General features: G+C 39.0%; 72 protein-coding genes, 1 rRNA gene and 2 other annotated features (1 of these 75 running past the window's edge). Of the genes, 71 read left to right on the top strand and 2 right to left on the bottom strand.

Translation table 11 applies throughout. The annotated features are described in order from the left end of the window. From FG383_RS05740 to FG383_RS05405, 69 genes are all read left to right on the top strand, one after another. On the top strand, positions 1-760 hold the 3' portion of the coding sequence (locus FG383_RS05740; RefSeq protein WP_142605878.1) for a PIN/TRAM domain-containing protein. The gene continues 332 nt to the left of window position 1, outside the view; 760 of the gene's 1,092 nt are visible here — the last part of the coding sequence; the start codon falls outside the window, past its left edge; its stop codon occupies positions 758-760. A gap of 70 nt (positions 761-830) precedes the next feature. Beyond that, complete coding sequence (gene ispD, locus FG383_RS05735; RefSeq protein ID WP_142605877.1) at positions 831-1,523, top strand: 2-C-methyl-D-erythritol 4-phosphate cytidylyltransferase; 693 nt, start codon at positions 831-833, stop codon at positions 1,521-1,523. Position 1,524: 1 nt separating this feature from the next. Beyond that, on the top strand, positions 1,525-2,010 hold the full coding sequence (gene ispF / locus FG383_RS05730) for a 2-C-methyl-D-erythritol 2,4-cyclodiphosphate synthase (RefSeq protein ID WP_142605876.1): 486 nt from the start codon (positions 1,525-1,527) through the stop codon (positions 2,008-2,010). A 318-nt stretch (positions 2,011-2,328) separates the two neighbouring features. Continuing rightward, complete coding sequence (gene gltX / locus FG383_RS05725) at positions 2,329-3,792, top strand: glutamate--tRNA ligase (RefSeq protein WP_142605875.1); 1,464 nt, start codon at positions 2,329-2,331, stop codon at positions 3,790-3,792. A gap of 59 nt (positions 3,793-3,851) precedes the next feature. Continuing rightward, positions 3,852-4,073, top strand: a binding site (T-box leader). Positions 4,074-4,124: 51 nt separating this feature from the next. Further along, positions 4,125-4,781: a serine O-acetyltransferase gene (gene cysE, locus FG383_RS05720; protein ID WP_142605874.1), complete on the top strand. Its 657-nt coding sequence runs from the start codon at positions 4,125-4,127 to the stop codon at positions 4,779-4,781. Next, positions 4,778-6,178 (top strand): cysteine--tRNA ligase, encoded by a 1,401-nt coding sequence (gene cysS / locus FG383_RS05715; RefSeq protein ID WP_142605873.1) that lies wholly within the window; start codon positions 4,778-4,780, stop codon positions 6,176-6,178. The genes cysE and cysS overlap by 4 nt, the downstream gene beginning before the upstream one ends. 4 nt (positions 6,179-6,182) lie before the next feature. Then, positions 6,183-6,602: a Mini-ribonuclease 3 gene (locus FG383_RS05710; RefSeq protein WP_425467629.1), complete on the top strand. Its 420-nt coding sequence runs from the start codon at positions 6,183-6,185 to the stop codon at positions 6,600-6,602. Next, positions 6,603-7,364: a 23S rRNA (guanosine(2251)-2'-O)-methyltransferase RlmB gene (gene rlmB / locus FG383_RS05705; protein WP_142605872.1), complete on the top strand. Its 762-nt coding sequence runs from the start codon at positions 6,603-6,605 to the stop codon at positions 7,362-7,364. Between the two features lie 4 nt (positions 7,365-7,368). Then, positions 7,369-7,878, top strand: a complete 510-nt coding sequence (locus FG383_RS05700) for an NYN domain-containing protein (RefSeq protein ID WP_142605871.1) — start codon at positions 7,369-7,371, stop codon at positions 7,876-7,878. A gap of 71 nt (positions 7,879-7,949) precedes the next feature. After that, positions 7,950-8,594, top strand: a complete 645-nt coding sequence (sigH, locus tag FG383_RS05695) for an RNA polymerase sporulation sigma factor SigH (RefSeq protein ID WP_142605870.1) — start codon at positions 7,950-7,952, stop codon at positions 8,592-8,594. 33 nt (positions 8,595-8,627) lie between these two features. Beyond that, entirely contained in the window at positions 8,628-8,819 is a 192-nt protein-coding gene (gene rpmG, locus FG383_RS05690) for a 50S ribosomal protein L33 (protein WP_425467628.1), read from the top strand. Between the two features lie 43 nt (positions 8,820-8,862). Continuing rightward, positions 8,863-9,048 carry a preprotein translocase subunit SecE gene (secE, locus tag FG383_RS05685; RefSeq protein ID WP_142605869.1) on the top strand — a complete coding sequence of 62 codons (186 nt, stop codon included), beginning with the start codon at positions 8,863-8,865 and terminating at the stop codon, positions 9,046-9,048. A gap of 106 nt (positions 9,049-9,154) precedes the next feature. Next, complete coding sequence (gene nusG / locus FG383_RS05680) at positions 9,155-9,688, top strand: transcription termination/antitermination protein NusG (protein WP_142605868.1); 534 nt, start codon at positions 9,155-9,157, stop codon at positions 9,686-9,688. A gap of 171 nt (positions 9,689-9,859) precedes the next feature. Continuing rightward, a complete protein-coding gene (gene rplK / locus FG383_RS05675; protein WP_142605867.1) occupies positions 9,860-10,285 on the top strand; it encodes a 50S ribosomal protein L11 in 426 nt (141 codons plus the stop codon). A 128-nt stretch (positions 10,286-10,413) separates the two neighbouring features. Continuing rightward, positions 10,414-11,106, top strand: a complete 693-nt coding sequence (gene rplA / locus FG383_RS05670; protein ID WP_142605866.1) for a 50S ribosomal protein L1 — start codon at positions 10,414-10,416, stop codon at positions 11,104-11,106. 42 nt (positions 11,107-11,148) lie between these two features. Further along, positions 11,149-11,292, top strand: a sequence feature (ribosomal protein L10 leader region). Between the two features lie 32 nt (positions 11,293-11,324). Beyond that, positions 11,325-11,825: a 50S ribosomal protein L10 gene (rplJ, locus tag FG383_RS05665; protein WP_142605865.1), complete on the top strand. Its 501-nt coding sequence runs from the start codon at positions 11,325-11,327 to the stop codon at positions 11,823-11,825. Positions 11,826-11,897: 72 nt separating this feature from the next. Continuing rightward, positions 11,898-12,260 (top strand): 50S ribosomal protein L7/L12, encoded by a 363-nt coding sequence (gene rplL / locus FG383_RS05660; RefSeq protein WP_142605864.1) that lies wholly within the window; start codon positions 11,898-11,900, stop codon positions 12,258-12,260. 77 nt (positions 12,261-12,337) lie between these two features. Beyond that, positions 12,338-12,940 (top strand): class I SAM-dependent methyltransferase, encoded by a 603-nt coding sequence (locus FG383_RS05655; protein WP_142605863.1) that lies wholly within the window; start codon positions 12,338-12,340, stop codon positions 12,938-12,940. A gap of 228 nt (positions 12,941-13,168) precedes the next feature. Next, positions 13,169-16,723, top strand: a complete 3,555-nt coding sequence (gene rpoB / locus FG383_RS05650; protein ID WP_142605862.1) for a DNA-directed RNA polymerase subunit beta — start codon at positions 13,169-13,171, stop codon at positions 16,721-16,723. Positions 16,724-16,931: 208 nt separating this feature from the next. After that, positions 16,932-20,534 (top strand): DNA-directed RNA polymerase subunit beta', encoded by a 3,603-nt coding sequence (gene rpoC, locus FG383_RS05645; protein ID WP_142605861.1) that lies wholly within the window; start codon positions 16,932-16,934, stop codon positions 20,532-20,534. A gap of 136 nt (positions 20,535-20,670) precedes the next feature. Beyond that, complete coding sequence (locus FG383_RS05640) at positions 20,671-20,919, top strand: ribosomal L7Ae/L30e/S12e/Gadd45 family protein (protein ID WP_142605860.1); 249 nt, start codon at positions 20,671-20,673, stop codon at positions 20,917-20,919. A 98-nt stretch (positions 20,920-21,017) separates the two neighbouring features. Beyond that, positions 21,018-21,437, top strand: coding sequence for a 30S ribosomal protein S12 (rpsL, locus tag FG383_RS05635; protein WP_093274835.1), 420 nt, complete (start codon positions 21,018-21,020; stop codon positions 21,435-21,437). A gap of 41 nt (positions 21,438-21,478) precedes the next feature. Further along, positions 21,479-21,949 (top strand): 30S ribosomal protein S7, encoded by a 471-nt coding sequence (rpsG, locus tag FG383_RS05630; RefSeq protein WP_142538182.1) that lies wholly within the window; start codon positions 21,479-21,481, stop codon positions 21,947-21,949. A gap of 51 nt (positions 21,950-22,000) precedes the next feature. After that, entirely contained in the window at positions 22,001-24,079 is a 2,079-nt protein-coding gene (gene fusA / locus FG383_RS05625; protein ID WP_142605859.1) for an elongation factor G, read from the top strand. Between the two features lie 117 nt (positions 24,080-24,196). Next, positions 24,197-25,384, top strand: a complete 1,188-nt coding sequence (gene tuf, locus FG383_RS05620) for an elongation factor Tu (protein ID WP_142605858.1) — start codon at positions 24,197-24,199, stop codon at positions 25,382-25,384. Between the two features lie 96 nt (positions 25,385-25,480). Further along, entirely contained in the window at positions 25,481-26,170 is a 690-nt protein-coding gene (locus FG383_RS05615; RefSeq protein WP_142605857.1) for a response regulator transcription factor, read from the top strand. Between the two features lie 6 nt (positions 26,171-26,176). After that, a complete protein-coding gene (locus FG383_RS05610) occupies positions 26,177-27,178 on the top strand; it encodes a sensor histidine kinase (protein ID WP_142605856.1) in 1,002 nt (333 codons plus the stop codon). Between the two features lie 99 nt (positions 27,179-27,277). Further along, a complete protein-coding gene (locus FG383_RS05605; protein WP_142605855.1) occupies positions 27,278-28,039 on the top strand; it encodes an ABC transporter ATP-binding protein in 762 nt (253 codons plus the stop codon). Continuing rightward, entirely contained in the window at positions 28,008-30,017 is a 2,010-nt protein-coding gene (locus FG383_RS05600; RefSeq protein ID WP_246096869.1) for an FtsX-like permease family protein, read from the top strand. The genes FG383_RS05605 and FG383_RS05600 overlap by 32 nt, the downstream gene beginning before the upstream one ends. 129 nt (positions 30,018-30,146) lie before the next feature. Further along, complete coding sequence (locus FG383_RS05595; protein WP_142605853.1) at positions 30,147-31,463, top strand: Na+/H+ antiporter family protein; 1,317 nt, start codon at positions 30,147-30,149, stop codon at positions 31,461-31,463. A 359-nt stretch (positions 31,464-31,822) separates the two neighbouring features. Then, complete coding sequence (gene rpsJ / locus FG383_RS05590) at positions 31,823-32,131, top strand: 30S ribosomal protein S10 (protein WP_093274779.1); 309 nt, start codon at positions 31,823-31,825, stop codon at positions 32,129-32,131. A 43-nt stretch (positions 32,132-32,174) separates the two neighbouring features. Beyond that, complete coding sequence (rplC, locus tag FG383_RS05585; RefSeq protein ID WP_142538190.1) at positions 32,175-32,804, top strand: 50S ribosomal protein L3; 630 nt, start codon at positions 32,175-32,177, stop codon at positions 32,802-32,804. Positions 32,805-32,830: 26 nt separating this feature from the next. Continuing rightward, positions 32,831-33,454 (top strand): 50S ribosomal protein L4, encoded by a 624-nt coding sequence (rplD, locus tag FG383_RS05580; RefSeq protein ID WP_142605852.1) that lies wholly within the window; start codon positions 32,831-32,833, stop codon positions 33,452-33,454. Beyond that, complete coding sequence (gene rplW / locus FG383_RS05575) at positions 33,454-33,738, top strand: 50S ribosomal protein L23 (protein WP_142605851.1); 285 nt, start codon at positions 33,454-33,456, stop codon at positions 33,736-33,738. Before rplD ends, rplW begins: the two co-directional genes overlap by 1 nt. 41 nt (positions 33,739-33,779) lie before the next feature. Next, positions 33,780-34,610, top strand: a complete 831-nt coding sequence (gene rplB, locus FG383_RS05570; RefSeq protein WP_142605850.1) for a 50S ribosomal protein L2 — start codon at positions 33,780-33,782, stop codon at positions 34,608-34,610. A 60-nt stretch (positions 34,611-34,670) separates the two neighbouring features. After that, a complete protein-coding gene (gene rpsS, locus FG383_RS05565) occupies positions 34,671-34,949 on the top strand; it encodes a 30S ribosomal protein S19 (RefSeq protein WP_090567829.1) in 279 nt (92 codons plus the stop codon). A gap of 20 nt (positions 34,950-34,969) precedes the next feature. Next, complete coding sequence (gene rplV / locus FG383_RS05560) at positions 34,970-35,314, top strand: 50S ribosomal protein L22 (protein ID WP_093274750.1); 345 nt, start codon at positions 34,970-34,972, stop codon at positions 35,312-35,314. Between the two features lie 3 nt (positions 35,315-35,317). Beyond that, the gene (gene rpsC, locus FG383_RS05555; protein WP_142605849.1) at positions 35,318-35,974 is read left to right on the top strand and encodes a 30S ribosomal protein S3; all 657 of its coding nucleotides are present in this window, start codon (positions 35,318-35,320) and stop codon (positions 35,972-35,974) included. Position 35,975: 1 nt separating this feature from the next. After that, positions 35,976-36,410: a 50S ribosomal protein L16 gene (gene rplP / locus FG383_RS05550; protein WP_093274744.1), complete on the top strand. Its 435-nt coding sequence runs from the start codon at positions 35,976-35,978 to the stop codon at positions 36,408-36,410. Continuing rightward, on the top strand, positions 36,400-36,600 hold the full coding sequence (gene rpmC / locus FG383_RS05545; protein WP_090567840.1) for a 50S ribosomal protein L29: 201 nt from the start codon (positions 36,400-36,402) through the stop codon (positions 36,598-36,600). The genes rplP and rpmC overlap by 11 nt, the downstream gene beginning before the upstream one ends. Positions 36,601-36,618: 18 nt before the next feature. Further along, positions 36,619-36,882 carry a 30S ribosomal protein S17 gene (gene rpsQ, locus FG383_RS05540; RefSeq protein WP_093274742.1) on the top strand — a complete coding sequence of 88 codons (264 nt, stop codon included), beginning with the start codon at positions 36,619-36,621 and terminating at the stop codon, positions 36,880-36,882. A 44-nt stretch (positions 36,883-36,926) separates the two neighbouring features. Further along, the gene (rplN, locus tag FG383_RS05535; RefSeq protein ID WP_053591327.1) at positions 36,927-37,295 is read left to right on the top strand and encodes a 50S ribosomal protein L14; all 369 of its coding nucleotides are present in this window, start codon (positions 36,927-36,929) and stop codon (positions 37,293-37,295) included. A gap of 36 nt (positions 37,296-37,331) precedes the next feature. Continuing rightward, the gene (rplX, locus tag FG383_RS05530; RefSeq protein WP_142605848.1) at positions 37,332-37,640 is read left to right on the top strand and encodes a 50S ribosomal protein L24; all 309 of its coding nucleotides are present in this window, start codon (positions 37,332-37,334) and stop codon (positions 37,638-37,640) included. A 23-nt stretch (positions 37,641-37,663) separates the two neighbouring features. Beyond that, positions 37,664-38,203 carry a 50S ribosomal protein L5 gene (gene rplE / locus FG383_RS05525; RefSeq protein WP_142538197.1) on the top strand — a complete coding sequence of 180 codons (540 nt, stop codon included), beginning with the start codon at positions 37,664-37,666 and terminating at the stop codon, positions 38,201-38,203. 18 nt (positions 38,204-38,221) lie between these two features. Continuing rightward, a complete protein-coding gene (locus tag FG383_RS05520) occupies positions 38,222-38,407 on the top strand; it encodes a type Z 30S ribosomal protein S14 (RefSeq protein ID WP_093274736.1) in 186 nt (61 codons plus the stop codon). Between the two features lie 30 nt (positions 38,408-38,437). Next, the gene (gene rpsH / locus FG383_RS05515; RefSeq protein WP_142538198.1) at positions 38,438-38,836 is read left to right on the top strand and encodes a 30S ribosomal protein S8; all 399 of its coding nucleotides are present in this window, start codon (positions 38,438-38,440) and stop codon (positions 38,834-38,836) included. A 30-nt stretch (positions 38,837-38,866) separates the two neighbouring features. Continuing rightward, positions 38,867-39,406 (top strand): 50S ribosomal protein L6, encoded by a 540-nt coding sequence (gene rplF, locus FG383_RS05510; RefSeq protein ID WP_142605847.1) that lies wholly within the window; start codon positions 38,867-38,869, stop codon positions 39,404-39,406. A 30-nt stretch (positions 39,407-39,436) separates the two neighbouring features. Next, positions 39,437-39,796 (top strand): 50S ribosomal protein L18, encoded by a 360-nt coding sequence (gene rplR / locus FG383_RS05505; RefSeq protein ID WP_142605846.1) that lies wholly within the window; start codon positions 39,437-39,439, stop codon positions 39,794-39,796. Positions 39,797-39,817: 21 nt separating this feature from the next. After that, complete coding sequence (rpsE, locus tag FG383_RS05500) at positions 39,818-40,318, top strand: 30S ribosomal protein S5 (protein WP_142605845.1); 501 nt, start codon at positions 39,818-39,820, stop codon at positions 40,316-40,318. Positions 40,319-40,332: 14 nt separating this feature from the next. Beyond that, positions 40,333-40,515: a 50S ribosomal protein L30 gene (gene rpmD / locus FG383_RS05495; RefSeq protein ID WP_093274716.1), complete on the top strand. Its 183-nt coding sequence runs from the start codon at positions 40,333-40,335 to the stop codon at positions 40,513-40,515. 32 nt (positions 40,516-40,547) lie between these two features. Further along, the gene (gene rplO, locus FG383_RS05490; RefSeq protein ID WP_093274713.1) at positions 40,548-40,988 is read left to right on the top strand and encodes a 50S ribosomal protein L15; all 441 of its coding nucleotides are present in this window, start codon (positions 40,548-40,550) and stop codon (positions 40,986-40,988) included. Further along, complete coding sequence (gene secY / locus FG383_RS05485; RefSeq protein WP_142605844.1) at positions 40,988-42,280, top strand: preprotein translocase subunit SecY; 1,293 nt, start codon at positions 40,988-40,990, stop codon at positions 42,278-42,280. Before rplO ends, secY begins: the two co-directional genes overlap by 1 nt. A 64-nt stretch (positions 42,281-42,344) precedes the next feature. Further along, positions 42,345-42,998 carry an adenylate kinase gene (locus tag FG383_RS05480; RefSeq protein ID WP_142605843.1) on the top strand — a complete coding sequence of 218 codons (654 nt, stop codon included), beginning with the start codon at positions 42,345-42,347 and terminating at the stop codon, positions 42,996-42,998. Positions 42,999-43,455: 457 nt separating this feature from the next. Continuing rightward, positions 43,456-43,674, top strand: a complete 219-nt coding sequence (infA, locus tag FG383_RS05475; RefSeq protein WP_016429904.1) for a translation initiation factor IF-1 — start codon at positions 43,456-43,458, stop codon at positions 43,672-43,674. A 37-nt stretch (positions 43,675-43,711) separates the two neighbouring features. Then, the gene (gene rpmJ / locus FG383_RS05470) at positions 43,712-43,825 is read left to right on the top strand and encodes a 50S ribosomal protein L36 (RefSeq protein ID WP_003247619.1); all 114 of its coding nucleotides are present in this window, start codon (positions 43,712-43,714) and stop codon (positions 43,823-43,825) included. Between the two features lie 23 nt (positions 43,826-43,848). Further along, complete coding sequence (gene rpsM / locus FG383_RS05465) at positions 43,849-44,214, top strand: 30S ribosomal protein S13 (RefSeq protein ID WP_142605842.1); 366 nt, start codon at positions 43,849-43,851, stop codon at positions 44,212-44,214. Positions 44,215-44,239: 25 nt separating this feature from the next. Continuing rightward, entirely contained in the window at positions 44,240-44,629 is a 390-nt protein-coding gene (gene rpsK / locus FG383_RS05460; protein ID WP_053591340.1) for a 30S ribosomal protein S11, read from the top strand. Between the two features lie 137 nt (positions 44,630-44,766). Continuing rightward, positions 44,767-45,711, top strand: coding sequence for a DNA-directed RNA polymerase subunit alpha (locus FG383_RS05455; protein ID WP_142605841.1), 945 nt, complete (start codon positions 44,767-44,769; stop codon positions 45,709-45,711). 53 nt (positions 45,712-45,764) lie between these two features. Beyond that, entirely contained in the window at positions 45,765-46,145 is a 381-nt protein-coding gene (gene rplQ, locus FG383_RS05450) for a 50S ribosomal protein L17 (RefSeq protein ID WP_093274692.1), read from the top strand. 322 nt (positions 46,146-46,467) lie between these two features. Next, on the top strand, positions 46,468-47,316 hold the full coding sequence (locus FG383_RS05445) for an energy-coupling factor ABC transporter ATP-binding protein (RefSeq protein ID WP_142605840.1): 849 nt from the start codon (positions 46,468-46,470) through the stop codon (positions 47,314-47,316). After that, positions 47,292-48,161: an energy-coupling factor ABC transporter ATP-binding protein gene (locus tag FG383_RS05440; protein ID WP_142605839.1), complete on the top strand. Its 870-nt coding sequence runs from the start codon at positions 47,292-47,294 to the stop codon at positions 48,159-48,161. The genes FG383_RS05445 and FG383_RS05440 overlap by 25 nt, the downstream gene beginning before the upstream one ends. Next, positions 48,161-48,958 (top strand): energy-coupling factor transporter transmembrane component T family protein, encoded by a 798-nt coding sequence (locus FG383_RS05435; RefSeq protein WP_142605838.1) that lies wholly within the window; start codon positions 48,161-48,163, stop codon positions 48,956-48,958. Before FG383_RS05440 ends, FG383_RS05435 begins: the two co-directional genes overlap by 1 nt. Before the next feature lie 14 nt (positions 48,959-48,972). Beyond that, the gene (gene truA / locus FG383_RS05430) at positions 48,973-49,722 is read left to right on the top strand and encodes a tRNA pseudouridine(38-40) synthase TruA (protein ID WP_142605837.1); all 750 of its coding nucleotides are present in this window, start codon (positions 48,973-48,975) and stop codon (positions 49,720-49,722) included. A gap of 168 nt (positions 49,723-49,890) precedes the next feature. Beyond that, positions 49,891-50,328, top strand: a complete 438-nt coding sequence (gene rplM / locus FG383_RS05425) for a 50S ribosomal protein L13 (RefSeq protein WP_142605836.1) — start codon at positions 49,891-49,893, stop codon at positions 50,326-50,328. A 22-nt stretch (positions 50,329-50,350) separates the two neighbouring features. Continuing rightward, positions 50,351-50,743: a 30S ribosomal protein S9 gene (gene rpsI / locus FG383_RS05420; protein WP_093062506.1), complete on the top strand. Its 393-nt coding sequence runs from the start codon at positions 50,351-50,353 to the stop codon at positions 50,741-50,743. 596 nt (positions 50,744-51,339) lie between these two features. Next, positions 51,340-51,516, top strand: a complete 177-nt coding sequence (locus FG383_RS20845) for a hypothetical protein (protein WP_185907859.1) — start codon at positions 51,340-51,342, stop codon at positions 51,514-51,516. Beyond that, positions 51,494-52,204 carry a GNAT family N-acetyltransferase gene (locus FG383_RS05415; protein ID WP_142605835.1) on the top strand — a complete coding sequence of 237 codons (711 nt, stop codon included), beginning with the start codon at positions 51,494-51,496 and terminating at the stop codon, positions 52,202-52,204. The genes FG383_RS20845 and FG383_RS05415 overlap by 23 nt, the downstream gene beginning before the upstream one ends. 64 nt (positions 52,205-52,268) lie before the next feature. Beyond that, complete coding sequence (locus FG383_RS05410; protein WP_142605931.1) at positions 52,269-52,982, top strand: N-acetylmuramoyl-L-alanine amidase; 714 nt, start codon at positions 52,269-52,271, stop codon at positions 52,980-52,982. Positions 52,983-53,059: 77 nt separating this feature from the next. Beyond that, a complete protein-coding gene (locus FG383_RS05405; RefSeq protein WP_142605834.1) occupies positions 53,060-54,112 on the top strand; it encodes an Mrp/NBP35 family ATP-binding protein in 1,053 nt (350 codons plus the stop codon). A 30-nt stretch (positions 54,113-54,142) separates the two neighbouring features. On the opposite strand, the gene gerD is transcribed toward FG383_RS05405, so the two are convergent. Continuing rightward, positions 54,143-54,739 carry a spore germination lipoprotein GerD gene (gerD, locus tag FG383_RS05400; RefSeq protein ID WP_142605833.1) on the bottom strand — a complete coding sequence of 199 codons (597 nt, stop codon included), beginning with the start codon at positions 54,737-54,739 and terminating at the stop codon, positions 54,143-54,145. A 139-nt stretch (positions 54,740-54,878) separates the two neighbouring features. Here gerD and FG383_RS05395 point away from each other — a divergent pair, with 139 nt between their 5' ends. Continuing rightward, entirely contained in the window at positions 54,879-55,559 is a 681-nt protein-coding gene (locus FG383_RS05395; RefSeq protein ID WP_142605832.1) for a KinB-signaling pathway activation protein, read from the top strand. A gap of 52 nt (positions 55,560-55,611) precedes the next feature. On the opposite strand, the gene FG383_RS05390 is transcribed toward FG383_RS05395, so the two are convergent. Next, positions 55,612-56,271: a polysaccharide deacetylase family protein gene (locus FG383_RS05390; RefSeq protein ID WP_142605831.1), complete on the bottom strand. Its 660-nt coding sequence runs from the start codon at positions 56,269-56,271 to the stop codon at positions 55,612-55,614. A 252-nt stretch (positions 56,272-56,523) separates the two neighbouring features. On the opposite strand from FG383_RS05390, the gene FG383_RS05385 reads away from it, so the two are divergent. Beyond that, positions 56,524-56,615: ribosomal RNA gene (locus FG383_RS05385) — 16S ribosomal RNA — on the top strand; the annotation flags it as partial.

Genomic DNA, 56,615 nt, shown 5'->3' with positions numbered 1-56,615 from the left:
CTCTGTAGTACCGGTTTTATTATCGATTGTTTTAGGTTATTTAGGATTCCAAGTAGGGTTTAAAAAACGAGATGAATTAATTCACGTTTTTACTTCAACTAAGCAACAAACTAGCAAAAAGAAAGTTGCGGATGAAGAGGGGGCACAAAGTTTAGGTTTAGGTACGTATAAGCTGCTAGATACGAGTGTCATTATCGATGGTCGTATTACGGATATTTCCGAAACGGGATTTATCGAAGGGGTATTGGTTGTTCCTCAGTTTGTCCTAACGGAACTGCAACATATCGCAGATTCTTCTGACACACTTAAAAGAACAAGAGGTCGCCGTGGTTTAGATGTGCTAAAAAAATTACAAACGGAGCGTGCTTCTGCTGTTTTAATAGTGGAACAAGATTTTGAGGATATACAAGAAGTAGATTTAAAACTTGTTCGTCTTGCGAAGAAAATGAATGGAATCGTCGTAACAAATGACTTTAATTTGAACAAAGTATGTGATTTACATCAAGTGCGGGTTCTTAATATTAATGATTTAGCAAATGCAGTGAAACCAGTTGTTATTCCGGGGGAAATAATGCATGTAGTCGTCATTAAAGATGGAAAAGAACATAATCAAGGTGTTGCATACTTAGATGATGGTACGATGATCGTTGTAGAAGGTGGGAAAGCATATATCAGTCAGGCGATAAATGTGGAAGTGACAAGTGTTTTGCAAACTTCGGCAGGCCGTATGATTTTTGCCAAGCCACAAGAGTCGAAATAATGGAGAGGGTTGTTTCCTATTATGAATGTAGGAAAAGGCCCTTTTTCTATGTAATATAGGAGGGAAGCTAATGGTATATACGGTATTATTACCCGCTGCTGGAAGTGGAAAACGAATGGGAGCAGGGCAAAATAAACTTTTTTTAGAACTAAGAAAAGTCCCGATTTTAATACATACTTTACGCGCTTTTGAACAAGACCAGAAATGTCAAGAAATTGTATTAGCGGTGAAAAAAGAAGAACAAGCTTTTATCGAAAAGTTGCTAGCAGAACATCAAATAACAAAGGTTGTTGCGATTACGGAAGGGGGAGCAGAACGTCAACATAGTGTATATGCTTGTTTAAAGGCTTCTCCTTCAAAAGGGATTTTACTCGTGCACGATGCGGCAAGGCCTTTTATTAGACAAGAGGTTATCCACCGACTGGTGCAGGTGGCAGAGGAATTTGGGGCAGCAGTAGCGGCGGTCCGTGCAAAGGACACGATGAAAAAAGTAGAAAATGGTATAATCCAAGAAACAGTAGATCGAGATAGTCTATGGATTATTCAAACACCGCAAGCATTCAAGTATGATGTATTAGAACAAGCCGAAAGACTAGCAGAAAAAGAAGGTTTTTTAGGTACAGATGAAGCAATGCTTGTGGAACGACTAGGTGAGCATGTTCATATTGTGGAAAGTACATATGATAATGTGAAAATGACAACACAAGAAGATCTTCTTTTTGGAGAAGTAATTTTAACTAAACGAGAGCAGGAGGAACAATAAAATGATGCGAATTGGTCAAGGATTTGATGTACATGAGTTTGCGGATAATCGTCCGTTAATAATAGGGGGAGTTACGATTCCTTACGAAAGAGGGCTTATCGGACATTCCGATGCAGACGTATTACTCCACACGGTTACAGATGCGGCACTTGGAGCGATTGGAGAAGGGGATATAGGAAGACATTTCCCAGATACCGATCCTGACTTTAAAGATGCTGATTCCGCAAAATTACTGGAACATATTTGGAAACTAGTAGATGCAAGAGGATATAAATTAGGGAACATCGATTGCACAATTATTGCACAAAAACCAAAAATGGCGCCTCATATTGAAACGATTCGTGCACGAGTTGCCGAACTTCTTCAAGCGGATGTAAGTCAGGTAAATGTAAAAGCAACAACAACCGAAAAATTAGGTTTTACAGGACGCGAAGAAGGAATTGCTTCGATGGCGACTATATTACTTATAAAGAAGGACGAACTTTAAAAAACACCTCAGCAGTGGTAAAATGATAAAAGTTTAACTTCATTCAGCGCATGTCCACCACTTCTTAAAGTGGAGTGATGAACATTAATGGAATTGTCTATTTCAGCAGTGCAGTGAAACGCCTGCTGAATAAAGTTAAAGCCTCCGGCGGATGTCACAGATTTTGTGAGGTATTAGAATGATGTTAGCCTAAAATCGTCGCTTCCATGCGACAACGGCTAACTGACCTGCGTCATGCAGGCCTAAGCTCAATTCAAAATCTGGACACAAATACGCCAAGGCGGATTTGATTTGAACGAAAACTAGGAGGATATAACAATGACACAAGAAGTTCGCGTACGCTACGCACCAAGTCCAACAGGGAACTTACATATTGGAGGAGCACGTACAGCATTATTTAACTATTTATATGCACGCCATCATAACGGGAAGTTTATCGTCCGTATAGAAGACACGGATATCGAGCGAAATATCGAAGGTGGCGAACTATCGCAACTGGATAACTTAAAATGGTTAGGTATTGACTACGATGAGTCTGTTGATATCGGCGGTCCTTATGCACCATATCGTCAAATGGAGCGTCTAGACATTTATACGAAACATGCAGAAGAAATGTTAGAAAAAGGGCATGCTTATAAATGTTTCTGTACATCGGAAGAATTAGAAGCTGACCGTGAAGTACAAAAAGCAAATGGGGTAGCTGCTCCTATGTATAATGGTAAATGCCGTCATTTATCAGCAGAGGAAGTACAAGCAAAAGAAGCATCGGGTCTTCCTTACACTATTCGCATGCGCGTTCCAGAAAATGTGACATATACATTTGAAGATTTAGTTCGTGGGGCTGTAACATTCGAATCAAAAGATGTTGGTGATTGGGTTCTTGTGAAAGCAAATGGAATTCCGACGTATAACTACGCCGTTGTATTAGATGATCATTTCATGAAAATCTCCCATGTATTCCGCGGAGAAGAGCATTTATCTAATACACCAAAACAATTAATGGTATTTGATGCATTTGGATGGGAATATCCTAAATACGGTCATATGACATTAATTATTAATGAAAATCGTAAAAAACTTTCCAAACGTGACGAATCGATTATTCAATTCGTTGCTCAATATAAAGATCTTGGCTACTTGCCGGAAGCAATGTTCAATTTCTTCGCTCTTTTAGGGTGGTCTCCAGAAGGGGAAGAAGAAATTTTCTCGAAAGAAGAGTTTATCAAAATGTTTGATGTAAACCGTTTATCCAAATCTCCATCTATGTTCGATAAACAAAAACTAACATGGATGAATAACCAATACATCAAGCAGTTACCATTAGAAAAAGTAATTGAACTTGCGTTACCACATTTGCAAAAAGCAGAACTTCTTCCGACCGAGTTAACAGAAGAGCAACAAGAATGGGCAAATAATTTAATCGCACTTTACCATGATCAAATGAGTTATGGAGCAGAAATTGTAGAATTATCTTCATTATTCTTTAACGATGAACTTGCATATAATGAAGAAGCAACAGAAGTATTAACAGGAGAACAAGTTCCAGAAGTAATGGCTGCATTTAAAGTGCAATTAGAGAACTTAGAAACTTTTGAAGCGCCAGAAATTAAAGCTGCAATTAAAGCGGTGCAAAAAGAAACGGGACATAAAGGAAAAAATCTATTTATGCCAATTCGTGTCGTAACGACTGGTCAAACACATGGTCCTGAATTAGCAGATGCTATTAGCTTAATCGGAAAAGAAAAAGTAATCGCACGTGTTGCTAAATACGCAAAACAATAAGATTGACTTTCCGCATCTAAGGTGTGAAAATGAGGGTACAAATACAGGAACGATAAAAATAGAAAGCTAAGACGAGGAGAAGTAAGTAACGCATGTTCTTTAGAGAGGACCATCACCGGCTGAAAGTGGTCTGAACGGGTGAGTTACTGAAATGCACCTCAGAGTGCCATGCCGAACATTTGTAGTAGGCTGGACGTAGCATCTGCGTTAAAGATGTCGAGTGGGAAAGAGATGTATGTTTTTCCAATCAGAGTGGAACCGCGCTTATTTGCGTCTCTGTCTATTTATAGACAGAGACGTTTTTATTTGTCAAAAAAGAGGGAGGAATCGAAATGTTGGGACGTATGAAAGAAGACATTGCTGTTGTTTTTGAACAAGACCCCGCGGCGACTAGCAAACTGGAAGTAATATTAACATACGCAGGATTACATGCCATTTGGTGTCATCGAATTGCGCATGCTTTATATAAAAAGCACTTTTTTTTCCTTGCTCGAGCAATCTCTCAAATAAGTCGCTTTTTTACTGGTATCGAAATTCATCCAGGAGCCACAATTGGTAGACGTTTTTTTATAGACCACGGCTCAGGTGTTGTAATTGGAGAGACTTGTGAAATTGGGAATGACTGTACCATTTATCAAGGTGTCACCCTAGGGGGAACGGGAAAAGAAAAGGGAAAGAGACACCCTACTCTTGCGGATAATGTTCTTGTTGCAACGGGAGCAAAAGTATTAGGATCCATTACAATTGGGGAAAATAGCAAAGTAGGTGCGGGTTCAGTTGTATTGAAAGATGTACCGGAGAACTCTACGGTTGTTGGTATACCAGGAGTGGTCGTCATACAAGATGGAGTGAAGGTGAAACGTAACTTGGATCATCAAGATTTACCGGATCCATTCGCTGACCGATGCAAAAAGATGGAAGAGGAAATTGCAGCGCTGCAACAGGAAATTAGGCGACTAGAAATTGAAAGGGAGAAACATTTATTATGACAATTCAAATTTTTAATACATTAAAGCGTGAAAAAGAACCGTTTGTGCCGATGGAAGAAGGAAAAGTAAAAATGTACGTTTGTGGTCCAACTGTCTACAACTACATTCATATCGGGAATGCACGTCCTGTTATTGTATACGATACAGTAAGAAAATATTTGCAATACCGAGGATACGACGTAACGTATGTATCGAACTTTACAGATGTCGATGACAAAATAATTAAAGCGGCAAACGAGTTAGGAGAAGATGTATCGGAGCTGACTGCCCGTTTTATAAAAGCTTATTTTGCTGATGTGGAGGCACTTGGTTGCAGTAAAGCAGACTCACATCCCCGTGTAACGGATCATATGGATGGAATCATTGAATTTATTCAAGTGTTAGAAGAAAAAGGGTATGCGTACGAATCGCAAGGCGATGTGTATTATCGTACGAGAAAGTTTGATGGCTACGGCAAACTATCACATCAATCGGTAGACGATTTGAAAGTTGGAGCACGTATTGAAACAGGAGAAAAGAAAGAAGATGCTTTAGATTTTGCTCTTTGGAAAGCGGCGAAACCTGGTGAAATTTTCTGGGAAAGTCCATGGGGGCAAGGGCGTCCTGGATGGCATATCGAATGTTCCGTAATGGCACGTGAAATACTAGGGGATACAATTGATATCCATGCTGGAGGGCAAGATTTAACTTTCCCTCATCACGAAAATGAAATTGCTCAGTCTGAGGCTAGAACGGGTAAAACATTTGCGCGATATTGGATGCATAATGGGTATATTAATATTGATAACGAAAAAATGTCTAAATCCCTTGGTAATTTTGTGCTAGTAAATGACATTCGCAAGCAAATTGATCCGCAAGTTTTGCGTCTATTTATGTTAAGTGTACATTACCGCCATCCGATCAACTATTCCGTAGAATTAGTAGAGCAAGCAGAAGCTGGTCTTGAACGTATTCGTACTGCCTATGCAAATGTATTGCATCGACTGAATGCAACAGCGAATTTAGGAGATCATCACGATATTTGGTTACACAAAATTACAGAAGTACAAAAGCAGTTTGAAACGGCGATGGACGATGATTTTAATACAGCAAATGGAATAGCGGCAGTTTTTGAATTATCAAAGCTTGCTAATACGTATCTACTTGAAAAACAAACAGCTGAACAAGTGTTAAAGCAGTTCATTGTTACTTTTGATAACCTAACGGCAGTGTTAGGTCTAACGCTTCAACGAGAAAATGAAGTGCTGGACGAAGAAATTGATGCGTTAATTGAGGAACGAAACCAAGCGAGAAAAGATCGTAACTTCGCGCGGGCAGATGAGATAAGAGATCAATTAAAAGAAATGAATATTATTTTGGAAGATACTGCACAAGGTATCCGATGGAAACGAGGATAAACTTGTGGAAAACTTTAAGTTATCAGATGTAAAACAACTAAACGCTTTGGCTTTAGCATATATGGGAGATGCTGTATTCGAACAAATAGTTCGTAAGCATCTCATCCATTCTGGGCGTGTGAAGCCTAATACATTGCATAAAGAAGCGACACATTATGTATCTGCCAAAGCACAAGCAACGATTGTGCGAGAAATGCTAAATACCGGGTTTCTTACGGAGGAAGAGGAAGCCGTACTTCGTAGAGGGCGAAATGCGAAGTCCGGTACAGTTCCGAAAAATACAGATGTCCAAACGTATCACTACAGTTCTGCGTTTGAAGCAGTTGTAGGAAGTTTATACTTAAGTGAGCAAGAAGAGCGTTTACAAGAAGTGCTGCAATTTGCAATCGATTTTATAGATGGACAGAAAGGGGAGAAAAAGTAAATGACAGAACAAACAGAGCAAACAGGAGAAATTATTGCAGGGAAAAATCCTGTAGTGGAAGCATTACGTTCAGGTAGAGATATGAATAAAGTATGGCTAGCAGAAGGTATCCAAAAAAGTGGAGTTTCTGAAATCATTCAATTAGCAAAAGAAGCTGGAATCATTGTTCAATTTGTGCCGAAAAAGAAATTGGATGGTTTAACAGATGCGAACCACCAAGGGATTGTCGCTTCTGTTGCAGCCTATCGATATGCCGAGTTAGACGATTTGTTTGCATTGGCAGCAAGTAAGCAAGAGGATCCACTTTTTATTATTTTGGATGAAATAGAAGACCCGCATAATCTTGGTTCGATTATGCGAACGGCTGATGCAGTAGGTGCGCATGGTATCATCATTCCAAAAAGGAGAGCGGTTGGATTGACTGCTGTCGTTGCAAAAGCATCAACAGGTGCAATTGAACATATTCCGGTATACCGCGCAGGTAATTTGGCACAAACAGTCGATGAGTTAAAAGAACGTGGTGTGTGGGTTGCTGGAACAGATGCTCAAAAATCAACGGATTATCGTAATATGGATGCCACGCTTCCGCTTGCATTAATCATTGGTAGTGAAGGAAAAGGTATGAGTCGTTTGTTAAAAGAAAAATGTGATTTTCTTTATCACTTGCCAATGGTCGGTCATGTAACTAGTTTAAATGCGTCAGTGGCTGCGTCTATACTTTTATACGAAGTATTACGCGTCAGAAATCCGCTTAAAGGATAAAAGGATGCAAATTCTACTTGTCGATGGATATAACATCATCGGCGCATGGAGCGAGTTAAGAAAACTAAAAAACGACAAATTACTAGATGCTAGAGACCGATTGATCGAGCTAATGGCGGAATATAAAGCATTTACGGGTATTCGAGTGATTGTTGTTTTTGATGCGCATTTAGTGCCGGGTATAGAACATAAGAAAAAAGAATATGACGTAGAAATCATTTATACGAGAAAAAATGAAACAGCAGATGAACGTATTGAAAAACTTACTTTAGAACTAAGTAGTAGAAGAGTGCAAATATACGTAGCGACTTCTGATATGACTGAACAGAGAGTTATATTTGGGCAAGGGGCTCTAAGGAAGTCGGCAAGGGAATTTGAAATTGAAATGATTGCGATTTCCTCCAATATCACGAAAAAGATGAAGCATATACAAGAAAATAAACCGGCTTCTACCATTCCATTAACAGAGGAAGTTGCAGGAATTTTCGAAAAATGGCGAAGAGGAATGAAATGATTCATTGACGCTATAAATTTCCATCCTGTATACTTGTGGTAACTATTAGTAATTTGGCTGAGGTGACTTCATTGGAAAAGACAGAACGGAATCTACAACAATTGGATAGTTTACTAGATGAGGAACTTGTAGAGCTAGTTCATCAAGGGAACACTGAAGCGCTAGATTTTTTAATAACCAAGTACCGTTCGTTCGTTCGAATGAAGGGAAGATCCTATTTTTTAATAGGTGCGGATAAAGAAGATATACTCCAAGAAGGAATGATTGGATTATATAAAGCAATACGAGATTTCAAAGAGGAGAAACTTGCTTCTTTTCGTGCCTTTGCAGAGTTATGTATTACTAGGCAAATAATTACTGCGATTAAAACTGCAACTCGCCAAAAGCATATCCCGCTGAATTCTTATGTGTCATTGGACAAGCCTATATATGATGAAGAATCAGATCGAACGCTAATGGATATGATTGCTGGTTCGGTCGTGGATGATCCTGAGGAGTTAATTATTAATCGAGAAGATTATAATTACATGGAGGGAAAGATGGCTGAAATTTTAAGTGAGCTGGAGCAACAAGTACTCGCACTATATTTGGATGGACAGTCTTATCAAGAAATTTCAGAAGAACTAAACCGGCACGTAAAGTCAATTGACAATGCTTTACAACGCGTAAAAAGGAAACTAGAGCGTTATATGGAGATTGATAGTAATTATGTATAAACGCTTGTGCTTGGTTGACACAGTTTCTGTAAGATGATAATCTTGAAAAAGAATTATACGCCAAAAGGTGATACAATGACAAAGAAAATTGTCTTGAGTTGTGTGCAATGTGGTAATCGGAATTATACAGTTCCCGCGTCGAAAGAGAGTACAACGATACGTACAGAACGAAAAAAATACTGTGCGCATTGTAATGCACATACACTTCATAAACAAACGTTATAAGTATGAAAGTAAGATAGATTTTCCATGTGGAGGTTTAGCTAGAATGGCTAATGTAGGTGGATTTTTTAAAAATGTAATGTCTGAAATGAGAAAAGTAAGTTGGCCTAAACGCAAAGAACTAACACGTTATACAGTAATTGTTCTTGCTACGGTTGTATTAATGGCTGTGTTTTTTGCTATAGTAGACTTAGGGATTTCAGAACTATTCCGTTTGTATTTAGATTTATAAAATGTAGTATGTAAATATTTTTTGAAAATAGCCCGTCTTTGAAAACGAACGGGTTTTTTCATTTGTCTAAAGAAAAGGAGGGAAAGGACACTAGGTCCTGAAATTTATGGAGAAAAATTGGTATGTTGTTCATACTTACTCTGGGTATGAAAATAAAGTCAAAGCAAATTTAGAAAAGCGTGTAGAAACAATGGGGATGTCAGATAAAATTTTCCGAGTGTTTATCCCTGAGCAAGAAGAAGTTGATTTTAAAGATGGGAAGAAACGTGTCGTTTTAAGAAAAACTTTCCCAGGATATGTTTTTGTAGAACTAATTATGACAGATGATGCATGGTATGTTGTACGAAACACACCTGGAGTAACAGGGTTCCTCGGTTCTTCAGGTGGAGGGACGAAACCAACACCTTTAGCTCCTGAAGAAGTGCAATCCATGTTGAAACAAATGGGCACGGATGATCGCAAAATAGAGGTCGATTTCTCAGTGGGAGAAATGGTAGAAGTTTTAGAAGGACCATTTGCTCACTTCCAAGGAAAAGTAGAGGAAATCGATTCTGAAAAAGCAAAAGTAACAGTTTCAGTAGATATGTTTGGTCGAGAAACAAACATGGAATTAGACTTTGATCAAGTGATTAAAATATAATTAAGTATAGATACTTGCAGAAGTAACAAAAAAATGGTATCATTTCAAAGGTCAGACTGAAAATACGTCTGCATTAATTTTCTAATGTTATCAGCGCAGAGCTGAGAGACAGATATTTGAGTGGGAGGGGCAACCCAATTACCACATCACGGACTTAAGGAGGTGTGTCTCGTGGCTAAAAAAGTGATTAAAGTTGTTAAATTACAAATTCCTGCTGGTAAAGCAAACCCAGCGCCACCGGTTGGTCCTGCATTAGGACAAGCGGGTGTTAATATCATGGGATTCTGTAAGGAGTTCAACGCACGTACTGCTGATCAAGCAGGTCTAATCATTCCGGTTGAAATTTCTGTATTTGAAGACCGTTCATTTACTTTCATTACAAAAACTCCGCCGGCAGCAGTGTTACTTAAAGTAGCAGCAGGTATTCAATCTGGATCAGGTGAACCGAACCGCGTAAAAGTGGCGACAGTGAAACGTGATAAAGTTCGCGAAATCGCAGAACAAAAAATGCCAGATTTAAATGCAGCATCTGTTGAAGCAGCTATTTTGATGGTTGAAGGTACTGCACGTAGCATGGGTATTACGATCGAAGACTAATACTTGATGTGCATTTTGATATGACGCATTTGTTTTTTGAGAGGTTGTAGTTGTTCTTTAGGATAACTGCAACCTTTACACGTGGGAGGTTTATTCCGCTAAAACCACTATCAAGGAGGACGTTTTAAATGGCTAACAAAGGTAAAAAGTTACAAGAAGCAGCTAAATTAGTTGATAACAATACATTATACTCAGCTAAAGAAGCTATCGAGCTTGCGAAAAAAACAAGCACAGTTAATTTCGATGCAACAGTAGAAGTTGCTTTCCGTCTAGGAATCGACACTCGTAAAAATGATCAACAAATCCGTGGAGCAGTTGTACTTCCAAACGGTACTGGTAAAACACAACGCGTATTAGTATTCGCTAAAGGTGAAAAACTTAAAGAAGCTGAAGCTGCTGGTGCAGACTACGCAGGCGATGCAGAATACATCAACAAAATCCAACAAGGATGGTTTGACTTCGATGTTATCGTTGCTACTCCAGACATGATGGGTGAAGTTGGTAAAATCGGTCGTGTTCTTGGGCCAAAAGGTTTAATGCCAAACCCGAAAACAGGTACTGTTACATTTGACGTAACAAAAGCAATCGAAGAAATTAAAGCAGGTAAAGTTGAATACCGTGCTGATAAAGCTGGAATTATCCACGCTCCTATCGGTAAAGTTTCTTTCGAAGACGACAAATTAGTAGAAAACTTCATGGCAGTATTTGAAGTGATTCAAAAAGCTAAACCAGCTGCTTCAAAAGGTATTTACATGAAGTCTGTAAATGTTACAACTACTATGGGTCCAGCTGTAAAAGTTGACGCTCAATCAATTAAATAATAATTGACAACGGAAAGTTTATCTGTTAAGATGACTTTTGTTGTGAAATATACATTTGTACCGAAGACAGTAGGAGTGACTTGTCACTTAATATCCTACCGAGGACAAGCAAATTCAGATTCTTATTAGATGATGACTTTCTGCCTCTGTGTCTATCCGTAGATCAGAGGCTTTTCTTTTTTCGGTATAAATGGCCAATTCTTATAGGAGGTGCCAAGATGAGCAAAGCAATTGAAACAAAAAAAGTGCAAGTTCAAGACATTGCAGAAAAATTTAAAGCTGCCGCTTCTGTAGTAGTAGTTGATTACCGTGGTTTAAACGTTGCGCAAGTAACAGAATTACGTAAACAACTTCGTGAAGCTGGTGTGGAATTCAAAGTTTACAAAAACTCACTTACACGCCGTGCTACTGAAGTAGTTGGAGTTGACGGGATTAATGAACATCTTGTTGGTCCAAACGCAGTTGCATTTTCTAACGAAGATGTAATCGCTCCTGCAAAAATCATTAATGATTTTGCTAAAAAGAACGAACATCTAGAAATTAAAGCTGGTATCATCGAAGGAACTGTAGCATCTGCTGAAGATGTGAAAGCATTAGCGGAACTTCCATCACGCGACGGACTTCTTTCTATGCTTCTTTCAGTACTTCAAGCTCCAGTGCGCAATTTTGCACTTGCAACAAAAGCTGTTGCAGAACAAAAAGAAGAACAAGGCGCATAATTCATTACGCGGCTTAACAAGAAAAAAACGGCGAATAGCCTAAAAATTATCCAATTATAGGAGGAAATTAAAATGAACAACGAGCAAATCTTAGAAGCTATCAAAACAATGACAGTTCTTGAATTAAACGACTTAGTAAAAGCAATTGAAGAAGAATTCGGTGTAACAGCTGCTGCACCAGTAGCGGTAGCTGCTGGTGGCGGAGCTGCTGCTGAAGAAGAAAAAACTGATTTTGACGTAATCCTTGCATCTGCTGGAGCTCAAAAAATCAAAGTAATCAAAGTAGTTCGCGAAATCACTGGTCTTGGCTTGAAAGAAGCTAAAGAATTAGTTGACAACGCTCCAAAAGCACTTAAAGAAGGCGTTTCTAAAGATGAAGCAGAAGCTTTCAAAGCTCAACTTGAAGAAGTTGGCGCAGGCGTAGAAGTTAAGTAATTTTTGTACAGTCCGAAGAAAAAAGCTCGTCAGTAAACGACGGGCTTTTCTTCGTATGTATTGTGGAGGGTTATTCGGTGTCTGATCATTATTATTCTAGAAAACCTCAAACGGAAAGTAAACCACGCCATTGGAATTTTACATTGCTCGGTCATAATTTTCGATTTGAAACAGATGCTGGTGTATTTAGTAAGAGCGAAGTAGATTTTGGCTCCCGTGTATTAATCGATGCTTTTGAAGTACCTAATCTGGAAGGTGACTTTTTAGATGTGGGTTGTGGATATGGGCCTATAGGTCTTTCCATTGCAAAAGCAAATGAAGGAAGAACAGTTCATTTAGTAGATGTAAACACACGTGCAATCCAGCTTGCAGAAAAAAACGCTGCTGCTAACGGGATACAAAATGTACGAATCTATGAAAGTGATGGGTTGTCAGCAGTTCCTACTGCAAACTTTGCGGCTATTATAACTAATCCACCGATTCGCGCTGGAAAAGAAACTATTTTTCGTTTTTACAAAGAGTCCTATGAGAAGTTGGTTTCAAAGGGAGAATTGTGGGTTGTGATTCAAAAGAAACAAGGGGCACCATCTACTTTTAGCTATTTAGAAGAGATTTTTGGTCAAGTAGAAGTTGTAGATAAAGCAAAAGGCTATTGGATTATAAAAGCTACAAAAGATTGACTTGACAAAATCGCTATGATATTATAATAAAATGCAAAAATATTATTTTGAGGACGTATGCCCTTTTGAATAAAATTTATGAAAATGGGTATACTGGCCGAGAAAAAGTTTGGTTAATCGAAAAATGAGCTCTTATTAAGAACTCGTTTTCTTTTTGTCTTTCGATATCATACACTAAAATGTTCATATCGAAAAGACCTATTATCGCTTTATTGAGGGGTGAATGAGTTGACAGGTCAACTAGTTCAGTACGGACAACACCGCCACCGCAGAAGTTTTGCGCGTATTAGTGAGGTGCTTGAACTTCCGAATCTAATCGAAATTCAAACAGCATCTTACGAATGGTTCCTTGAAGAAGGTTTACGTGAAATGTTCAAAGATATTTCACCAATCGAGGACTTTACAGGCAATCTATCACTTGAATTTGTCGACTATAGTTTAAATGAACCGAAATATTCCGTCGACGAATCGAAAGAACGTGACGCAACATATGCGGCTCCATTGCGCGTAAAAGTGCGTCTCCACAACAAAGAAACGGACGAAGTGAAAGAACAAGATGTCTTCATGGGTGATTTCCCATTGATGACAGAAACAGGTACTTTCGTAATTAATGGTGCTGAGCGCGTTATCGTATCTCAGTTAGTCCGTTCACCAAGTGTTTACTTCCATGACAAAACAGACAAAAATGGTAAAAAAGGCTTTGGGGCAACTGTAATCCCAAACCGCGGTGCATGGTTAGAATATGAAATTGATGCAAAAGACGTAGTGTACGTCCGTATCGATCGCACTCGTAAATTACCAGTGACTGTTTTACTTCGCGCATTAGGCTTTGGATCCGATCAAGAAATCATCGATTTAATCGGTGACAATGAATATTTACGTAATACGCTTGAAAAAGATAATACGGAAACGCCTGAAAAAGCGTTACTTGAAATCTATGAGCGTTTACGTCCAGGTGAACCACCAACAGTGGAAAGTGCAAAGAGCTTATTATATTCTCGCTTCTTTGACCCAAAACGCTATGATCTTGCAAATGTTGGTCGTTATAAAATGAATAAAAAACTGCATATAAAAAATCGTTTATTTAATCAAACGGTAGCAGAAACATTAGTGGATCCAGAAACGGGCGAGATATTAGTAGAAGCTGGTACACTTATTGATCGTCGTGTACTAGATAAACTGATTCCCCATTTAGAAAATGGAATTGGCTTCAAAACATTATCGCAAGTTGGTGGCGTTTTAGAAGACGACATTACCATTCAATCGATTAAAATATTTGCTCCAAATGATGAAGAACAAAAAGAAATTAATGTTATTAGTAATGCGTATGTTGAAAATGAAGTGAAAAATATTACGCCAGCTGATATCGTGTCTTCTATTGGTTATTTCTTTAATCTTTTATTTAATGTTGGAAACACGGATGATATTGATCATCTTGGTAATCGACGTTTACGTTCAGTGGGAGAATTACTACAAAACCAATTCCGAATTGGTCTTTCTCGTATGGAACGTGTAGTACGTGAGCGTATGTCTATTAACGATACACAGTCCATCGTACCTCAACAATTGATTAATATTCGACCAGTTATTGCATCTATTAAAGAATTCTTTGGTAGCTCGCAATTATCCCAATTCATGGACCAAACAAACCCACTTGCTGAACTTACGCACAAACGTCGTCTATCAGCGCTTGGACCGGGTGGTTTAACACGTGAGCGTGCTGGTTTCGAAGTGCGTGACGTTCACTACTCTCACTATGGTCGTATGTGTCCAATCGAAACACCAGAGGGTCCGAACATTGGACTTATAAACTCACTTTCAAGCTTTGCAAAAGTGAATAAATTTGGCTTTATCGAAACACCGTATCGCCGGGTAGACCCAGAAACAGGCTTAGTAACGATGCGCATTGACTATCTAACTGCAGATGAAGAGGATAACTATGTGGTAGCACAAGCAAACTCTCTATTATCAGATGAAGGTGCGTTCTTAAATGAAGAAGTAGTAGGACGTTTCCGAGGGGATAACACGGTATTTAGAAAAGAACAAGTGGATTATATGGACGTTTCTCCAAAACAAGTTGTTTCCGCAGCAACGGCGTGTATCCCATTCTTAGAAAACGATGACTCGAACCGTGCGTTAATGGGAGCGAACATGCAACGTCAAGCCGTTCCATTATTAAACCCGGAAGCTCCGTTTGTTGGAACTGGTATGGAACATGTAAATGCACGTGATTCTGGTGCTGCTGTTATTGCCAAGTATCACGGAATCGTAGAGCATGTCGAAGCGAAAGAAATTCGAGTTCGACGCATCGAAGAAGTAGATGGAAAAGAAGTTAAAGGTGATTTAACTTCGTATAAAATCCATAAATTCGAGCGATCTAACCACGGAACTTCTATAAATCAACGTCCAATTGTTAAAGTGGGAGATCGAGTAAAACCACTTGATATTCTTGCAGATGGACCTTCTATGGAACAAGGGGAGCTTGCTTTAGGACGTAACGTGCTAGTAGCCTTCATGACATGGGATGGATACAACTACGAGGATGCTGTTATTATGAGCGAGCGTCTCGTGAAAGATGATGTATATACTTCTGTGCATATTGAAGAATACGAATCAGAATCACGTGATACGAAGCTCGGACCAGAAGAAATCACAAGAGATATTCCAAACGTCGGAGAAGATGCACTTCGCAACTTAGATGATCGTGGAATTATCCGTGTAGGTGCGGAAGTTCGTGATGGTGATATTTTAGTTGGGAAAGTAACGCCTAAAGGGGTTACAGAACTAACGGCAGAAGAACGTCTCCTTCATGCTATTTTCGGTGAAAAAGCTCGTGAAGTTCGTGATACATCTTTACGTGTACCTCATGGTGCTGGTGGGATTGTATTAGATGTAAAAGTCTTTAACCGTGAAGATGGGGATGAATTATCTCCAGGTGTTAACCAATTAGTTCGTGCTTATATCGTTCAAAAACGTAAAATCTCCGTTGGGGATAAAATGGCCGGACGTCATGGTAACAAAGGGGTTATCTCACGTATCCTTCCGGAAGAAGACATGCCATTCCTTCCAGACGGCACACCAGTTGACATCATGTTAAACCCACTTGGTGTACCTTCTCGTATGAACATTGGGCAAGTATTAGAGCTACACTTAGGTATGGCTTCAAGACTGCTAGGAGTTCATATGGCTTCACCAGTATTCGATGGTGCCAACGAAGAAGACGTTTGGTCCACAATGGAAGAAGCGGGTCTAAACCGAGATGGTAAAACAACTTTATATGATGGGCGTTCAGGTGAACCATTTGATAACCGCGTTTCTGTTGGGGTTATGTACATGATTAAACTTGCCCACATGGTAGATGATAAGTTACATGCTCGCTCTACTGGACCGTACTCACTTGTTACGCAACAGCCTCTTGGAGGGAAAGCGCAATTTGGTGGACAACGTTTTGGAGAGATGGAAGTATGGGCACTTGAAGCATACGGTGCGGCTTATACATTACAAGAAATTTTAACTGTTAAATCCGATGACGTTGTAGGGCGTGTAAAAACGTACGAAGCAATTGTTAAAGGTGAAAGTGTACCAGAACCTGGTGTTCCGGAATCATTCAAAGTATTGATCAAGGAATTACAAAGTTTAGGTATGGACGTTAAGATGTTAACAATTGACGAAGAAGAAATTGAACTTCGTGATTTAGATGAAGATGATGATATTCCTGCAGCTGATGCCCTTGGAATTTTGCCACTTGCAACTGAAGAGGAACCAGTAGAAATCGGGGAATAAATAATAGAGATAGAAAATGATTCAACGGCGACTTGCAACTGTTTTTTGCGACGGCAGGATTAAGTAAAGAAGAGCCAGTTGGAACTGTGAAATAATCAATAAAAATCGGACAGGTGATACCTGTCCGTATTTCCGTATAAAATTGCATAATGCAGAGCTACTTGGAAAGTCTTTTTAAAAGACACAAGACTAAAGGGAGGTAGGCTCCTTGATAGACGTTAATAATTTTGAGTATATGAAAATTGGTTTAGCTTCACCTGATAAAATCCGTTCATGGTCTTATGGGGAAGTAAAAAAGCCTGAGACGATTAACTATCGTACATTAAAACCTGAAAAAGACGGTTTGTTCTGTGAGCGTATTTTCGGTCCAACAAAAGACTGGGAATGTCACTGTGGTAAATACAAACGAGTTCGTTATAAAGGTGTCGTATGTGATCGTTGTGGAGTAGAAGTTACACGTTCGAAAGTTCGTCGTGAACGCATGGGGCACATCGAATTAGCTGCACCAGTATCACATATTTGGTATTTTAAAGGTATTCCAAGTCGTATGGGTCTACTGCTGGATATGTCACCAAGATCACTTGAAGAAGTAATTTATTTTGCTTCATATGTAGTAATCGAACCGGCAGATACACCACTTGAAAAGAAACAATTACTTTCTGAAAAAGAATACCGAGCATACCGTGACAAGTTTGGTACTAAGTTCCAAGCTGCTATGGGTGCGGAGGCTATAAAACGTCTACTTCAAGAAATTGATTTAGAAAATGAAACAGAAAGTTTAAAAGAAGAGTTGAAAACAGCACAAGGCCAACGCCGTACACGTGCGATTAAACGTTTAGAAGTAGTAGAATCATTCCGTAACTCAGGAAACAAACCTGATTGGATGATCCTAGATGTGCTTCCGGTAATTCCACCAGAATTACGTCCAATGGTTCAATTAGACGGTGGACGTTTTGCTACGTCTGATTTAAACGATTTGTATCGTCGTGTTATTAACCGTAACAACCGTTTAAAACGTTTACTAGATCTTGGTGCTCCTAGCATCATTGTTCAAAATGAAAAACGTATGTTACAAGAAGCTGTAGATGCTTTGATTGACAATGGTCGTCGTGGCCGTCCGGTAACAGGACCAGGTAACCGTCCATTGAAATCACTTTCACATATGCTTAAAGGGAAACAAGGTCGTTTCCGTCAAAACTTACTTGGTAAACGTGTAGACTATTCTGGTCGTTCGGTTATCGTAGTAGGACCAAACTTAAAAATGTATCAATGTGGTCTTCCAAAAGAAATGGCAATTGAATTATTCAAACCATTTGTGATGAAAGAACTTGTTGAACGTGGGTTAGCTCATAACATTAAAAGTGCAAAACGTAAAATTGAGCGTATGCATGCAGAAGTTTGGGATGTATTAGAAGATGTAATTAAGGAGCATCCGGTTTTATTAAACCGTGCACCTACTCTTCACCGCCTAGGTATTCAAGCATTCGAACCAACATTAGTAGAAGGTCGTGCAATTCGTCTTCACCCATTAGTATGTACAGCTTATAACGCTGACTTTGATGGTGACCAAATGGCTGTTCACGTTCCATTGTCTGCAGAAGCACAAGCGGAAGCGCGTCTACTAATGCTGGCAGCACAAAACATTCTAAACCCGAAAGACGGAAAACCAGTTGTTACACCTTCTCAAGATATGGTTTTAGGAAACTATTACTTAACACTTGAGCGAAAAGGTGCAACAGGAGAAGGTTCTTCATTCTACGGTCCGGAAGAAGTGCTGATTGCGTATAATACTGGTCATGTACATTTGCATACACGTATCGCAATTGCTGCATCATCATTAAATAACCAAACATTTACGGAAGAACAAAACAAGTTGTTCTTGTTAACGACTGTAGGTAAAGTAATTTTCAATGAAATACTTCCCGAAACGTTCCCGTACATTAATGAACCGACGGATTTCAACTTACAAGTTGAAACTCCTGAAAAATATTTTGTTGCTACAACGACAGATGTGAAGAAACATATTGAATCTATGGATCTTGTACAGCCATTCAAGAAAAAAATTCTTGGTAATATCATTGCAGAAGTATTTAAGAACTTCCACATCACGGAAACTTCTAAAATGCTTGACCGCATGAAGGCACTTGGATTTAAATATTCTACTAAAGCAGGTATTACAATTGGTATTTCGGATATCGTCGTACTTCCTGATAAAGGTGAAATTCTAGAAGAGGCACAAGGTAAAGTAGATAAAGTAATAAAACAATTCCGCCGTGGTTTAATTACGGAAGAAGAGCGTTATGCGAGCGTAATCGGACATTGGAGTAAAGCGAAAGAAGTAATTCAAGATAAGCTGATGAAAACCCTTGATAACATGAACCCAATCTTCATGATGAGTGACTCTGGTGCCCGTGGTAACGCATCTAACTTTACTCAACTTGCTGGTATGCGTGGACTGATGGCCAACCCGGCAGGACGAATTATCGAACTTCCGATCAAGTCATCATTCCGTGAAGGGTTAACTGTACTCGAGTACTTCATTTCTACACATGGTGCTCGTAAAGGTCTTGCCGATACAGCACTTAAAACAGCCGATTCAGGTTACTTAACTCGTCGTCTAGTAGACGTTGCTCAAGACGTTATTGTTCGTGAGGATGATTGTGGAACCGACCGTGGCTTACTAATTGGCTCTCTTATGGAAGGTACGGAAGTTATTGAAGAGTTTGGTGAGCGTATTGTTGGTCGCCATACGAAGAAAACAATTTTCCATCCTACTACAAATGAGGTCATCTTAGAAAAAGACGGACTCATTACACAAGATGTTGCTCGTGTTATTGAAGAAGCAGGTATCGAAGAGTTAACGATTCGTTCTGCATTCACATGTAATACAAAACATGGTGTATGTAAAAAATGTTACGGTCTAAACTTGGCGACTGGCGACACAGTAGAGGTTGGAGAAGCGGTTGGTATTATTGCTGCTCAATCAATCGGTGAACCTGGTACACAGTTAACGATGCGTACATTCCATACAGGTGGGGTTGCGGGAGACGATATTACACAAGGTCTTCCACGTATCCAAGAGATTTTCGAAGCTCGTAATCCAAAAGGGCAAGCTGTTATTTCAGAAATTACGGGTATTGTTACGGAAATTGATGAAATTAGAGAAGGTCAAAAAGAAATCACTATTCAAGGTACTGTAGAAACACGTAAATACTTAGCACCTTATAATGCACGTTTAAAAGTTCAATTAAACGATGTTATTAACCGTGGCCAAGTATTAACAGAGGGTTCTACAGATCCAAAAGAATTGTTGAAAGTAAAAGACGTTTCTACGGTTCAAGAGTACTTATTAAAAGAAGTACAAAAAGTTTATCGTATGCAAGGGGTAGAAATTGGGGATAAACACATCGAAGTAATGGTGCGCCAAATGCTTCGTAAAGTTCGTATTATTGAAGCGGGCGAAACGGATTTACTTCCTGGTTCACTGCTAGATATTCATCAATTTGCTGAAGCGAACAAAGATGCTGTTTTACAAGGTAAAATACCTGCAACTTGTCGCCCAGTTATCCTTGGTATTACAAAAGCTTCTCTTGAAACGGAATCATTCTTGTCTGCTGCGTCATTCCAAGAAACGACTCGTGTCTTAACGGATGCGGCGATTAAAGGAAAACGTGATGAATTGTTAGGATTGAAAGAGAATGTAATTATTGGTAAGTTAGTTCCTGCAGGTACAGGAATGCAACGTTATCGTCAAATTCAAATCTCACCTAACGAGGCAGATGCGGATAAAGAAGCAGTAAACGCTGAGTAAAATTATCATTATTAGGGAGAAAGAGAAAAATGTTCTCCCTAATAATTTTTAAGATAAGTGTTGACACTTTTTTCAAGGAATGATAATATACTTAAGGTTGATAGTTATCGGACTTGTAGCTTTGGAGGATATGAAAATGTCTTATGAAAAAGTAAAGCAAGCGAAAGAAACAATCATTGGTACAAAGCAAGCAGTAAAAGCAATGAAAAAAGGGCTTGTCAAAGAAGTTTATATTGCGCTTGATGTAGAAGAAAAAATCATTGAACTAGCACGACTAACAGCACAAGAAAACAATGTATTTATTCGCTATGTTGAGTCTAAAGTAGATCTTGGTAAAGCTTGTGGATTGCGCATTAGCGCATCGGTAGTAGCTATTACTGTGTAACAGTTTTTGTGTAAAACACAAAAGCTTTGTTTTTACCCAAAAAATGAACCACCTGGATGTGTGGTATTAACAAGATGAAATGAAGGGAGGAATAATCGATGCCTACAGTTAACCAATTGGTCCGTAAGCCTCGTCAATCCAAAAGCACGAAATCTAAATCTCCAGCGTTAGGAAAAGGCTATAACAGCTTTAAAAAATCAGCTACGAATCTGAACTCACCTCAAAAGCGTGGAGTTTGTACTCGTGTTGGTACAATGACGCCGAAAAAACCAAACTCAGCACTTCGTAAATATGCACGTGTACGTTTAACTAACACGTTAGAGGTAAATGCATATATCCCGGGTGAAGGTCACAACCTTCAAGAACACAGTGTTGTTCTTCTTCGCGGCGGACGTGTAAAAGACTTACCAGGGGTACGTTATCATATCGTACGTGGTGCTCTTGATACAGCTGCAGTTAATGGTCGTATGCAAAGCCGTTCACTTTACGGTGCAAAACGCCCGAAAGAAAAGAAATAATTTAATCTATAATTAGACAATAGTCGAAAGGAGGAAAACACATGCCTCGTAAAGGTCCTGTTTCCAAACGTGACGTGTTACCAGATCCAATTTATAATTCGAAACTAGTAACTCGTTTAATCAATAAAATGATGGTTGATGGTAAAAGAGGTACTTCTCAAAAAATTCTATACGGAGCGTTTGATCTTGTAAAAGAACGTTCTGGTAAAGATGCATTAGAAGTATTCGAAGCTGCATTAAACAATGTAATGCCAGTTTTAGAAGTACGTGCTCGTCGTGTTGGTGGTGCAAACTACCAAGTACCGGTTGAAGTACGCCCTGATCGCCGTTCAACTTTAGGTCTTCGCTACTTAGTTAACTATTCACGTCTTCGTGGAGAAAAAACTATGGAAGAGCGTTTAGCTAACGAAATTCTTGATGCTTCTAACAATACTGGTGCTTCAGTTAAGAAACGTGAAGATATGCACAAAATGGCGGAAGCTAACAAAGCATTCGCACACTATCGTTGGTAAGATTTACTTCAAATTGATACCCTAATCCGAAATTGGAAGGAGAAATACAATATGGCTAGAGAGTTCTCCTTAGAAAAAACACGTAATATCGGGATCATGGCTCACATCGATGCTGGTAAAACGACTACTACGGAGCGTATTCTTTATTACACTGGTAAAATCCACAAAATTGGGGAAACTCATGAAGGTGCATCACAAATGGACTGGATGGAGCAAGAACAAGAACGTGGTATTACAATCACTTCAGCTGCAACAACAGCTGCTTGGGATAACCACCGTGTAAATATCATCGATACACCTGGACACGTAGACTTCACAGTTGAAGTTGAACGTTCACTTCGTGTACTTGATGGTGCGGTTACAGTACTAGATGCACAATCTGGTGTTGAACCACAAACTGAAACAGTATGGCGCCAAGCTACAACTTACGGCGTACCACGTATTGTATTCGTTAACAAAATGGATAAAACGGGTGCAGACTTCCTATATTCTGTAGGAACACTTCATGACCGTTTACAAGCAAATGCTCATCCAATTCAGTTACCAATTGGTGCTGAAGATCAGTTCAACGGAATTATCGACTTAGTAACGATGAAAGCTACTTTGTATGGTAATGACTTAGGAACAGATATCCAAGAAGTAGAAATTCCAGAAGAATACAAAGCGCAAGCTGAAGAATACCGTGAAAAACTAGTTGAAGCGGTAGCTGAACTTGACGAAGATTTAATGGAAAAATATCTTGGTGGAGAAGAAATTACGAACGAAGAATTAGTTGCTGGTATCCGTAAAGGTACTTTAAACGTAGAATTCTATCCAGTAGTATGTGGTACTGCATTTAAAAACAAAGGTGTTCAAAAAGTTTTGGACGCAGTTGTTGCATACCTCCCATCACCACTTGATATTCCTGCTATGAAAGGCATCGACCCAGATACTGAAGAAGAAATTGAACGTCATTCAGATGACTCAGAACCATTCTCTGCTTTAGCGTTTAAAGTAATGACTGACCCTTATGTTGGTAAGTTAACATTCTTCCGTGTGTATTCTGGTACTCTACAAGCGGGTTCATATGTACAAAACTCTACAAAAGGTAAGCGTGAGCGTGTAGGACGTATTCTACAAATGCATGCTAACTCTCGTGAAGAAATCTCAGAAGTGCACTCTGGAGATATCGCAGCGGCTGTAGGTTTAAAAGATACAACTACTGGTGATACACTATGTGATGAAAAAGCTCTAGTAATTCTAGAATCTATGGAATTCCCAGAACCAGTTATCTCATTATCTGTAGAACCAAAAACAAAAGCAGACCAAGATAAAATGGGTCAAGCTTTACAAAAACTTTCAGAAGAAGATCCAACATTCCGCGTTCATACTGACCAAGAAACTGGTCAAGTAATCATCGCTGGTATGGGTGAGCTTCACCTGGATATCTTAGTTGACCGTATGCGTCGTGAATTTAAAGTAGATGCTAACGTGGGTGCTCCACAAGTATCTTACCGTGAAACTTTCCGTTCAGCTGCTCAAGTTGAAGGTAAATTTGTTCGCCAATCTGGTGGACGCGGTCAATTCGGACACGTTTGGATTGAGTTCTCTCCAAACGAAGAAGGAAAAGGCTTTGAATTTGAAAATGCAATCGTTGGTGGGGTAGTTCCACGTGAATACATTCCAGCTGTTGAAGCAGGTCTTCGTGACTCTCTTGACAATGGTGTAATCGCAGGTTTCCCATTAATCGATATTAAAGCTAAATTATTCGACGGATCATACCACGATGTTGACTCGAATGAGATGGCATTTAAAATTGCTGCATCTATGGCATTGAAAAATGCTGTATCTAAAGTAAACCCTGTACTTCTTGAGCCAATCATGAAAGTAGAAGTTGTTATTCCTGAAGAATATTTAGGAGACATCATGGGTGATATCACGTCTCGTCGTGGTCGCGTTGAAGGTATGGACGCTCGTGGTAATGCACAAGTTGTACGTGCAATGGTTCCACTTGCTGAAATGTTCGGATATGCAACGTCTTTACGTTCAAATACGCAAGGACGCGGAGTATTCTCTATGGTATTTGATCACTATGAAGATGTTCCAAAATCAATTTCAGAAGAAATTATTAAGAAACACAAAGGTGAATAATTGAAATTTCACCAAAATTAAAGTATAACTAATTTATAGTGTATAAAAGATAGGGGGACGTACGCCCTCTACCTTTTATCATAAAAAAACATACAATTACTGAGGAGGATCTCTCTAATGGCTAAAGAAAAATTTGACCGTTCAAAAACGCATGCTAATATTGGTACAATCGGACACGTTGACCATGGTAAAACAACTTTAACTGCTGCTATCGCAACAGTTCTTTCTAAAAAAATGGGTGGTACAGCTAGATCATACGCTGATATCGATAACGCACCAGAAGAAAAAGAACGCGGAATCACAATCAATACTTCACACGTTGAGTATGAAACAGCATCTCGTCACTATGCGCACGTAGACTGCCCAGGACATGCTGACTATGTTAAAAACATGATCACAGGTGCAGCTCAAATGGACGGCGGTATCTTAGTAGTATCTGCTGCTGATGGTCCAATGCCACAAACTCGTGAGCATATCCTTCTTTCACGTCAAGTAGGTGTTCCATACCTAGTTGTATTCATGAACAAATGTGATATGGTTGACGACGAAGAACTTCTTGAATTAGTTGAAATGGAAATTCGTGACCTTCTTTCTGAATACGATTTCCCAGGCGACGACATTCCAGTAATTAAAGGTTCTGCTCTTAAAGCTCTTGAAGGCGAAGCAGATTGGGAAGAAAAAATCGTTGAATTAATGGACGCTGTTGATAGCTATATCCCAACACCAGAACGTCAAACTGACAAACCTTTCATGATGCCAGTTGAGGATGTATTCTCAATCACTGGTCGTGGAACAGTTGCTACTGGACGTGTTGAACGTGGTCAAGTTAAAATTGGTGACGTTGTAGACATTATCGGTATCACTGAAGAAGCAAAATCAACTACTGTAACAGGTGTTGAAATGTTCCGTAAACTTCTTGACTATGCAGAAGCTGGAGATAACATCGGAGCTCTTCTTCGTGGGGTTGCTCGTGAAGAAATCCAACGTGGTCAAGTATTAGCTAAACCAGGTTCAATTACACCACACACAGACTTCAAAGCTGAAGTTTATGTTCTTTCAAAAGAAGAGGGTGGACGTCATACTCCATTCTTCACTAACTACCGCCCACAGTTCTACTTCCGTACAACTGACGTAACAGGCGTTTGTAACTTACCAGAAGGCGTAGAAATGGTTATGCCTGGAGACAACATCGAAATGACTGTTTCTCTAATCTCTCCAATCGCTCTTGAAGAAGGTACTAAATTCTCTATCCGTGAGGGTGGACGTACTGTAGGCGCTGGTGTAGTTGCTACTATTACTAAGTAATTTATAATTTAAAAGCTAGAATCCATCTCGTGACGACGAGATGGATTTTTTTTGCGTCTATAAATAGTGTAGACTGGTAGTAAGAGGTGATGGCTGATGAATGCACAAATCTTATTAATAGAAGACGATCAAATAATATTTGAAATGGTCAAAGAGCGTTTTATCCAGTGGTCGTTTGATGTAACTCGCCCAGATGATTTTCAAAAAGTGATGGATGTTTTTATTGAGCAAAAACCACAATTAGTTATTATTGATATACAATTGCCGTCCTATGATGGATTTCATTGGTGTAGAGAAATTCGTCATATTTCTAAAGTACCGATTATTTTTCTGTCTTCCCGAGATCATCCTATGGATATGATTATGGCGATGCAAATGGGTGCAGATGACTTTGTGCAAAAACCATTCCATATGGAAGTGTTGCTTGCAAAAGTACAAGCGTTATTACGACGAACGTATGATTACCAGGAAGAAAAACTGGACGTTAGTAATTGGAATGGTGCAATCATTGACTTTGCAAAAAGTGAAGTGAAGAAGCAAGATAAATTGGTTGAACTTACGAAAAACGAGCTTTTTGTATTGCGTATTCTATTAAAATCTGTGGATGTCATCGTTTCCCGTGATAAGTTAATGCGAGAGCTTTGGGATGATGCACGATTTGTAAACGATAATACGTTGTCTGTTAATGTGAATAGACTACGCATTAAATTAGAAGAGATTGGATTAAAAGAAGTTATTATAACGAAAAAAGGATTGGGATATATGGCAATTACAAAAGGGGAGTAGAATCATTTGTTCAAAGCGTATATAAAAGAAAGAAAAGCTTGGATTCTCTTTTTTCTAGGCTTGCAAATCTGGTTGAACATCATATTGACTTTAGATATCGCTTTCCAAGATGTTGCTATTCTTTATATCAACCTGGTGTATATAATTACTTTCTTACTATTTATTTGGTGGAGGTATAGGAAAGAGACAACTTATTATAAAGAATTAGGAGAAAGTGCAACGTTTGATTCTCTTCCAGAGGGTGAGTCTAGTTTTGAAAAGAGAATTACAAGTATTATGGAAGAATTAATATTAGTAAATAACGAGGAATTAAATCAATTGAAGGTGGAGCATTTAGAAGAGAATGATCGGATTTTAGCATGGATTCATGAAGTGAAAACTCCATTGACTGGCATGAGACTCATAATCGATGCTGTACAGGAACCTTCATTACGGGAAAAACTGGAGGTCGAGTGGTTAAGAATTCATTTATTATTAGATCAGCAACTTCACCATACAAGATTGCCTTCTTTGGAAAAGGATTATGTAGTAGAGTCTGTTCCACTTCAAAAATTAATACATAAAGAAATTAAAGAACTGCAAGCATGGTGCATGCAAAAAGGGATTGGCTTTGAAATTAACCTTCTGCAAGAAGAAGTGCTAACCGATCAAAAATGGTTAGCATTTATCCTTCGCCAGTTGTTATCAAATGCTGTGAAGTACAGCAATCCAGAGAAAGAAATTCATATTTTTTCTAGAAAAGACGAAGCAGGACATACAATTTTGACGGTAAAAGACTTTGGAAGTGGAATAACGAAGGCAGACCTACCACGTATATTTGAAAAGTCATTTACGGGTACAACGGGAAGAAATACCGCTGCTTCAACTGGAATGGGGCTGTATTTAACGAAAAAAGCCGCTGATAAATTGGGAATACGAATAATAGTGGAATCTAAATTGGAAGAAGGTTCTTCATTTTTGTTACAATTTCCTTTAAAAAATGAAATGAGCAAAATAACGAGTAGGTGACAAAAATGTCATCTACTTTATTCGTTTGTCATGTAAATCGAACGATTAACAGAATAAAAAGCCTTACACTAGGGTTAATACTATGTAGGAGGTCAATACATGACTATTTTGAGCGGACGTAAAATAAGAAAAGTGTATGGGAAAAAGTCAACGGCACAAGAAGTATTGAAAGGTATAGATATGGAAGTGCAAGAAGGAGAATTTGTAGGTATCATGGGGCCGTCGGGTTCCGGGAAGACGACGTTGCTAAATGTACTAGCTTCTATTGATAAAGCGACGGAGGGTGTCATCGAGATTAGTGGTCATAATTTACGGACGATGAAAGAACGCGAGCTATCTAATTTCCGTCGGGAGCAATTAGGTTTCATATTCCAAGACTACAATCTGATAGATACATTAACGGTGAAAGAAAATATACTATTGCCACTTTCCATTAGTAATATTTCCAAAAAAGAAGCGGAAGCACGTTTTAAAGATCTTACGAAGACGTTAGGAATTGATGATCTTGCAAATAAATATCCAAACGAAATATCTGGAGGACAAAAACAAAGAACATCGGCTGCCCGTGCATTGATCAGTAATCCTACGGTAGTGTTTGCCGATGAGCCGACAGGAGCGCTAGATTCTAAAGCAGCTACTGCACTGCTCAGTAACCTAGAGAAGATAAATCTCGATAAAAAAGTAACGATTATGATGGTTACGCATGATGCGGTTGCTGCAAGTTTCTGTTCGCGCGTGTTATTTCTAAAGGATGGGCAATTATATACGGAACTATATAAAGGCGAGAAAGATCGGATGCGCTTTTATCAAGAGATTATGAGTACGCAAAGTGTGCTTAGTGGTGATGGCTATGACGCTTAGTCAGTTAGTTTTCCGAAGCATGAAGAAAAATATTAAGCATTATTATTTATATTTCTTTGCACTTATTTTCAGTGTAACGCTTTACTTTTCTTTTGTTACTTTGCAATACAATCCTAGTGTAGTAGATGTATCGCAAGGGGTAAAGATTGCTGCTGGTTTAAAGGCTGCTTCGTATATATTATTATTTGTAGTAGTGTTTTTTGTTCTGTATGCCAATCTTTTGTTTATGAAACGAAGAAGTAAAGAAATTGGACTCTATCAGTTAATAGGGATGTCGAAAGGGCTTGTGACAAGGTTACTAGTGCTTGAGAATACGATTTTATGGGTTGGTGCACTCACGATAGGTGTCGGAATTGGTTTTTTAACTTCTAGAATTTTTGGGATGGTTTTACTGCGGATTTTAGAAAAAGATGTGTTGGTTCAGTTAATATTTTCGGTTGAAGCATTGCAAATGACGATTTTCGTGTTTCTAGTGTTATTGATTGTAGTATTGATACAGACTGCAATTGGTATTCGACGGGTGTCGTTACTTGCGTTGTTTACAGCAAATGCGACAGCGGATGTAAAAGTGAAGCGATTTAGTGGACTTCAAATGTTACTTGGCTTAATAGGTCTTTTATTAATTGGTTATGGGTATTACTTGTCTACTACATTGTTCGAACTAGATAGTGATAATCCCAATATGCTTTTTTATAAAATGCTCGCTATTTTAGGTTCAACAATTGGAGGAACATTTTTTGTTTTTCGATTTTCAGTAGCATTCATATTGAATTTTATTCGAAAACAGAAAAGGGGCCATTTGTCTATACAGGATGTATTATCTTTATCGCCAATCATGCATCGAATGAAATCGAATGCAATGTCACTAACTGTAATTACAGTTATATCTGCTACAGCTTTAGGTATTCTTTGTTTGTCGTATATCTCCTATTACTCGGCAGGTTCATCGGCAAAACAAAATATACCTTTTGATTATATTCTTATGAATGACCAAGGCGAGGCATTTATAGAGCGATTGAATGAGGAAAAAATTGAGTTTACACAAACGGATATCGAATTATTGAATGTGGAAGTCGATACGGCGGATATATATACTAGTGACATGCCGGCGGGATTAAGTATGGTTTCTAAAGGGCCGATGATTATCTCAAAGCTAAGTGATATGCAAAAGGTAATGCCGGAGCTCTCATTAAAAGCAGGGGAAGGGTATATCACGGGATATAGTAATATGATGTCAGAAATAGTGAAACTGGAAGAAAATAAACCAGTACAGCTAACGACATCAGACGGAGAAGAAGCTATTACAATTAAAGAAATCAAACCGGATTCATTACTCGTCTATTATGTAACAGGTGCCGGCATGTCAATAGTTGTAACGGATGATCAATTTGAAAAACTTGCGGAAGATCCTATGATCAGCGAGCAAACTAGATGGGAAAAACAAGTTGGTATTGATTTGGCAGAAAGAGCACAGTTAAAAGAAGTGCAAGCGATATACGAGGAAACAACCAATAATGGTCATTTTGAAGTGACTAAAGATGACGGCGTAATTGATAGTGTGAATATGGATTCGCAAGAAGCATATAGATTGTCGATGCTAGATATGTTTGGACTAGTGATCTTCGTAACTGGCTTCTTAGGCTTAGCATTTTTGATGACTACAGGAAGTATTCTCTACTTTAAACAAATGACGGAAGCGGAAGAAGAGAAAGCTTCCTATACGGTGCTTCGTAAAATTGGTTTTACTACGAATGAACTGATGAAAGGAATTTATATAAAGCAATTGTATAACTTCGGCGTTCCATTAGTCATTGGCTTAGCACATAGTTACTTTGCTGTAAAATCAGGGTGGATGCTATTTGGTACGGAACTAGTAGCACCCTTAATAATTACGATGGGAATTTATGTGGTTTTATATTCGATCTTTGCATTTTTCTCTATTGGATACTACCGAAAAGTGGTAAATGAATCATTGTAAATAAGAAGATTATTTGAAGGAAAGCCACTTTGTTTTTAAAGCGAAGTGGCTTTTTTATATTGACATTTTGTCCAAGAACATTTAAACTTTCATTTATTAGTAATCTAGTGTGTGAAAGTGAGTGTTTTTATGAATGCAGTATTAGTTGCAGTATGTGTCATGTTAATTTTGAGTTTACTACGTATTAATGTTGTATTCTCGTTAATAATAGGTGCCCTGGTAGGAGGGCTTACAGCGGGTTTATCCGTGGCAGAAACGATTGATGCTTTTACAGGTGGGTTAGGTGCTGGAGCAACTATAGCTTTAAGTTATGGATTGCTAGGAGGATTTGCTGTTGCTATCTCCAAAACGGGGATACCAGACCTATTAGTAATAGCAATTTTAAAGCTAGTAAAAAGCAAGGGAGATTCAAATAGAACGGGTTTTGTAAAAGCGCTAGTCTTCTTATTACTATTATTAATGGCTGTGTTTTCACAGAACTTAATCCCAATCCATATCGCATTTATTCCTTTGTTAGTACCACCAATCTTAAAAGTATTGAACATGTTACGGGTGGACCGAAGATTGATTGCCTGTATATTAGCATTCGGTTTAATAACCCCGTATATGTTCCTCCCATATGGCTTTGGTGCGATTTATCAAGATATCGTTGCTACACAGGTAGGGCTATCTGGTCTAGAGGTATCATTAAGTGATATTCCTAAAGCGATGGCTTTTCCTGCACTGGGAATGGTGTTTGGATTGATGTCTGCCTTTGTTTTATTCCGTAAGCCAAGAAACTATAAACAAGAGGAAGTAGAGGTAAGTGAATTAGAAGTAGAAGTAAAAGGGAGCAGTATCCTCTTCACCATTATTTCTTTATTGGCGGCACTATTTGTTCAAGTGAATACTGACTCGATGATTGCGGGTGCACTTGCTGGTATCGTGGTTCTTTATATTAGTGGGGCACTAAAAAGGAAAGAAGCAGATGTCCTATTAACGGAAGGTATGCGCATGATGGCTTTTGTTGGGTTCGTGATGATTACAGCAAATGGCTTTGCGTCAGTTATCAATGCAACAGGACATATCGAGAGCTTGGTTGAAGCTTCTTCAAAGCTGTTAGCAGGTAATGTGAGTATAGCAGTATTAATCATGCTAGTTATTGGCTTAGTTGTGACAATGGGAATAGGATCTTCTTTTGCAACTATCCCTATTATCGCCGCTATCTTTGTACCGCTTGCAATGGAACTTGGGCTAAGTCCTTTAGCAACAATTGCTTTAATAGGTACTGCAGGTGCTTTAGGTGATGCCGGTTCACCAGCTTCCGACTCGACACTTGGACCCACCGCGGGATTAAATGTAGATGGACAGCATAATCATATTTGGGATACTTGTGTCCCGACTTTTCTTTGTTACAACATTCCTCTCGTCCTCTTTGGGTGGATAGCGATTGTATTTATTCTATAATGTTTAGTGGAAGGATGTCTCTATAGAAGAGATGTCCTTTTTTATATCGTAGATGGAAGGATATATTCCAAGAATTTCATTAACCTTATCAGTTGCCATTCTCACTAGAATTTTATATACTAGACATCGGCTTAGAAAAAACATATATATATAATAAAAAAGTAATGCTGTTAAAACAATTTAAAAGAATTTCGCTAAAACACTTGCGAAATCTTTTTTTATTGTATATAATGTTGTAGTTGGTCTTTGACTGCGATGAAGCGAGAGGTTACCGACACACCCGGCCGCTTTGCCATGGCGAGTGATTGGAAAATTTTCGTGGAGAATGTCTAGAAAATAGGCGAGAAGGAGGGAAAATAATGGCAAAACAAAAAATTCGTATCCGTTTGAAAGCGTATGATCACAGAATCCTTGATCAATCTGCTGAGAAAATTGTGGAAACTGCTAAACGTTCAGGTGCAAGTGTATCAGGTCCGATTCCACTTCCAACTGAGAAGTCGACGTACACAATTCTTCGTGCTGTTCACAAGTACAAAGATTCTCGTGAACAATTCGAAATGCGTACGCATAAACGTCTGATCGATATCGTTAACCCAACACCACAAACTGTTGATGCGTTAATGAAGCTTGATTTACCATCTGGCGTTGATATTGAAATCAAACTTTAATGGTAAAAAAATAAAACAACAAATTATATAGGAGGTGTGACGGATGACCAAAGGAATCTTAGGTAGAAAAATCGGTATGACGCAAGTATTTGCTGAGAACGGTGACTTAATCCCTGTAACTGTAATTGAAGCTACTCCAAACGTAGTACTTCAAAAGAAAACAGTTGAAACAGACGGTTACGAAGCTATTCAGTTAGGTTTTGAAGATAAGAGAGAAAAGCTTTCTAACAAACCAGCTAAAGGCCACGTAGCGAAAGCGAGCACTGCTCCTAAGCGCTTCATCCGCGAATTCCGCGGCTTGGATACAGCTAATTACGAAGTTGGTCAAGAAGTCAACGTAGAAAGTTTTGCAGAAGGCGATGTAATTGATGTAACAGGTGTTACTAAAGGTAAAGGTTTCCAAGGTGTTATTAAACGCCACGGACAATCTCGTGGACCAATGGCCCACGGATCTCGTTACCACCGTCGTCCAGGTTCAATGGGGCCAGTTGCTCCGAACCGTGTATTTAAACAAAAGAAATTACCTGGTCAAATGGGTGGGCATGTAGTGACGATCCAAAACTTACATATCGTAAGAGTGGATGCTGAACGTAACCTACTACTTGTAAAAGGTAATGTTCCTGGTTCTCGTAAATCATTAGTAGTTGTAAAAGCTGCTATTAAATCGAAATAATCTCTTAAAGAAAGGAGGAAACAGGAATGGCAAAAGTATCTTTATTGAATCAAGCAGGGTCTTCTGTTGGTGAAATCGAGTTAAACGATAAAGTTTTCGGTATCGAACCAAACGAAGCTGTTTTATTTGAAGCTATCATTGCTCAACGCGCATCACTTCGTCAAGGTAATCACAAAGTGAAAAACCGTTCTGAAGTAGCTGGTGGTGGACGTAAACCATGGCGTCAAAAAGGAACAGGTCGTGCTCGTCAAGGGTCGATCCGCTCTCCACAATGGCGTGGCGGTGGTGTTGTATTCGGTCCAACTCCACGTAGCTATAGCTATAAATTACCTAAAAAAGTACGTCGTTTAGCTCTTCTTTCAGCTCTTTCATCTAAAGTGCGTGAAGAAAGCATCGTAGTACTAGAAGGTTTAGCTTTTGATGCACCAAAAACAAAAGAATTCGTGAAAGTGTTAGCTAACCTTTCTATCGATAAAAAAGCGTTATTCGTAACTGCTGATTTAGATGAAAACGTAGCATTAGCTGCACGTAACATCCCTGGAATCACAGTTGTGTCTGCAACAGGCATTAACGTATTAGATTTAGTAGGACACGAGAAATTAGTGTTAACTAAATCTGCAGTAGAAAAAGTTGAGGAGGTGCTTGGATAATGGAAGCACGTGATATTATTAAACGTCCGGTCATTACCGAGCGTTCTTCTGAAATAATGGCAGATAAAAAGTACACTTTCGAAGTGGACACTCGCGCTAACAAAACACAAGTTAAATACGCTGTTGAAGAAATCTTTGGAGTAAATGTTGAAAAAGTGAACATTATGAACTACAAAGGGAAATACAAACGTGTAGGTAAATTTGGTGGATATACAAACAAACGCCGTAAAGCGATTGTTACTTTAACTCAAGAGAGCAATGAAATCGAATTATTCGAGATCTAATCTTATAAAAACAAATCAATACTCAAGAAGGAGGGAATACAATGGCGATTAGAAAGTATAAACCAACGACAAACGGACGTCGTAACATGACATCGTTAGATTACGCTGAAATCACAACGGACAAACCAGAGAAATCACTTCTTGCTCCTGTGAAACGTAAAGGCGGCCGTAACAACCAAGGTAAAATTACTGTTCGTCATCATGGTGGTGGACACAAACGCCAATACCGTATCATTGATTTCAAACGAAACAAAGATGGTATTGAAGGACGTGTAGCTACTATTGAATATGATCCAAACCGCACTGCGAATATCGCATTGATTAACTATGTGGATGGAGAAAAACGTTATATCCTAGCTCCTAAAGGCTTAGAAGTTGGAATGACAGTTGTGTCAGGTCCAGAAGCTGATATTAAAGTAGGGAACGCTCTTCCATTAGAAAACATTCCAATGGGTTCTACAATCCATAACATTGAAATGAAACCTGGTAAAGGTGGTCAGCTAGTACGTTCTGCTGGTACATCTGCTCAATTACTTGGTAAAGAAGGTAAATACGTAATCGTACGTTTACAGTCTGGTGAAGTTCGTTTAATCCTTGGTGTTTGCCGTGCAACTATCGGTGAAGTAGGAAATGAACAACATGAACTAGTAAACATTGGTAAAGCAGGACGTTCTCGTTGGTTAGGTAAACGCCCAACTGTACGTGGATCTGTTATGAACCCGAACGATCACCCACACGGTGGTGGTGAAGGACGTACGCCAATCGGTCGTAAGTCACCTATGTCTCCATGGGGTAAACCAACTCTTGGATACAAAACTCGTAGCAAGAAAAACAAATCCGACAAACTTATCATTCGTCGTCGTAAAAAATAATGTGATTTACTACGGTTCAAAGAACGGACCGTGGTGTAGTCACGAAAGGGAGGATTCAGCATGGGTCGTAGCTTGAAAAAAGGACCTTTCGCAGACGATCATTTACTTAAAAAGGTCGATGCACAAAAGGATTCTGAGAAAAAACAAGTGATTAAGACTTGGTCTCGCCGTTCGACAATTTTCCCTACTTTTATCGGATTAACAATCGCGGTATATGACGGACGTAAACACGTTCCAGTATACGTGACTGAAGATATGGTAGGTCATAAACTAGGCGAGTTTGCACCAACACGCGCTTATAAAAGTCATGGTGCAGATGATAAGAAAACAAGACGCTAATTTGAGAGGAGGTCATTCAAATGTCACAAGCAAAAGCTATTGCTAAAACGGTGCGCATTGCTCCTCGTAAAGTAAGATTAGTCGTTGATTTAATCAGAGGTAAGCAAGTCGGTGAAGCAGTTGCGATTTTACAACTTACTCCTAAAACAGCATCTCCTGTTGTTGAGAAAGTATTGAAATCTGCAGTTGCGAACGCTGAGCACAATTATGATTTAGATATTAACAACCTAGTTGTTTCTGAAATTTTTGTTGACGAAGGTCCAACACTAAAACGTTTCCGTCCACGTGCACAAGGTCGTGCAAGTGCGATTAACAAACGTACTAGCCACATCACTGTAGTGGTATCTGAGAAGAAGGAGGGATAATTCGTGGGTCAAAAAGTACATCCGATAGGATTACGAGTAGGTATTATTCGTGACTGGGAGTCAAAATGGTACGCTGGTAAAGACTATGCAACTCTACTTCACGAAGACTTAAAAATTCGTAAGCACATTGAAACTCGTTTGAAAGACGCATCTGTTTCTACTGTTGAAATCGAACGCGCTGCTAAACGTGTTAACATTACAATTCACACTGCGAAGCCAGGTATGGTAATCGGTAAAGGTGGTACTGAAGTCGAAGCACTTCGTAAACACTTAAACGATCTTACTGGCAAGCGTGTACACATTAACATCGTAGAAATTAAAAGAGCAGACCTTGATGCTAAATTAGTAGCTGAAAGTATCGCACGTCAATTAGAAGGCCGCGTATCTTTCCGTCGTGCTCAAAAACAAGTAATTCAACGCACAATGCGTGCTGGCGCTAAAGGTATTAAAACTCAAGTATCTGGACGTCTAGGCGGCGCTGACATTGCGCGTGCTGAACACTATAGTGAAGGAACTGTACCACTTCATACATTACGTGCTGACATTGATTATGCACATGCTGAAGCTGACACTACTTATGGTAAGCTAGGCGTTAAAGTATGGATTTATCGTGGTGAAGTCCTTCCAGTGAAGAAGAACTCTGAGGAAGGAGGCAAATAATATGTTAATGCCTAAACGCGTTAAATATCGTCGTGAACACCGCGGGAAAATGCGTGGTGAAGCGAAAGGCGGTAAAGAAGTATCATTCGGTGAATTTGGTTTACAAGCAACTGAAGCAAGCTGGATTACAAGCCGTCAAATTGAAGCATCTCGTATTGCAATGACACGTTACATGAAACGTGGCGGTAAAGTTTGGATTAAAATTTTCCCACATAAACCTTACACGAAAAAGCCTCTTGAGGTTCGTATGGGTTCCGGTAAAGGTGCTCCTGAAGGTTGGGTAGCTGTAGTAAAACCAGGAAAAGTTATGTTTGAAATCGCTGGTGTATCTGAAGAGATCGCTCGTGAAGCGCTACGCTTAGCAGCACATAAGCTTCCTGTAAAATGTAAAGTAGTTAAACGTCAAGAAATTGGTGGTGAATCTAATGAAAGCTAATGACATCCGTGAACTTACTACTGCAGAAATAGAACAAAAGGTAAAATCACTGAAAGAAGAGCTTTTCAACCTGCGCTTCCAATTGGCGACTGGTCAATTAGAAAACACAGCTCGCATTCGTGAAGTACGTAAAGCGATTGCGCGTATGAAAACTGTGGTTCGCGAAAGAGAAATCAGTGCAAACAACTGATAAAGGAGGTTTTCAGGCATGACTGAGCGTAATCAACGCAAAGTATACACAGGCCGTGTAGTTTCGGACAAAATGGACAAAACAATTACTGTTTTAGTTGAAACTCATAAAAAGCATAAGTTATACGGTAAACGTGTTAAGTATTCTAAAAAATTCAAAACTCATGATGAGCAAAACGTAGCCCAAATCGGTGATATCGTGCGTATCATGGAAACTCGTCCGTTATCTGCTACAAAACGTTTCCGCCTATTGGAAGTTGTAGAAAAAGCGGTTATTATCTAATAATAAATTTCGGAACTCATTAATTCCGAAGGGAGGTTACCTAAGTGATCCAACAAGAAACTCGTATGAAAGTTGCAGACAACTCAGGTGCACGTGAAGTTTTAACTATTAAAGTACTTGGTGGTACTGGACGTAAGACTGCTAACATCGGCGATATCGTCGTATGTACAGTTAAGAAAGCAACACCAGGTGGCGTTGTCAAGAAAGGTGACGTCGTTAAAGCTGTAATCGTTCGCACTAAAAGCGGCGTACGCCGTAAAGACGGTACTTATATCAAATTTGATGAAAACGCATGTGTTATTATCAAAGATGATAAAGGACCGCGTGGAACTCGTATTTTCGGACCTGTTGCGCGTGAACTACGTGACAGCAACTTCATGAAAATCGTATCTTTAGCTCCAGAAGTTCTTTAATTTACATGAAAGTGCCAATCAAGGAGGTGCGACAGAATGCATGTTAAAAAAGGCGACAAAGTAATGGTAATCTCAGGTAAAGACAAAGGGAAAACAGGTGTTATCCTAGCTTCTTTTCCTAAGAAAGACCGTGTGTTAGTTGAAGGTGTAAACATCATCAAAAAACATATGAAGCCAAATCAAGTAAATCCGCAAGGTGGGATTGTAAGCCAAGAGGCTGCAATTCACGTATCGAATGTTATGTTAATCGACCCTAAAACTGGCGAGCCGACTCGCGTAGGTTATAAAGTAGAAGATGGCAAAAAAGTTCGTGTTGCGAAAAAATCTGGTGAAATCATTAAATAAGTAAATAGAAGGGAGGTACACACATGAACCGCCTAAAAGAAAAATATCTTAAGGAAGTTTCTCCTGCTCTAATGAGCAAGTTTGAATATAAATCGGTAATGCAAGTACCTAAAGTTGATAAGATTGTTATCAACATGGGTGTGGGTGATGCTGTATCTAATACAAAAGCACTTGACGCTGCTGTTGAAGAATTACAAATTATCTCAGGTCAAAAACCTGTAGTTACGAAAGCTAAAAAATCGATCGCTGGTTTCCGTCTTCGTGAAGGTATGCCAATCGGAGCAAAAGTTACACTACGCGGAGAGCGTATGTATGACTTTTTGGATAAATTAATCGCAATCTCTCTTCCACGTGTACGTGACTTCCGTGGTGTTTCTAAAAAAGCATTTGATGGTCGCGGTAACTACACACTTGGAGTTAAAGAGCAATTAATCTTCCCTGAAATCGATTATGATAAAGTTTCGAAAGTACGCGGTATGGACATCGTAATTGTAACAACTGCGAACTCTGACGAAGAAGCTCGTGAGTTATTAACACAATTCGGTATGCCATTCCAAAAGTAAAATAAGGGAGGCGAAAACGTGGCTAAAAAATCAATGATCGTTAAACAACAACGTACGCCAAAGTTCCAAGTGCAAGGCTACACACGCTGTGAGCGTTGTGGACGTCCGCACTCTGTATTACGTAAATTTAAGCTTTGCCGTATTTGTTTCCGTGAACTTGCATATAAGGGACAAATTCCTGGCGTTAAAAAAGCAAGCTGGTAAACCCCTATAAATGGGAAGGAGGTAAATGTAATGACAATGTCAGATCCAATTGCAGATATGCTTACACGCATTCGTAATGCTAACATGGTTCGTCACGAGAAATTGGAAGTTCCTGCTTCAAACATGAAAAAGGAAATCGCTGAAATTTTAAAGCGTGAAGGTTTCGTACGTGATGTTGAATTAGTAGAAGATAGCAAACAAGGTATCATCCGTATCTTCTTAAAATATGGTCAAAACGACGAGCGCGTTATTACTGGTTTGAAACGTATTTCAAAACCTGGTCTACGCGTTTACGCTAAAACAAACGAAGTGCCTAAAGTTCTTAACGGTTTAGGAATTGCTTTAGTTTCTACTTCAAATGGTTTATTAACAGATAAAGAAGCTCGCGCTAAACAAGTTGGCGGAGAAATCGTAGCTTACGTTTGGTAATAATCAACAAACGAATGGAGGTGCAACACAATGTCTCGAGTAGGTAAAAAACCAATAGAGGTTCCTGCAGACGTTACTGTTACAGTTAACGCTGACAACACAGTAGTAGTAAAAGGACCAAAAGGTGAATTAACAAATTCATTTAACCAAGATATTAAAATTGAGCAAGAAGGTAATGTGATTACTTTAGTACGTCCTTCAGAGTCTAAAGAACACCGTACGATCCACGGTACAACACGTGCACTATTAGCAAATATGGTCACTGGTGTATCACAAGGATTCGAACGTGGACTTGAATTAGTTGGGGTTGGTTACCGTGCACAACTACAAGGTACTAAACTTGTACTTAATGTAGGGTACTCTCACCCAGTAGAATTCACTCCTGAAGACGGAGTAGTAGTTGAAGTTCCTTCTAATACAAAAATTATCGTTCGCGGTATTAACAAAGAACGTGTTGGTGCTTTAGCATCTAATATTCGTCAAGTTCGTCCACCAGAGCCTTACAAAGGTAAAGGTATTCGTTATGAAGGCGAAGTTGTACGCCGCAAAGAAGGTAAAACAGGTAAATAATGCATTTCGCATTAGAAAGGAGTGACCACTGTGATTACGAAACAAGACAAAAATCAAGTTCGTAAAAAACGTCATGCACGTGTTCGTACTAAAATCACGGGTACTACTGAACGTCCTCGTTTAAATGTATTCCGTTCTAATAAACATATTTACGCACAACTTATCGATGATTCACAAGGTGTAACAATCGTAAGTGCGTCTTCTATGGATAAAGATTTTACTGGTACAGCTGGAAACGTTGAAGCTGCTACATTAATCGGTGAAACAATCGCAAAACGCGCTGTTGAAAAAAACATCAAATCTGTTGTATTCGACCGTGGCGGTTACTTATATCATGGACGTGTTAAAGCGTTAGCTGAAGCTGCACGTGAAAACGGCTTAGAATTTTAAGAAGAAGGAGGGACATATTTCATGCGTGGTATTGACCCAAACAAACTTGAACTTGAAGAACGCGTAGTAACGATTAACCGTGTTGCTAAAGTTGTAAAAGGTGGACGTCGTTTCCGTTTTACTGCATTAGTAGTAGTTGGAGATAAAAACGGACATGTTGGATTTGGTACTGGGAAAGCTCAAGAAGTTCCAGATGCAATCCGTAAAGCAGTTGAAGATGCTAAGAAAAACCTAGTTGAAGTAGCAAGAGTTGGAGGAACTACTCCTCACCAAGTTATTGGTCGCTTTGGCGCTGGTTCAGTTCTAGTTAAACCTGCTGCACCAGGTACTGGTGTTATCGCTGGTGGACCGGTTCGTGCGGTTCTAGAATTAGCTGGTATTACAGACATTCTTTCTAAATCACTTGGATCTAACACACCAATCAACATGGTTCGTGCTACAGTTCAAGGTTTAACTGAACTAAAACGTGCTGAGGACGTTGCTAAATTACGTGGTAAATCAGTAGAAGAACTGTTAGGATAAGGGGGGAAATGACAATGGCAACTAAATTAGAAATCACCCTTACTAAAAGCTTGATTGGTACAAAACCAAATCAACGCAAAACAGCTGAAGCCCTTGGATTACGTAAAATGCATCAAACAGTTGAGCACCAAGACAATGTTGCTATCCGCGGGATGGTTGGCAAAGTAGCTCACTTAGTAACTGTCAAAGAAATTTAAGGTTTATTTTAAGAATAAGGAGGTGCCACCATATGAAACTTCATGAGTTAAAACCAGCAGAAGGATCTCGTTCTACACGTAACCGCGTAGGTCGTGGTACCGGTTCTGGTAATGGTAAAACTGCAGGTAGAGGTCATAAAGGTCAAAATTCTCGTTCGGGCGGTGGAGTTCGTCCAGGATTTGAGGGCGGTCAAAACCCATTGTTCCGTCGTCTACCAAAACGTGGATTCACGAACATTAACCGTAAAGAATTTGCAATTGTGAACCTTGATACATTAAATCGTTTCGAAGAAGGCACAGAAATAACACCTGCTCTATTAATTGAAACAGGTGTTGTGAGCAATGAGAAATCTGGTATTAAGATTCTAGGTAATGGAACTCTTGACAAGAAACTATCTGTTAAAGCTCACAAATTTTCTGCGTCAGCTAAAGAAGCAATTGAGAATGCTGGCGGACAAACTGAGGTGGTTTAATGTTTCAGACGATCTCCAACTTTATGCGTGTGCGAGATATTCGAAATAAAATCATTTTTACCTTATTGATGTTGATCGTATTTCGTATCGGAACATTTGTACCGGTACCATACGTTGATGCAAATGTATTAAAGCAAACGGATCAATTAGGTTTGATAGGTTTCTTAAATACATTTGGTGGGGGTGCACTAGCTAACTTCTCTATTTTAGCGATGGGTATTATGCCATACATCACTGCTTCCATCATTGTACAATTGTTACAAATGGATGTTGTACCGAAATTTACAGAGTGGGCTAAGCAAGGAGAAGTTGGAAGACGTAAACTTGCTCAATTCACTCGTTATTTCACCATTGTGCTAGCTTTTATTCAAGCAATTGCCATGTCATATGGTTTTAACCGTATGTACGGCGGTTCTTTAATAAAAGAAGAAGGCATTCTAAATTATGTTGTTATTGCAATTGTATTAACTGCTGGTACTGCATTTTTAATGTGGTTAGGCGAACAGATTACTGCCAAAGGTGTTGGTAATGGTATTTCTATTATTATCTTCGCTGGTATCGTGGCAGCTATTCCAAACGCAGTTAACCAAATGTATGCGCAATTTATTGATGGTGCTGGAGAAGCATTATTTATCAATATCGTCATTGTCGTATTACTATTATTAGCAATTATTGCTGTTACAGTTGGAGTAATTTACGTTCAACAAGCGTTGCGTAAAATTCCAATTCAATATGCAAAACGCGTTGCTGGTACAGCCCAAACGGGTGGTCAACAAACGCACTTGCCTTTAAAAGTAAATGCTGCGGGAGTAATTCCGGTAATCTTTGCCTCGGCTTTTCTTATGGCACCTCAATCACTTGTTCTGTTTTTTGGACAGAATAGTACGACTGAGTTCATAACGAGAGCATTAGATTATACACAACCTATTGGTATGATTATTTACATTGCTTTAATTGTTGCGTTTACTTACTTCTATGCATTCATTCAAGTGAATCCAGAAAATGTAGCGGACAATTTGAAAAAGCAAGGTGCGTATATTCCAGGAATTCGTCCTGGTATAAACACACAAAATTATTTGACTAGCGTATTATATCGATTAACTTTTGTAGGTTCTATTTTCTTAGCTTTGATCGCAATAATGCCATTACTATTTGTTAAGTTTGCAGGATTACCGCAAACAGCACAAATTGGTGGTACCAGCTTACTTATTGTTGTTGGTGTTGCATTAGAGTCCATGAAACAATTGGAATCACAACTAGTTAAACGTCACTATAAAGGCTTTATGAAATAATATGGTTTTTAGGAACGGTTAAGTTCCTAAAAATCTACAAATAGTCCTGAGGGGGTATTACCGTATGAATATCGTTTTAATGGGTCTGCCAGGTGCTGGAAAAGGCACGCAAGCAGATAAAATTGTTGAGAAGTACGCAATCCCTCATATTTCTACAGGCGATATGTTTCGTGCAGCTATTAAAGACGGCACGGAGCTTGGTTTAAAAGCAAAATCGTTTATGGACCAAGGTGCATTAGTACCGGATGAAGTAACGATTGGTATTGTTCGCGATAGATTAAGCAAACCAGACTGCGAAAAAGGATTCTTACTTGATGGTTTCCCACGTACTGTACCGCAAGCAGAAGCACTTGATGCTTTACTTACGGATCTTGGAAAGTCAATTGAGCATGTGCTTAATATTCAAGTGGAACAAGATGAATTGATTAGACGTCTAACTGGCCGCCGTATTTGTAAAGTATGCGGCACTGCTTATCATTTAGTTTTTAACCCTCCTGCTACAGAAGGGGTATGTGACAAAGATGGTGGAGAGCTTTATCAACGTGCGGATGATAATCCGGAAACGGTAACTAACCGTCTGGAAGTAAATATGAAGCAAACACAACCTTTGCTTGACTTTTATGACAACAAAGGCGTTTTAACAAATATAGATGGACAGCAGGATATTACAAAAGTATTTGCTGATCTTGATGCTCTGTTACAGGGCAACCGCATCTAAAAGCCCGGTGCCTGTCGCAGACGACTGAATACCCGGGCACTATGCATAAAGAACGAAAACGTTTTTTTCGAGAGCTGCAAAAGCATATTGCGCCCGGTATACGAACTGGATGAAAAGAAATGCGTTAATAGCGAGGACCCCCTAGTCCACGTGCATTTTGACTTCTGAAAGGGTATAATGGGTTTCGTGGAAGCATCTATGTAACGAACGGGTACTATGGAACTCATCCAACACATTCGTGCGAACATGTTGACATGAGGGAGACGGGTTTCTACCAGTCAGTCTACTCCGTGGATTGCAAAAAGCGAAACCTTACGAGTGTCTTTCGAACATCTCTCATGATTTCCAAACATATGCTTGAAACGAATAGTTTCGTTCCTTTTGAGGCTATACTAAAGCAAATTACGTTTGAGTAGTGATGAGAACCTGATTTGTATATAGAAGGGAGACAGGGTTGATGGCGAAAGATGATGTAATTGAAGTCGAAGGAACAGTTGTTGAGACTTTGCCAAACGCGATGTTTAAGGTAGAATTAGAAAACGGTCATACGATACTTGCGCATGTATCGGGTAAAATTCGTATGCACTTTATCCGCATTTTACCTGGAGATAAAGTCACAATTGAACTTTCTCCTTACGATTTAACTCGCGGTCGTATCACGTACCGTTTTAAATAATCTTTTGCACTCCGGACTACTAAGGAGGTTGGGTTAGATGAAAGTGAGACCATCTGTGAAACCGATCTGCGAAAAATGTAAAGTAATTCGCCGACGCGGTAAAGTAATGGTAATCTGTGAAAATCCTAAACACAAACAAAGACAAGGATAATTAGAAGGAGGTGCACGACACATATGGCACGTATTGCTGGTGTTGACATTCCACGCGATAAACGCGTTGTTATTGCATTAACATACATTTTCGGAATTGGTAAAACTACTGCACAAAAAGTACTAGTTGGAGCTGGTATTTCTGAATCGACACGAGTTCGTGATCTTACAGAAGACGAGTTAAACAAAATCCGTGAACAAATCGGTGCATACAAAGTAGAAGGTGACCTTCGTCGTGAAGTATCACTAAACATTAAACGTTTGATGGAAATCGGATCTTTCCGTGGTATCCGTCACCGTCGCGGCTTACCTGTACGCGGACAAAATACGAAGAACAATGCACGTACTCGTAAAGGTCCACGTAAAACAGTCGCTAACAAGAAAAAATAATCGGTAAAGGAGGTTTCTTCTTAACATGGCACGTAAACAACAAACACGTAAGCGTCGTGTGAAAAAGAATATCGAATCCGGTATTGCTCACATTCGCTCAACATTTAATAACACAATTGTGACTATCACAGACATGCAAGGTAATGCACTTTCTTGGTCAAGTGCTGGAGCTCTTGGATTCAGAGGTTCTCGTAAATCTACTCCATTCGCTGCACAAATGGCTGCAGAAACAGCTGCAAAAACGTCTATGGAACATGGTCTTAAAACTTTAGAAGTAACTGTAAAAGGTCCTGGTGCTGGACGTGAAGCGGCTATCCGCGCACTTCAAGCTGCAGGTCTAGAAGTTACAGCAATTAAAGACGTAACACCAGTACCACATAATGGTTGCCGTCCACCAAAACGTCGTCGCGTGTAAAAGGTGCTACTCAACTTGTTTGAGAACATCATTTATTGTACAGACTGAGGTTGTTCAAATAAAGCAACCAGTTAAACGATCGAATTCATGATGGAAAGAACCTATACATTCGATGTTTTGAGGGAGGGTAAATTGGAATGATCGAAATTGAAAAACCAAAGATTGAAAGTGTAGAAATCAGCGAAAATACCAAGTTTGGTAAATTTGTTGTAGAACCGCTAGAACGTGGTTATGGAAATACTTTGGGTAATTCTTTACGTCGTATCCTTCTGTCTTCTTTACCAGGAGCTGCAGTTACTTCTATTCAAATTGATGGCGTTTTACATGAGTTTTCAACTATTGAAGGCGTAGTGGAAGATGTTGCATCTATTATTATGAATGTGAAGAAACTAGCTTTAAAAATCTACTCTGATGAAGAAAAAGTCATTGAGATTGATGTAAAAGGAGAGGGAACGATTACAGCTGCTGACATTACACATGACAGTGATGTTGAGATATTAAACCCAGAACTCTATATTGCAACAATCGGCAAAAATGGTCATTTCCGTATGCGTATGTACGCAGGTCGAGGCCGTGGCTACACTCCTGCTGATCAAAACAAACGTGAGGATCTTCCTATCGGCGTAATCCCGATCGACTCTATTTATACTCCAGTTTCACGCGTTAATTTTCAAGTGGAAAATACTCGTGTTGGTCAGTCGGCTAACTACGATAAATTAACTCTTGATGTGTGGACAGATGGCAGCACCGGTCCTAAAGAGGCGATTTCGCTTGGAGCAAAAATTTTAACAGAGCACTTAAACATTTTTGTAGGGATGACAGACGAGGCACAAACTGCTGAAATCATGGTCGAAAAAGAAGAAGATCAAAAAGAAAAAGTATTAGAGATGACTATCGAAGAACTTGATCTTTCTGTTCGTTCTTATAATTGCTTAAAACGCGCTGGTATCAATACGGTACTTGAGCTTGCAAGCAAATCAGAAGATGACATGATGAAAGTAAGAAACCTTGGACGAAAATCTTTAGAAGAAGTAAGAGCGAAGTTAGATGAGCTTGGCTTAGGATTACGTAAAGAAGACTAAGCGAATTTTGATATAGCTAGATTTGAACTATTCACCAAAGGAGGGAAACATCCATGGGTTACAGAAAACTTGGACGTACAAGTTCTCAACGTAAAGCGATGTTACGTGACTTAACTACAGACTTAATCATTAACGAGCGTATTCAAACAACTGAAGCACGCGCGAAAGAATTACGTTCTGTCGTTGAAAAAATGATCACTTTAGGTAAACGCGGAGATTTGCATGCACGTCGTTTAGCTGCGTCTTACATTCGTCGTGAAGTAGCAACTTCTACTGACGAAGAAGGCAATGAAACAACTGTTTTTGCTTTGCAAAAGTTGTTTGATGATGTAGCACCACGTTATGCTGATCGTCAAGGCGGTTATACTCGTATTATGAAAGTTGGACCTCGTCGCGGAGACGGAGCACCAGTTGTAGTAATTGAGTTAGTTTAATTAGATTGGTGTTTATACGCCTACCCAATTAAACTTGAAAAGTTGAAGAGGGATGTTGGTATTTCTGACCTCCCTCTTCTTTTTTCAAACAGATTTATACGACATTATAAAAGCAGAGTGTTACGATGAGCGGACTTTATACATTGAAGTTGCGTCTCGTCTAGCTCTACGCACCTCATTTTCAGATCGGTCTTGAGCAACCGGTCTAGAAATAAGTTATAGAAGAGCGCATTTCTCTAAATGAGGTGCGCGCTTTTTTAATTTATCGTAATATAGGGTAAAGGCAATTAGTGTAGCTGAGATGAGCTAGGGGAGGTAAAGGATGAAACGCGAGATTATTTCTTTACAAGAAGTAACTTTTACATATGCAGAAGAAGATGAAAACGTGAGACCTGCTGTGAATAATGTTTCCTATACAGTTTACGAGGGTGAATGGGTAGCGATTGTCGGCCATAACGGTTCGGGAAAATCGACGCTTGCGCGTTTAATGAATGGTCTTCTATTTCCTCAGACGGGACAAGTACGAGTTTTTGGAGAAGCGTTAAACGAACAAAGTTTATGGGAAACACGCTCACAAATGGGGATGGTTTTTCAAAATCCAGATAACCAATTTGTAGGGGCAACTGTGCAAGATGATGTTGCATTTGCTTTAGAAAATAACGGGATCCCTTTTGAGGAAATGGTAGAACGAGTGAAACAGTCTTTAGTAAAAGTAAAGATGAGCGATTTTATGAATAGTGAGCCGCATCATTTATCAGGAGGTCAAAAACAGCGTGTTGCGATTGCTGGTGCCATTGCTTTACAGCCCAAAATATTATTATTAGATGAAGCGACCTCCATGCTAGATCCACAAGGTAGAGAAGAAGTACTTTCTACGGTACGACAACTTCGAGAAGAAACAGATTTGACTGTTATATCGATTACACATGATTTAGAAGAAGCATTGCTTGCAGATCGTGTTATTATGATGAATCAAGGGAGCAAATATGCAGAAGGATCGCCGGAAGAGATTTTCCAACGAGGTCAAGAGCTAGTAGATTTAGGGTTAGATCTTCCTTTTGCGATGAACATTTCTAGATTATTAAAAACACAAGGAATTACATTAGTAGCAGAACATATGTCAGAAGAAGAGTTGGTGAATGATTTATGGACATCACACTTCAACAAGTAAGTTACGCCTATGCGAAAAATACACCATTTGAAAAAAGAGCGCTTTTTGATGTAGATTTACATATCCCTTCCGGTTCGTATCAAGCAATTATTGGACATACTGGTTCCGGGAAGTCGACGGTTTTGCAGCATTTGAATGCTTTATTAAAACCAACGGATGGTTCTATCCAAATTGGGGATGTGGAAGTAAGTGCTGGGAAAAAAAATAAGCAGCTCCGAAAGGTAAGACAAAAAGTGGGCATCGTGTTTCAATTTCCAGAGCATCAATTATTTGATGAAACGGTGTTGAAAGATATAATGTTTGGCCCTATGAATTTTGGTGTGCCTGAGCAAGAAGCAAAACGCCGGGCCATTGAACTAGTAAGTTTGCTAGGCTTACCAGATGAAGTATTGGAAAAATCACCTTTCGATTTATCAGGAGGGCAAATGAGACGTGTGGCAATTGCAGGAGTACTTGCGATGAATCCGGAAGTGTTAGTACTAGATGAGCCTACAGCAGGTCTAGATCCAAAAGGAAGAAAAGAAATAATGGATTTGTTTTACCGACTTCACAAAGAAAAAGGATTAACGACCATACTAGTAACACATAGTATGGAGGATGCCGCGAGATATGCAGATCGCATTGCTATTATGCATGATGGTAAATGTGTCTTAGCGGGAACGCCACAAGAGATTTTTTCGGATGAAGGTCGTTTAATGGATTTTCGTTTAGAACTTCCCCAAAGCATGAAGTTCCAAAAAAAAGTGGAACAAATGATGGGGAAGAAGTTACCTGCTCTTTGTTTAACAGAAGAGATGTTAGCGGAAGAACTTGCGCGTTTTTTGAAGAAGGAGCGTGAGTTATAATGCTAGAAAAAATGATATTTGGTCGATATATACCCGGGGATTCGTTTATTCATAGGTTAGATGCACGTGCAAAATTGATTTTTGTGTTTTTATTTATTGCGGTTGTATTCATCGCAAATAACTGGATTACATACGGAATTTTAGTTGCGTTTACATTTTTGATCATTCGAATGTCTAAGATTAGACTTTATTTTTTAATTAATGGGTTGAAACCTGTTGTAATTTTGATTATTTTTACGTTTTTATTGCATTTATTTTTCACACGGGAAGGCGCAGTCATATTTGAGTGGAAGTTTATAAAGATATATGAGGAAGGTTTGCGACAAGGGATATTCATTTCCATACGTTTTTTTGTCCTTGTTATTTTAACGTCTATTTTAACGCTCACTACGACCCCTATTTCGATTACGGATGCATTGGAGACATTATTGAACCCGCTGAAGAAATGGAAGCTTCCAGTGCATGAATTAGCGCTTATGATGTCTATTTCCTTAAGATTTATCCCTACTTTAATGGATGAAACGGATAAAATTATGAAAGCGCAAATGGCAAGAGGTTCGGATATGACAACCGGTAGTATGAAAGAAAGAGTGAATGCCATTGTTCCACTTCTGATTCCATTGTTTGTTAGTGCATTTAAGCGAGCAGAAGATTTAGCGACCGCGATGGAAGTACGAGGATACAAAGGCGGAGAAGGAAGAACTAGATATCGTAAGCTGGAGTGGGCGGCGAAAGATACGATAATTATCTTATCACTAGTAGTGCTAGCTGCAGTACTTGTATATTTTAGATCGTAAATGGAGGTGTATGCATGCGTCTACGAGCGATTATTAGCTATGATGGTAGTGCGTTTTCAGGTTATCAAGTACAACCAGGGAAACGAACTGTTCAGGCAGAAATAGAGCGTGTATTGCAGATTATGCATAAAGGGACAGTCGTAAAAGTGGTTGCTAGTGGGAGAACAGATGCTGGTGTTCATGCCACGGGACAAGTGATCCACTATGATAGTCCGCTTACATTACCGATGGATCGTTGGAGAACTGCCTTAAATGTACAATTGCCAGGGGATATTCGTGTTTTGTCGGTTGAACAAGTACAGGATGATTTTCATGCAAGGTATGACGCGGTCGGAAAAACATATCGTTATATTTGGTCATTGAAGGAAGTCCATAGCCCATTTGAACGTAACTATAGTGTACATGTGGAACGGTATAAACCAAATATAGAATGGATGAAAGAGGCATCTGTTCATTTGCTTGGAACGCATGACTTTTCAAGTTTTTGCGCATCCAACACGAGTGTGAAGGATTTTGTGAGAACGGTCCATTCGATTCGTTTAGAAGTGCATGAAGAATTGAATCAGCTTCATATGGAGATTAGTGGTAATGGTTTTCTCTACAATATGGTTCGAATTATTGCAGGAACTTTATGGGAAATTGGAATTGAGAAAAAAAGTGTGGAGGACTTGCCTGAAATCTTGCGGTCATGCAATCGGAAAAATGCCGGGAAAACAGCGCCAGCACACGGTTTGTATTTAGAGAAAGTAGTGTATTTGGGATGAAGCAACCTTTCCAGGTGTTTTTCGGAAAATGCTTGACTAAATTACGTATTCGGGGTAAGATGATGTATGGTATTTTCATTAACCCCACAATATAAGCCCCGAAACTTATTGGTATGAGGATATAGAAAATTTTAGATCGATTATGATTGAATTAGGAGGACAAAATACATGCGTACAACATTCATGGCTAAAGGTCACGAAGTAGAACGTAAATGGTTAGTAGTAGACGCTGAAGGCCAAACTCTTGGTCGTCTAGCTTCAGAAGTTGCAGCTATTTTACGTGGAAAAAACAAACCAACATTCACACCAAACGTTGATACAGGTGATCACGTGATCATCATCAATGCAGAAAAAATTCATTTAACTGGGAACAAGTTAAATGATAAAATTTACTACCGTCACACACAATTTGCTGGTGGACTTAAACAACGTACTGCTTTAGAAATGCGTACTAAGTACCCAACGAAAATGATCGAATTAGCAATTAAAGGAATGCTTCCTAAAAACTCTTTAGGCCGTCAAATGTTTTCTAAACTAAACGTTTACGCTGGAGCAGAGCATCCACACGCAGCACAACAACCAGAAGCATACGAGCTTCGCGGATAATAACTAAGAGGAGGACATACACTTGGCACAAGTTCAATATATCGGCACTGGTCGCCGTAAAAGTTCAGTAGCACGCGTACGTTTAGTACCAGGCGAAGGAAAAATTATTATTAACAAACGTGACGTAGAAGATTACGTACCATATGAAACTTTACGTGAAATTATTAAACAACCATTAGTAACTACTCAAACTTTAGGTAGCTACGATGTACACGTAAACGTTAATGGTGGTGGATTCACAGGTCAAGCAGGAGCAATCCGTCACGGTATTGCACGTGCATTACTTACAGTAGACCCTGATTTCCGTCCAGCATTAAAATCAGCAGGATTCTTAACACGTGACCCACGTATGAAAGAACGTAAAAAACCAGGACTTAAAGGCGCTCGTCGTGCACCTCAGTTCTCAAAACGTTAATTTTATATTATCAGTTCAAGCACTTCTCGAGATCTCTCGGGGAGTGCTTTTTTTAGTTCTAGAAAATTATAAAGTCTATGGCATGCGAATAACTTTTTCTCAACAATATATGTCGAAATTATCGTCGTCTCAATCCAAGTAAACTAGCTATATTAAGAATTGATTGCTTTCATCCGCATTTTGGTTGCTCTCACACTGATTTGGTTGCTTTCGGAAAAAAATTGGTTGCTTACAATGATTGGTTTGTTGCGATAATCCATTTATTGGATTTGTCGTGACTATGTGTGACTTACTTTTTCTGTGCATACTATCTTTTGTGTGTTACAGGTGCCTGGCACCTGTAACACTATTTATTTAACTGGTTGTTTCGTTGTTTTTGGAGGTGTATATTAAGTAAATATTTAATAAATAGAAAAATTCGGAGGGGTGGAATATGGAGTTTGCTTCTGAAAGGTTTTTGTTCTGTTTGTATACACAAGATAATTTCGATTTTTTACAGCTAGTGAAGTGCTAGTTTTCACTATGATAGATATACATATAGATGGTATGTGTGCAGATGATGAAAAAGGAACTTATTTTGCTTATCTGGTGTGAAATTGGTTGGGAGAATTGCTGGACCGAGTATGGGAGGCGTTCTTTTAGACAGTTTGAATAGTGGAGCGCTAGTATTTACGATTATTGGTGGAATAGCATTACTTGCAATACCATCTTTTTATCTTAGTAACCGGTTGAAGAAAGAGAGGACTATACATGCAATTATTCAATCTGATTAAAAGCGAAAAAGCGTATTGGTTAGTCGACCAAGTCAAGATGGAAGGTGAATCGGAAGAGGATTACAAAGAAGCATTTACGAAAATTTTAAGTGCTTATGAAGAGGAACAAATAGGCTATCTATCTTTACTAATAGATGAGGCATTTGAAAGCTGGTTGCTTGCACGAGGGTTTAGAAAGATTTCTTCTATCATGGAGTACACGAAGCAATTGGACGATGAGATGGAGCTGGAAGAGGATCTTTTGTTTTATTCGCTCGCAGAAGGGTTTATGACGGATGCTGAATTTTCGGCAGCTTACGAGTTATGCCGAACGGGTACCGCGAATAAGAATATACATCAGCCCATCGAGCAAGTAATGGCTTCAATAGCTAGTGAGTTAGGAGACAAGTGGAGAAGTCATTGTTACTCCTTTTTTGCAGATAACAAATTAGTTGGGATAAGTATTCCGCATATTGAGATGGGGACGCAAGACGAAGGAAGGATGTTCTACTTTGGAGTTGTCCCTGACATGCGCGGGCAAGGACTAGGTGCTAAGCTTCATAAGCTTACATTAGAGCTTATGAAGAAAATGCAGGCTAATTATTATGTAGGGAGTACCGATGAAAGCAATAAACATATGATAAACATTTTCAAGAAAAATGGTTGCACATTAAGAGATAAAAAAGGAATTTACCAGATTGAAAAATGACTAACTAAAGCTATCATACTCTTTGTCCCTCATACGTATAATGAGTGAAAAAGGAGCGATGGACCTGAAAAAGTGGATAATCATCTTCGTATTGTTTTTGGTATCTTTGCTTGCCGTCATTTATGGAACGAAGGCGAGTGATACTGGTTTTTTCCTACCAGATCCGTTAAGTGGCGTAAAAATTGTCATTGACCCAGGGCATGGGGGGATCGATGGTGGTGCGAGTCATGGTGAAGTAGTCGAGCGCGATATTACGCTAGCTATGTCATTGAAATTAGAGAAAAAGCTAAAAGCACAAGGAGCTACAGTCGTGATGACTCGTACGAAAGAAGGAGATGCAGTTGCAGAGCATAATCCGGATGGAGACTTTCCGACAACACGAGCTAGAAAGCGAGCAGATTTACTTCTTCGGGAAGAAATTATGAATAACTCGGAAGCTGATATTGTCCTTAGTTTACATGTGAATGCGGTTCCTGAAGAAAGATGGAGAGGTGCGCAAGTATTTTATCATGCAGATGGGCACGAAGGCGGAGAACTTTTAGCTAAGTCCATCCAAGGTTCCATTAGAGAGAATATAGGCAATACAGAAAGAGAAGCACTTGCCATTAAACAAGTGTATATTTTGAAAAAAGCAAAAGCGCCTGCAGTGTTAGTGGAAACAGGCTTTTTAAGTAACAATGAAGAGCGAGAATTGTTGCAATCGGATAAATATCAAAATCAGATGGTCGATGCAATCTCAGATGGAGTACTCCGTTTTGTAGAAGACAACATTTACTGAGCTAATGTTTGGAAATGTAGACACTCGTATATGGTATACTATACTGCGAATAGTTAACTAAAGGGGAGTGTCTACAGATGATTAACGAGCAACAAGTTCGTGAGTTACTTGGCGAATTAAATGATCCATTTTTACATAGAACTTTAGAAGAAACGAGCGGAATATCCACAGTATCCATAAAAGAAGAAAAAAATCACGTCAGTGTGAAACTAGCGATTGCCAAAATAAATTCAGCAGAACAAATGCAATTACAAAGTAAGGTAGTAGAAGTATTGAAAAATGCAGGAGCAGCAACAGTAGGTATTCGCTTTGAAGAATTACCGAAAGAAGTATTAGAACAATTTCGTGGGAAAGCAAAAGAAAGTGACAGCGAAAGTCTTCTTTCACCAAATAGCACAGTAAAAATTATATCGATTGCTTCTGGTAAAGGTGGAGTAGGTAAATCTACTGTTTCAGTTAACTTGGCTGTCGCACTTGCACGTCTAGGCAAAAAAGTGGGTTTAGTAGATGCGGACATTTATGGATTTAGTGTACCAGATATGATGGGTGTAAAAGATATCCCGCAAATTAAAGAGGACCGTATTATTCCAGTAGAACGTAAAGGAGTAAAAGTCATTTCTATGGGATTCTTCGTTGAAAATAATACACCAGTCGTATGGCGTGGCCCAATGCTTGGGAAAGTATTAGATCAATTCTTCAAAGATGTAGAGTGGGGAGAATTAGATTACTTACTATTAGATTTACCACCAGGCACTGGAGATGTTGCGTTAGACATTCATCAAATGTTGCCGGCGTCTAAAGAAATCGTTGTGACAACTCCGCACCCAACTGCTGCTTTCGTAGCTGCGAGAGCAGGTGCAATGGCACTTCAAACGGATCATGAAATACTTGGTGTTATCGAAAATATGTCTTGGTATGAAACGAAATCTACCGGGGAACGTGAATTTGTATTCGGTAAGGGTGGAGGTCCGAAGCTTGCTGATGAGCTACGAACGGAATTACTTGGTCAAATTCCATTAGGACAACCAGACTGGAATGACATCGATTTTGCTCCATCTGTATATGCCGAAACGCATGAAACAGGAAAAATTTATTTAGAAATAGCACAAAAAGTAATCGAAAAAGCATAAGAAAAGGCCGTTTCCACTAGGGGAGCGGCCTTATTTTTCGCTTTCTTCTTTCTTTTCTTCAGTAGAACCTGATTCCTCTTTGGATCCACCACCACTTTCTTTCTGGCTACCGGCTTCCTCCACTAGTTTTTGCCACTTCGTTTGTAATAAAGGACTTTGAATCGTTTCCTCCACAACCTTTTGCATCTCTTTCCGCATATCACTGGATTGTAGCACTTTTCCTAATTCCTTTTTCATATCAGCAGAACCAAAAAAGCTTTCTAAGTCTTGTAAATAAGTGGGGTCCTTCATCAGTGCTTTCATTAGTTCTTCTTGTTGTTTCACCATACTTTTTGCCATGGTCTCCGAAAATTTGGGGTCTTGATAAACTTCCTTCCAAAATTCTTCTGCTTCTTTTGATAACATTGTTTCTTCAACGGATTTCTTTACCTGCTCACTGTCAATTACTAGCAGTTCTTTAAATTGCGGATCGTCTAAAAGTGTTCGAATGGCCTTTTTCCCGTCTTCGGTTTGCAACGCATCTATAAGCATTTTTTTATTTTCCTCATAGGATGGAGGAGCAGAAGAAGAACCGCTACATCCGGCGAGAAGCCCAAGACTCAACAAAATAAGCGCAAAATACTTCATAATCGTCACCGTCCTTTCGATTATTGTTCACATTTGTTTCGGAAATATGTATAGTAACTAGGAAGAAATAGATTTTTAAGCAAATGGTTGTTACAATTTAAAATAAAGAAGAAATAGAATTTTTGGAGGAAATCTTGCTGTGACTATACGAAATTGGTTTAAATTTTTTCTGAATGCCATGTTGATCGGTGGGGTAATTACAGGTGTTTTTGGTTTATTTATACGTTGGGATGATGCTTTTGCAAAATATTTTGAAGCAGGTCAATGGGGAGAATTTTTTGCAGCCTTTGCATTTATGATTGTTATGGGCTTTACAGTAAGTGTAATAGCACAAATGGGTTACTTCGCTTACTTAACTATTCACCAAATGGGTGTTAATATTTTTAGAACTCTTACGCTTTGGAATTGGGTACAGTTACTTATCATTGTTATCGTAATTTTTGATCTTATAATGTTCCGATTCCGACCAAATGCAGAAACGACAGGACAAATTTGGCTGTACACCATTTTACTAGCAGTTTTGATAATTACAGCTATAGTCGTTGCAATTACAAAAGCGAATATGACTAAAAAGCATACCCTTATTTCCGCGTTATTTTTTATGATCGTTGTATCAACGCTTGAATGGTTGCCGGTGCTAATGGTACGAGCAGAGAATGTGGATACTTGGGTAACGTTATTATTATTCCCGATTCTTGCGGTTAATGCATATCAATTATTAGCTTTACCAAAATATAATGCAAAATCCGATGAGGATCGCTTGAAATTAGAAGCACGCAGAAAAGCGAGAAAAGAAACAGCCGCTGTAAAAACAAAGTAAACGAAAACTGCCACGACGAATGATCGTCGTGGCAGTTTTTTCGACATTATTTCTATTCAGGAAAGGTTTTTGTATTCATTTTTAAACCGAATATATTTTGTTCAATAGGTAAAAATGTTTCAGACCCTAAAAGTTTGGTAAGTTGCTTTATATCAACCCGTTCGTCCTGGTGAAGTGGTACAGAAAGGACGTCTCCTTTTGTAAGCTTAGGAATTTCTACATCCCAGTACTTACTCGAACTAAGTAAGTTTACTTCTTGCTGCCAAGCAACTTCTTGTACCTCTATCGGAAATTGATAATCCTTTGTTCGAAACCAAAGCGGTTTTTCGCCCATTACTTTTTCGAATTGATCCACTTCTTTTTGAAATAAAACAGGATCCTCTATATAATTTGCACCATCTTTACCTAAAAGCCCAATCGGAATATGCTTTTCTTGCATAATCTTTATAATGGGCTCAGAGCGTTCCATCCACTCGGTACTAATAAAGAAATGAGGATAAGGTGCTTTTAAATCTTTAAGAAGGGTTTCAATTTCATCTTTTCCAAACGTCAAATCGATTGTTACTGTTTTTCCGTATGTCCCTTTAGAAATAACAGTTGGTTTTTCTGTTAATTGAAAAACCGGTAGTATAGAGGGATAATTTCTTGGAACGTTGAATAACAGGGTGATTAATAATGTTAATGATCCGACTAACAATAGCTTTTTTTTCAAAGTAACACGCACCTTTTCAAATCGTTTTAATAAACTTTATGTTTTAGTGTTGACATTCATGTTAAAACGATGTTAAGATACAAAGGTCGCCAAAACGACAACTAAAACAACATGAACATTGAAAACTGAACATGCAAAACGTTAAGAAATATAACTTGAAAGATTAACTTCGGTTAACACTTGATAGTAAAACAATTTTGACATCATTTAATGATGATGCCAGCAAAACAACATGAGCTTTTTAAGTTCTCTATTATGGAGAGTTTGATCCTGGCTCAGGACGAACGCTGGCGGCGTGCCTAATACATGCAAGTCGAGCGAATGATGAAGAAGCTTGCTTCTTC

Source organism: Psychrobacillus soli (genome assembly GCF_006861775.1).
GTDB classification, from domain to species: Bacteria; Bacillota; Bacilli; order Bacillales_A; family Planococcaceae; genus Psychrobacillus; species Psychrobacillus soli.
This window is presented reverse-complemented; position numbering and strand designations above follow the sequence as displayed.

Excerpts from the sequence above, each read along its gene's own strand:
- ispD (WP_142605877.1), top strand. The coding sequence starts at position 831 with ATGGTATATACGGTATTATTACCCGCTGCTGGAAGTGGAAAACGAATG.
- FG383_RS05415 (WP_142605835.1), top strand. The coding sequence starts at position 51,494 with ATGCAATTATTCAATCTGATTAAAAGCGAAAAAGCGTATTGGTTAGTC.
- rplQ (WP_093274692.1), top strand. The coding sequence starts at position 45,765 with ATGGGTTACAGAAAACTTGGACGTACAAGTTCTCAACGTAAAGCGATG.
- cysE (WP_142605874.1), top strand. The coding sequence starts at position 4,125 with ATGTTGGGACGTATGAAAGAAGACATTGCTGTTGTTTTTGAACAAGAC.
- rpsG (WP_142538182.1), top strand. The coding sequence starts at position 21,479 with ATGCCTCGTAAAGGTCCTGTTTCCAAACGTGACGTGTTACCAGATCCA.
- rplM (WP_142605836.1), top strand. The coding sequence starts at position 49,891 with ATGCGTACAACATTCATGGCTAAAGGTCACGAAGTAGAACGTAAATGG.
- rplW (WP_142605851.1), top strand. The coding sequence starts at position 33,454 with ATGGAAGCACGTGATATTATTAAACGTCCGGTCATTACCGAGCGTTCT.
- rpmJ (WP_003247619.1), top strand. The coding sequence starts at position 43,712 with ATGAAAGTGAGACCATCTGTGAAACCGATCTGCGAAAAATGTAAAGTA.
- rplE (WP_142538197.1), top strand. The coding sequence starts at position 37,664 with ATGAACCGCCTAAAAGAAAAATATCTTAAGGAAGTTTCTCCTGCTCTA.
- FG383_RS05445 (WP_142605840.1), top strand. The coding sequence starts at position 46,468 with ATGAAACGCGAGATTATTTCTTTACAAGAAGTAACTTTTACATATGCA.
- rplL (WP_142605864.1), top strand. The coding sequence starts at position 11,898 with ATGAACAACGAGCAAATCTTAGAAGCTATCAAAACAATGACAGTTCTT.
- rpsE (WP_142605845.1), top strand. The coding sequence starts at position 39,818 with ATGCGTGGTATTGACCCAAACAAACTTGAACTTGAAGAACGCGTAGTA.
- rpmG (WP_425467628.1), top strand. The coding sequence starts at position 8,628 with ATGATAATCTTGAAAAAGAATTATACGCCAAAAGGTGATACAATGACA.
- FG383_RS05405 (WP_142605834.1), top strand. The coding sequence starts at position 53,060 with ATGATTAACGAGCAACAAGTTCGTGAGTTACTTGGCGAATTAAATGAT.
- FG383_RS05480 (WP_142605843.1), top strand. The coding sequence starts at position 42,345 with ATGAATATCGTTTTAATGGGTCTGCCAGGTGCTGGAAAAGGCACGCAA.
- secY (WP_142605844.1), top strand. The coding sequence starts at position 40,988 with ATGTTTCAGACGATCTCCAACTTTATGCGTGTGCGAGATATTCGAAAT.
- gerD (WP_142605833.1), bottom strand. The coding sequence starts at position 54,739 with ATGAAGTATTTTGCGCTTATTTTGTTGAGTCTTGGGCTTCTCGCCGGA.
- FG383_RS05440 (WP_142605839.1), top strand. The coding sequence starts at position 47,292 with ATGGACATCACACTTCAACAAGTAAGTTACGCCTATGCGAAAAATACA.
- rpsQ (WP_093274742.1), top strand. The coding sequence starts at position 36,619 with ATGACTGAGCGTAATCAACGCAAAGTATACACAGGCCGTGTAGTTTCG.
- FG383_RS05595 (WP_142605853.1), top strand. The coding sequence starts at position 30,147 with ATGAATGCAGTATTAGTTGCAGTATGTGTCATGTTAATTTTGAGTTTA.
- infA (WP_016429904.1), top strand. The coding sequence starts at position 43,456 with ATGGCGAAAGATGATGTAATTGAAGTCGAAGGAACAGTTGTTGAGACT.
- rplD (WP_142605852.1), top strand. The coding sequence starts at position 32,831 with ATGGCAAAAGTATCTTTATTGAATCAAGCAGGGTCTTCTGTTGGTGAA.
- nusG (WP_142605868.1), top strand. The coding sequence starts at position 9,155 with ATGGAGAAAAATTGGTATGTTGTTCATACTTACTCTGGGTATGAAAAT.
- rpsK (WP_053591340.1), top strand. The coding sequence starts at position 44,240 with ATGGCACGTAAACAACAAACACGTAAGCGTCGTGTGAAAAAGAATATC.
- rplJ (WP_142605865.1), top strand. The coding sequence starts at position 11,325 with ATGAGCAAAGCAATTGAAACAAAAAAAGTGCAAGTTCAAGACATTGCA.
- fusA (WP_142605859.1), top strand. The coding sequence starts at position 22,001 with ATGGCTAGAGAGTTCTCCTTAGAAAAAACACGTAATATCGGGATCATG.
- secE (WP_142605869.1), top strand. The coding sequence starts at position 8,863 with ATGGCTAATGTAGGTGGATTTTTTAAAAATGTAATGTCTGAAATGAGA.
- rpsL (WP_093274835.1), top strand. The coding sequence starts at position 21,018 with ATGCCTACAGTTAACCAATTGGTCCGTAAGCCTCGTCAATCCAAAAGC.
- cysS (WP_142605873.1), top strand. The coding sequence starts at position 4,778 with ATGACAATTCAAATTTTTAATACATTAAAGCGTGAAAAAGAACCGTTT.
- FG383_RS05700 (WP_142605871.1), top strand. The coding sequence starts at position 7,369 with ATGCAAATTCTACTTGTCGATGGATATAACATCATCGGCGCATGGAGC.
- rpmC (WP_090567840.1), top strand. The coding sequence starts at position 36,400 with ATGAAAGCTAATGACATCCGTGAACTTACTACTGCAGAAATAGAACAA.
- rplP (WP_093274744.1), top strand. The coding sequence starts at position 35,976 with ATGTTAATGCCTAAACGCGTTAAATATCGTCGTGAACACCGCGGGAAA.
- FG383_RS05640 (WP_142605860.1), top strand. The coding sequence starts at position 20,671 with ATGTCTTATGAAAAAGTAAAGCAAGCGAAAGAAACAATCATTGGTACA.
- rpmD (WP_093274716.1), top strand. The coding sequence starts at position 40,333 with ATGGCAACTAAATTAGAAATCACCCTTACTAAAAGCTTGATTGGTACA.
- FG383_RS05435 (WP_142605838.1), top strand. The coding sequence starts at position 48,161 with ATGCTAGAAAAAATGATATTTGGTCGATATATACCCGGGGATTCGTTT.
- rpsM (WP_142605842.1), top strand. The coding sequence starts at position 43,849 with ATGGCACGTATTGCTGGTGTTGACATTCCACGCGATAAACGCGTTGTT.
- rlmB (WP_142605872.1), top strand. The coding sequence starts at position 6,603 with ATGACAGAACAAACAGAGCAAACAGGAGAAATTATTGCAGGGAAAAAT.
- rpsH (WP_142538198.1), top strand. The coding sequence starts at position 38,438 with ATGACAATGTCAGATCCAATTGCAGATATGCTTACACGCATTCGTAAT.
- rplV (WP_093274750.1), top strand. The coding sequence starts at position 34,970 with ATGTCACAAGCAAAAGCTATTGCTAAAACGGTGCGCATTGCTCCTCGT.
- tuf (WP_142605858.1), top strand. The coding sequence starts at position 24,197 with ATGGCTAAAGAAAAATTTGACCGTTCAAAAACGCATGCTAATATTGGT.
- rpsS (WP_090567829.1), top strand. The coding sequence starts at position 34,671 with ATGGGTCGTAGCTTGAAAAAAGGACCTTTCGCAGACGATCATTTACTT.
- rplF (WP_142605847.1), top strand. The coding sequence starts at position 38,867 with ATGTCTCGAGTAGGTAAAAAACCAATAGAGGTTCCTGCAGACGTTACT.
- FG383_RS05605 (WP_142605855.1), top strand. The coding sequence starts at position 27,278 with ATGACTATTTTGAGCGGACGTAAAATAAGAAAAGTGTATGGGAAAAAG.
- rplB (WP_142605850.1), top strand. The coding sequence starts at position 33,780 with ATGGCGATTAGAAAGTATAAACCAACGACAAACGGACGTCGTAACATG.
- rplC (WP_142538190.1), top strand. The coding sequence starts at position 32,175 with ATGACCAAAGGAATCTTAGGTAGAAAAATCGGTATGACGCAAGTATTT.
- FG383_RS05455 (WP_142605841.1), top strand. The coding sequence starts at position 44,767 with ATGATCGAAATTGAAAAACCAAAGATTGAAAGTGTAGAAATCAGCGAA.
- gltX (WP_142605875.1), top strand. The coding sequence starts at position 2,329 with ATGACACAAGAAGTTCGCGTACGCTACGCACCAAGTCCAACAGGGAAC.
- rplO (WP_093274713.1), top strand. The coding sequence starts at position 40,548 with ATGAAACTTCATGAGTTAAAACCAGCAGAAGGATCTCGTTCTACACGT.
- rpsJ (WP_093274779.1), top strand. The coding sequence starts at position 31,823 with ATGGCAAAACAAAAAATTCGTATCCGTTTGAAAGCGTATGATCACAGA.
- ispF (WP_142605876.1), top strand. The coding sequence starts at position 1,525 with ATGATGCGAATTGGTCAAGGATTTGATGTACATGAGTTTGCGGATAAT.
- rplA (WP_142605866.1), top strand. The coding sequence starts at position 10,414 with ATGGCTAACAAAGGTAAAAAGTTACAAGAAGCAGCTAAATTAGTTGAT.
- rplX (WP_142605848.1), top strand. The coding sequence starts at position 37,332 with ATGCATGTTAAAAAAGGCGACAAAGTAATGGTAATCTCAGGTAAAGAC.
- truA (WP_142605837.1), top strand. The coding sequence starts at position 48,973 with ATGCGTCTACGAGCGATTATTAGCTATGATGGTAGTGCGTTTTCAGGT.
- FG383_RS05615 (WP_142605857.1), top strand. The coding sequence starts at position 25,481 with ATGAATGCACAAATCTTATTAATAGAAGACGATCAAATAATATTTGAA.